Origin of the sequence: Methylobacterium sp. GC_Met_2, from assembly GCF_026540795.1 — a bacterium.
Classification (GTDB): domain Bacteria; phylum Pseudomonadota; class Alphaproteobacteria; order Rhizobiales; family Beijerinckiaceae; genus Methylobacterium.
This window is the reverse complement of sequence record NZ_JALNUM010000053.1, coordinates 1-40,988: the sequence shown is the minus strand read 5'-3', so window position 1 is coordinate 40,988 and position 40,988 is coordinate 1. Positions and strand designations below refer to the sequence as shown.

The following is a 40,988-nucleotide window of genomic DNA, read 5'->3' as shown; positions in this document are numbered from 1 at the left end:
GACCCGGATCGCATTATCCAGGCCGCAAAGCACGGGCACCAAGTGTTAGACTCGCACCACTAGATCGTTGAAGGCAGCAATCTGCCCAGCCGCAAAACCCTGAGCGACATCTCCGAAAATTGTATAATCTGGCCTAGTGAGAAATCCTTCTTTTTCGAGAAACTGTTCGTCGGGTCCACTTGCAAAATGGATAGCCCGCGATGAGGGCCAAACTATTTTATCCCAAAGGAGTGTCGCGCAACGCAGCTCTTGCGGATCGAGTTGGCTCGATTTTGCATGCAGGGAAGTGCCGCTTACCACCACGGGCGGGCTAACAACTAAACCCCGTTTAATCGATCGGATTGTTGCGGGACCGCTAAATATACCATCTCGCGTTACATCACTTTGATTGGCCGACGCCCTCCTGCGTTTCGCTTCACCCACGTCTTATCTCCGACCGATGAACCAACATCCATCTCCAAGGATGATTGGGCCAAGCCGCTTCCACAAGCGTCCAGCCCTGCTTTTGTTAACCTCACATGCGTACCGCGGTGGCTATGTCAGCCAGCGCCGCACCCGCTAACCTCCCGCTTGCCGTCGCCTCGTGGCGCGATCAGATCGAGCGCCTATCCGAGCACGCCTCGCCCTGCCGGTATCTTGCCCCGGCGAAATGGAAGGCGATGCGCGAGAACGTGCTGGCCTTCATCGACCAGCACGGCGCAGAGGCCCACCGGCTCGGCTGGACCGCGTCCGAGCTGTTCGGCGTGCACCCGACGAGCGGCACGCTGCGCGTGGATTCCTGCGGCGCCCTGATGCTCGGCACAGTTGCGGCCCAAGCGGTCCATGCTGATCGCGTGGCGTTCGCCCAGACGTCGGGCTACCGGCCCTTGAAGGATCAGACCCCGGGCTTGCCGGTTTGGGAGTTCGCGGTGCGGGCTCTCTGACGATCCGCCTCATCCTCAGCCGCGTGCTTCCGCTTCGTGGCGATCAACACGTCGAGCCAAGCGATTGCGGACTCGTGCACCTGTATGGTCCGCATGTCGCCGAGCGCCTGACCGATCTGCCAGCGGTGATAGGAGCGCACGTCGGACAGCGCCTGGATGTAGGCCTGCTGCTCCGCGGTCACGATGAGCCGCCAGTGATCGCATCCGTCAGCGCCCGTGCGATCACCTTGGCGGCCTCGACGCCTTCCGCCGGCGATAAGCGGTTCGTCTGGATCCGCCGTTCGCGCTCGGCTGCCACATAGATATAGGCTGCGACACGTTCGCCAGCGTCCATCACCTTCACGGACTCCTCGAGCTGCACGATGCGGAGCGGGAGCGCGAGGCCGAACGGGTTGGGTGCCTCGTTGGGCATCCTACTCCTCCATTAGCCCCCGGCTCATGGCGATCCTCACAAGCTCCGCGTCGCTGAACAGCAGGTCGCCGATACGCCACGGGTTCATCTCCTCCCCGACCGGCTCGACGGCAATGCCGGCGGCCCGTAGCGCTTCGACGGCGTCAAGGACGGGGTCGGTGTCGTCGATCATGGCGACGCGATCAGCATCCAGTTGCGGGCTCGTGCCAGACGATCATCGTCCGGGGCCAACGGCATGTCGTCGATCATGCGATTGACGATCTCACGGGTGGTCGGCTCGTCCAGCCCGAGCCCCTGCGCGAACCCGTATAGCTGTCGCATCAGACGAGCGACGACGATCTCGCGGTTCGGATCGGGATCGCTCATCCCTGGACCGGGAAGCCCATGACGATGGCGGTCTTCACCATCGTGCGGCGCAGGCCGGGTGTGATGGCCTCGTCGGCCAGCAGTGCCTTGGCCTGCGGGTGCATCTCGATCGCCTTGGCGACATCGATGGTGTGGCCAGACTTGAAAGCGAAGGGCGGGGCCAATTTGTCCGCGAGGTAGGCGGCGGTGGCCGCCTCGATCTCTTCGTCCGACACCTCGGACTTGCGGCGCAGGTCGCCGACGTTGGGTATCTCTTTGGCCATGGATTTGGACACAGCCTCCCATAACTTGGACACAGCGCCCTAGTGGCCGCACCGGCCATCGGCCCTAATATGCTGGTAAGTCTGGGTAAATTGGTGAGCGCGTTGGGGTTCGAACCCAAGACCTACAGATTAAAAGTCCGTTGCTCTACCAGCTGAGCTACGCGCTCGCGTCCCGGGAGCGCCTCGAGGCGGGTCGCCGGGGACGGCGCGTCCGCAATAGGTGAGCCGAACCGGGGGGTCAACACGGGGAAAGAGAAGAACGCTCAGGCGCCCCCGCTCCGCGCGCGCTCCACGATCGCGCGGGCCTCGTCGAAGGCGGCATCGGCGTCGAGCTCGGTCGTGTCGAGCCCAACCGCATCGTCGGCGATGCGCAGCGGCGCCGCAGCCCGCGAGGAGTCGCGCGCGTCGCGGGCTTCAATGTCGGCCAGGATGGCCGCGAAGGCTACGGTCTCGCCGCGACCGGCCAGTTCCCTATGGCGGCGGCGCGCCCGCTCCTCCGAGGACGCTGTGATGAACAGCTTCACCCCGGCCTCGGGGCAGACCACCGTCCCGATGTCACGCCCGTCCAGCACCGCGCCCTGCGGATCGGCGGCGAAGCGTCGCTGCCATTGGAGCAGACCGGTCCGAACCTCCGGCACCGCGGAGATCCGCGAGGCCGCCTCACCCATGGCCCGGTCGCGCAGACGCGGATCGTCGAGCTTTTCCGGATCGAGGGCCTCGGCGGCACGGGCCGCGGCCGCGCAGTCGTCGAGTGAGAGGCCGGCATCGAGCAGCGCCAGCGCGACGGCGCGATAGAGCAGACCAGTATCGAGATGCGGCAGGCCGTAATGGTCGGCCAGGCGCTTGGCCAGCGTGCCCTTGCCCGACGCAGCCGGACCGTCGATCGCGATGACGAGCGGCATCGGCATCATGCTCCGATCCGGCCGCCGAGGGCCCGCATGGTCGGCAGGAAGGTCGGGAAGCTCGTGGCGATCATCGCCCCGTCATCCACCGTCACCGGGTCCCGCGTGGCCAGACCCATCACCAGGAACGCCATGGCGATGCGATGATCGAGATAAGTCGCCACCGTGCCGCCCCCACGGGCCGCCGCCCCGTCGCCCTCGACCACCAGATCGTCACCCTCGACCGTGTGGCGGACACCGTTGGTCGCAAGGCCGGCCGCCACGGCGGCGAGGCGATCGGATTCCTTGACCCGCAACTCGTGCAGGCCGTTCATCCGCGTCCGGCCTTCGGCGAAGCTCGCCGCAACCGCCAGCACCGGATACTCGTCGATCATCGCGGGCGCGCGTTCGGCCGGGACGTCCACGCCCTTCAGGCGGCTCGCGCGCACGCGCAGATCCGCCACGGTCTCGCCGCCCTCGTCCCGCTCGGCGATGCGCTCGATCTCGGCGCCCATCTCGAGCAGGGTCGTGATCAGCCCGGTCCGCAGCGGGTTCATCATCACGCCCTCGATCACCACGTCGGATCCCGGCACGATCAGCGCCGCCACCAGCGGGAACGCCGCCGAGGACGGATCAGCCGGCACCACCACGTCGGTCCCACGCAGGGTTGGCTGGCCGGTCAGCGCGATGCTGCGGCCGTGGCCCTCGGGTCCGTGCGACACGACTTCAACCGCGGCGCCGAACAGGCGCAGCATGCGCTCGGTATGGTCGCGGGTCGCTGCCGCCTCGATCACCGTCGTGGTCCCGGGCGCGTTGAGGCCAGCGAGCAGCACCGCCGACTTGATTTGCGCCGAAGCGGCCGGCGTCTCGTAGGTGATCGGGATCGCCTCCTTCGGCCCGCGCAGGGTCAGAGGCACGCGCCCGCCCTCTGCCTCGGTCAGGACCTGCGTGCCCATGCGGGTGAGCGGATCGAGGATGCGGCGCATCGGCCGGGATCGCAGGGAGGCGTCACCGTCGAAGGTCGCCGTGACAGGCTGGCCGCCGACCACGCCCATCATCAGCCGGGAGCCCGTGCCGGCATTGCCGAAATCCAGAACGTCCGCCGGATCGCCGAGGCCTCCTATGCCCACGCCCCGCACCCGCCAGCGCCCGGCGTCGAGGCGCTCGACACTGGCGCCCAGGGCCTTGGCGGCCGCCGCGGTACGCAGCACGTCGTCGCCTTCGAGCAGGCCCTCGACCTGGGTCTCACCCTCGCTGAGAAGGCCGAGGATCATCGCCCGGTGAGAAATCGACTTGTCGCCGGGCGGGCGCAGCCGTCCCCGCAGGGACGTACCGGGTGATGCGGTCAGAGGCTCGGGAGGCGAATCGTGCGACACGGAAGGTCCGTTCGTGCTCGAAGGTGGGCCGGGATCCGGCGCGTCGCGCAGCATCGCCGCGCCGCTGCAATCGGACCGTGAAATCGCGGTGCGGTTAACACGCGCACCAGCGTACGTCATCCACGCGATCTCCAGCATCGGATCCATGCCCTGGATCCTTGCACCGCCCCAGGGGCGCGACGCCCGGGACGCGGTGTGCCGCGTTCGATTGACAGAGGCGGCGCCCGCGACTAACGGGGCCGCTTCCCCGAGACATTAGTAGACGACGAGGTGTCCCCCCGTGGCCCGACCGGAACTTGGCTTAAAGCGCCAGTGCATGAGCTGCGGCGCGAAGTTCTACGACCTCGCCCGTGATCCCGCCACCTGCCCGAAATGCGGCGCGGTTTACCAGGCGGTCGCCACATCGAGCCGTGCTGCGCCTCCGGCGCTGGCGCGGGCCTCGAACACCAATGACGAAGAGGACGAGACGGACGAGAAGGGGCCGGAGTTGGTTTCCCTCGATGAGGTCGAGGCTGCCGAGGACGAGGCGGATCCTACGCCCGACGACGAGACGACCGAGGACGGGGATGCGGCCGAGGACGATACCTTCCTCGAGGAGGAGGATGCCGGCGACGACGACGTTTCCGACCTCATCGACGGCGATATCGAGAACGACGAAGAGAGTTGAGGCGGTCCCCGCCTCCCCCTCGAAAAAACCCCCGACGAAGGCGAAAAAAAGGGGTTGAGTCTGCGGCGCGAGCCGCCTATAGAACCGGCCTCGCCGGACGTTAGCCGGACGGCGAGACCGCCGCGGAACCCAAACCGCGGTGGATGAGAGTGGGGCCTTAGCTCAGCTGGGAGAGCGCTTCCATGGCATGGAAGAGGTCATCGGTTCGATCCCGTTAGGCTCCACCATCCTCCTCTCGCACGTTGTGGCCCGATCGGCTCTTCGTGCCTTGGTCCTCCAAAACATTATTGCTACGACCCCATTCTTCGCGAGGGAAGTCCTTCTACCGGGTTAAATGCCCGAGCGGCAACGCCGTCGTGTATTTCACTTGCCCCAGCGCGAAGCTCGAGCGGATGTTGGCCACCCCTGGAATCCGGGTGAGATGGTCGAGCACGAGCCTCTGGTACTGGCCCAGATCCTCGACCACCACCCGCAGCATGTAGTCGGCCTCGCCGCTCATCAGGTAGCACTCCATCACCTCTGGACGGTTGCGCACCGCCTCGTCGAAGGCTTGAAGTGCCGCCTGCGTCTGCTTTTCCAGCGAGACATGCACGAAGACGTTGACCGCGAGTCCCAGGCTCAGCGGATCGACCACCGCGACACAACCGCGGATCACGCCGCCCTCCTTCAGGTCATTGACACGCCGCCAGCACGGCGAGGTCGAAAGCCCGACCTTCTCGGCGAGGTCTGCGATACTGATCTCGCTGTCCTGCTGCAGGCGTTCGAGGATGCGCAGGGAGGCGGGATCCAGGGCAACAGGGCGATGAGGCATTCGTTCGCTCTCGTGTTCAACGCCGGCATATCATGCCGCTTAAGGGCGAATATGCGAAGCGTTCGGTCTTCTCTGTCGACGAATTGATGCGGTTGAAATGTCCTATCTTGGCGCCTGTTTGGGGCAAATGGACCGGAAACGCGAGGGTGTAGCCTGATCTTCGGCATGTCCAGCCGTCCGAGCGCCAGTATGATCCGGCGTATAGAGGGAGGCCGCGCCGATGAACGCCATACCGCCGAAAGCCACCGTCGCGCGGTCCGCAGAGGTCGATCACGACCCGGCGGAAACGCAGGACTGGCTGGCGGCGCTGGACTCACTGGTTCGCACGGAGGGCGCGGCGAGGGCGCGGTTCATCCTCGACCGGCTGGAGCGCCGCTCGAAGGAGATCGGCATCCTCGATGAGGCTTTGCCCTATTCGCCCTATCGAAACACCATTCCCCTGGAGAAGCAGCCGCGCTACCCGGGCGACCTCGATATTGAGGAGCGGCTGACCTCGATCATGCGCTGGAACGCGCTCGCCATGGTGGTGCGCGCCAACATGGCGTACGGCGAGTTGGGTGGCCACGTGGCGAGCTACGCCTCGGCGGCGGAGCTGTTCGAGGTCGGGTTCAACCACTTCTTCAAGGGCGGCCCGGACGGCGACCTCGTCTACTTCCAGCCGCACTCGGCGCCGGGCGTCTACGCCCGGGCTTTCCTGGAAGGGCGGCTCTCCGAGGAGCAGCTGAAGCATTACCGCCAGGAGATCGCCGGCGACGGCCTCTGCTCCTATCCGCATCCCTGGCTGATGCCGGATTTCTGGCAGGTCCCCACCGGTTCGATGGGCATCGGCCCGATCCACGCGGTCTACCAGGCGCGGTTCATGCGCTATCTCGGCCACCGCGGCCTGGCCGACACCTCCGCCCGGCAGGTCTGGGGCGTGTTCGGCGACGGCGAGATGGACGAGCCGGAATCGATCGGCGGCCTCGCGCTCGCCGCCCGGGAGAAGCTCGACAACCTCACCTTCGTGATCAACTGCAACCTGCAGCGGCTGGACGGGCCGGTGCGCGGCAACGGCCAGATCATCCAAGAACTGGAGAGCCTGTTCCGGGGCGCCGGCTGGAACGTCATCAAAGTGCTGTGGGGCTCGGAATGGGACGGGATCTTCGCCCGTGACACCAACCATGCCCTGCTGCGCCGTTTCGCCGAGACGGTTGACGGCAAGTACCAGACGCTGGGCGCCAAGGACGGTGCCTACAACCTCGCCCACTTCTTCGGCGAGGATCCGGAGGTGCGCGAGCTCGTCGCCCACATGTCGGACGCTGACGTGGACCGGCTAAAGCGCGGCGGCCACGATTTCCGCAAGCTCTACGCCGCCTTCGCGGCCGCCAAGGCTACGAAGGGTCGGCCGACCGTGATCCTGGCCAAGACCAAGAAGGGTTACGGCATGGGCGGCGCCGGCGAATCGCGCATGACCGCCCACCAAGCCAAGAAGCTCGACGTCGACGCGCTGCGCGCCTTCCGCGACCGCTTCGCGCTGCCGCTCTCCGACGCGCAGGTGGAGGGCCTGTCCTTCTACAAGCCAGCCGAGGACGGCGCCGAGATGCGCTACCTACGCGAGCGCCGGGAGATGCTGGGTGGCGTGCTGCCGGCCCGCCGCCGCACCGCCCCGACCGTGACGGTGCCGCCGCTCTCGACCTATGCGGGCTTCGCGCTCGAAGCCGGCGGCAAGGAGATGTCGACCACCACCGCGGTGGTGCGCTTGTTCGGCAACCTCCTGAAGCACAAGGATCTCGGCCCCCGCGTCGTCCCGATCGTCGCCGACGAGGCGCGGACCTTCGGCATGGCCAACCTGTTCCGGCAGGTCGGAATCTACGCTCCTGAGGGCCAGCTTTATGAGCCCGAGGATGCCGGCTCGATGCTCTACTACCGCGAGGCCAAGGACGGGCAGCTGCTGGAGGAAGGCATCACTGAAGCCGGGGCGATCTCGTCCTGGACCGCGGCGGCCACGGCCTACAGCGTCCACGGCCTGTCGATGCTGCCGTTCTACATCTACTACTCGATGTTCGGGTTCCAGCGGGTCGGCGACCTGATCTGGGCGGCAGCCGACCAGCGGGCCCGGGGCTTCCTGATCGGCGCCACGGCGGGCCGGACCACACTCGGCGGCGAGGGCCTGCAGCATCAGGACGGATCGAGCCACATGCAGGCGGCGGCGATTCCGAACTGTCGCGCCTACGATCCGGCCTTTGCCTACGAGATGGCGGTGATCGTCGACCGCGGCGCCCGGGCGATGATGGAAGAGGGCGAGGACGCCTTCTACTACCTCACCGCCATGAACGAGAACTACGCCCAGCCTTCGATGCCGGAGGGCGCGGAGGTCGGCATTCTCAAGGGCATGTACCGTCTATCAGGGCCGGAGGGCGGTGCCGGTACGGTGCGCCTCCTCGGCTCAGGAGCGATCCTGCCGGAGGTGATCGCGGCGGCCGAACTCCTGGCGCAGGATTGGGGCATCACTGCCGAGGTGTTCAGCGCCACCAGCTTCAGCGAGCTGGCGCGCGATGCCCGGGAGGCCGAACGGCAGGCGATGCTCAATCCCGAGGCTGAGGCGCCGGTCAGTCACGTGGCGGCGTTGCTACCGGGATCGGCGCCGATCGTTGCGGCGAGCGACTACGTCCGGGCCTACCCGCAGTTGATCGCCTCCTATGTCGGCGCGCGCTTCGTGGCGCTCGGCACCGACGGGTTCGGCCGCAGCGACACCCGCAGCGCACTCCGCCGCTTCTTCGAGGTCGATCGGCAGCACGTGGCGATCGCCGCCCTGCACTCTTTGGCCGAGGCCAGAGAGGTGCCACGCGCCGCGGTCGCCGAGGCGATCCGCCGATACGGCATCGCCGCGGACGCTCCCGCGCCTTGGACCATCTGAGGCCGGGCCCCCGCCGTGGGGCCTCCATACGTCGCACGATTCCCCCGAACGCCCGTCCTACGGAAATTCACCCGCATGAGCGCCGCGCTGCAGATCGCCCTTCCGGATATCGGCGACTATCGGGACGTGCCGGTCATCGAGCTTCTGGTGAAGCCCGGCGACCGCCTCTCGGTGGACGACCTGATCCTCAGCATCGAATCCGACAAGGCGACCATGGAGGTCCCATCCCCGGTCGCCGGCGTGGTGCGCGAGCTTCTGGTCGCGGTCGGCTCGAAGGTCTCGGAGGGGACGCCGATCCTGATGATGGAGGCTGGTGGGGGGGGCGCTTCGGATCTAGCGCGCGCCCTCCCTACCCCCTTTGCGGGGGAGGGTGGCCCTCGCGTCAGCGAAGGGCGGGAGAGGGGAGCGATGGTTCAGGAAGGAGCTGAAGCCCTCACGACGGCCAAGCCATCGTCTGCGCCGTCGCTCCCCTCTCCCGATCCGCTTCGCGGGCCACCCTCCCCCGCAGAGGGGGGAGGGAAGGACCTGCAACCGGCAGCGCCGCTCCCGGCATCGTCCGGCGACATGCATGCCAGCCCGTCCGTGCGCCAGCTTGCCCGCGAACTCGGCGTGGCCCTGGACAACGTGCCCGCCACCGGCCCCAAGGGACGGATCCTCCGCGAAGATATCCATGCCTTCGTCAAGGCCGCCCTCGCTGCGCCGGCCTGGCAGCCGAGCGCGCCGGTCTCCGGGATCGGCGCCGGACTGCCGCCCTGGCCGGCGGTGGATTTCACCAAGCACGGCCCGGTTCGGCGCGAGCCCCTGTCGCGGATCCAGACACTTTCGGGTGCCAACCTGAGCCGCAACTGGCTGACGATCCCGCATGTCACGAATTTCGACCGGGCCGACGTAACGGAAATCGAGTCGTTCCGCACCGGCCTCAACCGGGAGTCGCGCACGCCGCCCGCAAAGGTCACCATGGTGGCCTTCCTGATCAAGGCCGCAGCCTCCGCGCTCCGGGCCTACCCACGCTTCAACACGTCGCTCGAAGGCGGCGACCTCGTGCTCAAAGGCTATGTCCATGTCGGCTTCGCAGTCGACACACCGAAGGGCCTGATGGTGCCGGTGGTGCGCGACTGCGACCGGAAGGGGATCATCGAGATTGCCACCGAAATGTCTGCGTTGACCGACAAGGCCCGGGCCGGAAAACTTTCGGGCGCGGACATGCAGGGCGGCAGCTTCTCGGTGTCGTCGCTCGGCGGTATCGGCGGCGACGGCTTCACGCCGATCATCAACGCCCCCGAGGTGGCGATCCTCGGCGCGGCGCGCTCGCGCATGGAGGCGGTTTGGGACGGCAAAGCCTTCCAGCCGCGCCTGATCCTGCCGCTGAGTCTGTCCTGGGACCACCGCGTGGTGGACGGCGTGGCCGCCGCCCGCTTCCTCGGACACGTGGCCTCGGTCCTGTCAGACCTGCGGCGCGCCCTCCTGTGACGGTCCTCGCCATGCCTGCGTTCCACGAGATCCGCGTCCCCAATCTGGGGGACTATGCAGACGTGCCTGTCATCGAGATCCCGGTGGCGCCGGGAGAGGCGGTCACCCGCGATCAGACGCTGCTGGTGGTCGAATCCGACAAGGCGACCCTGGACATTCCGTCCCCGGTGGCGGGACGACTGACGGAGATGCTGGTCGGCCTCGGCGATAAGGTCTCGGCCGGGACGCTGGTCGCGCGCATTGCCCTCGCCGACCGGGATGCCGAGGCACCCTCCCCCCTGCCGGCTCCCGCCCAAGACCCGGATGCGCAGTGCGACGTTCTGGTGATCGGCGGCGGACCCGGCGGCTACTCGGCCGCCTTCCGGGCCGCCGATCTCGGGCAACGGGTCATCCTCGTGGAACGCGATGCGACGCTGGGCGGCGTATGCCTGAATGTCGGCTGCATACCGTCCAAGGCCCTGCTGCACGTGGCGTCCGTCACCGAGGAGGCCCAGCGCCTCGCCGCCCATGGCATCAGCTTCGGCGCTCCCGCGATCGATCTGGACAAGCTGCGTAGCTTCAAGGTCGGGACCGTGCGCCGTCTCACCGACGGGCTTACCCAGATGGCGCGCCAGCGCAAGGTCACCGTGATCCGTGGGACCGCGCGCTTGACCGGACCCAAGACGGCCACTGTCGCCACACACGAGGGCGGCGAACGCAGCGTCGCCTTCGCCACCGCCATCGTGGCGGCCGGCTCCTCACCGGTCGCGTTGCCGATGTTGCCGGAGGATCCGCGCATCGTGAACTCCACCGGTGCCCTGGAGCTGCCGTTCGTGCCCCGCCGGCTGCTGGTGATCGGCGGCGGCATCATCGGCCTGGAGATGGCCACCGTCTACAGCGCGCTCGGCGCCCGGGTCGACGTCGTCGAACGGTTGCCAAACCTGCTGGAGGGCGTCGACCGCGACCTCGTGGTAATCTGGACCAAGCGCAACGCGCACCGCTTCGACCGCCTGCTGACTGGAGCCGCGGTGATTTCCGCCACCGCCGGCCCGGAGGGCATCGCCGTCACGCTGGCCGGCGAGGTGCAGGCCACGACCTACGATCTCGTGCTCCAGGCGGCCGGGCGCCGGCCGAACGGTGCGGAGCTCGGCCTGGAGGCTGCCGGCGTCACCGTGGAAAACGGGTTCGTGCCGGTCGACGCGCAGATGCGCACGAACGTGCCTAACATCCTCGCCATCGGCGACCTCGTGGGGCAGCCGATGCTCGCCCACAAGGCCGTTCACCAGGGCCACGTGGCTGCCGAAGTCGCCTCCGGGCACCGGTCCGGGTTCGATGCCGCCGTGATCCCGTCCGTGGCGTATACCGATCCGGAAATCGCCTGGGTCGGCGTCACCGAAACGGCAGCACGGGCGGCTGGCCGGGCCGTGGAGGTGGCGCGCTTTCCGTGGGCCGCCTCGGGTCGGGCCATCGCTTACGGCGCGGATTATGGCCTGACCAAACTGCTGTTCGAGGCGGGAACCAAGCGTGTCGTGGGCGGCGCCGTCGTGGGGCCGAGCGCTGGCGACCTTATCGGCGAGATCGCGCTGGCCATCGAGATGGGGGCGGACGCCGTCGACATTGGCCGGACGATCCATCCGCACCCGACCCTCGGTGAGACGGTCGGTCTCGCCGCGGAGGCCGCCCTCGGCCTCTGCACCGACCTGCCACCGGTGGCGCGACGGTAGCGGTTCCCGCACGGGCACATAAGGACTAGCGATGGCCCTGGGATGGACTCCCGACCGGCAGCGGCGTTAACGGCACGCCGAGAGCGAAGCGTCGATGAGGAATCTGCGTGTGGAGATGCCGTTGCCGGGCGGACGATCCCCGAGGCATCCGATCGTCGTCTTGGTTGCCCTTGTGGCCACGCTGGCGATGACCCTGCCGGGCCGAGCCATCGCTGAGGCCCCGATCGCCATCAACAAGCCAGCCAACGCCGAAGTCCTCGTCGCGGCTTTGCGCGACCGCATCCTCGGCTCCGACAGCGCAACGCTCGCCCTCGAAGGCTGGTGCGCCGAGCATCGGCTCGCTGCCGATCCGCATCTCGTGGCTTTACGCCTTCCGGGTCCGGACAAGCCGCTGACCGCTGCGCAGCGCGCCCGGTTAGCGATCGGCCCGGATGAGCCGGTGCGCTATCGTCGGGTGCGCCTCGTTTGCGGCGAGCACGTGATGTCCGAGGCGGACAATTGGTACGTGCCGGCGCGGCTGACGCCTGAGATGAACGCCGTGCTGGACGGGACCCGCACGCCGTTCGGCCGGGTCGTACGTCCGCTCGCTCCGGTCCGCCGGACCGTCGAGGTTCGCGCCCGCCCGCCGGGCACAGCACCGGAGGATCCGTTGTTCGAAGTCGATGCGGTGCTCTCGACCGGAGCCGGACAGCCCTTCTGCGAAGTCGTAGAGACCTACCTGGGATCTGCCTTACCGACAGCGACGCGGTGAGGCTCGGGTATCCATCGGGGCGCATCAGCCTGCGATGGTTCAGGGCTCTCCGCAACGGCGAACGGATTGCGCGGTAACACTATCTGCGCCGGACCGCCCGCTTTGGCGTGATCCGGACGCGTCTGGAGCGGGCGAGGCTGCGAGCCCGATGATACAAACCTTGAGCAACGATCAAGCAGGCTCCGAGTCGGGCCGAACGAAAACAGCGGGAGGAACGGGCATGCGTTCGAGGCTTGGCCTTGCGGCTTTGGTGACGGCCGCGGTCGGCTTTCTGTCGTGTACGGCACGGGCAGCCGATCCGGCGGGACTGTGGCTGACGGAGACCGGCAGCTCGCGCATCCGCGTCGCGCCCTGCGGCAGCGGCTATTGTGGAACGATCGTCAGCGCCCCCGGCAAGGCGCTGGACGCCAAGAATCCGGATCCGGCGCTGCGGACCCGCAGCGTCGTGGGCGTGCAGATCCTCGACGCCCGCCAGCAGGATGGTTCGGGCTATTCAGGCTCGCTCTACAACCCGAATGACGGCAAGACCTATTCGGGGTCCCTGCGCCTGACTGGCCCGAACACGCTTGAGGTTTCGGGCTGCGTCATGAGCGTTTTCTGCAAGCGCCAGAGCTGGACGCGAGTCAACTGAAGCGCTGTCCGCCCTCTACCGCGTCGCAACAGCGCAGGATCGATTGTGCGCTAACGAAGTTGCCTGGGTCTGACAACGGTAGGATTTCTTATGACCCGGACACTGCTCGTCACCGTGCTGACGCTGGCTGCCATCGCGCCGGCCACCGCCCAAGTCCTGGAGACGCCGAATGGCGCTCGGGTCGGTGTACCGCCTGGCGCTCCTGGTGTGGTCAGCACGCAGTCCGGCACGACCGGCAACGACCCGTCGATCACCTATTCCCCGACAGGCCGCCCGGCCGATACGATTGCGACCGACTCGGCCGCCGCCGGCAACGCGAACCAGCCGTCGCGGGTCGCACCGCAGGGCGGTGCTGGCGGCGGCGGCAAGTAAGCCCTCGCCGAGAGCGCAATACGCTGGATCGTGTAGGCCGCACCGGAAACGGTGCGGCCTTGTTTGTTCAGGCCGCCGCGGTGAGGGCCTGCTCCACAGCGTCGAGGGCGGCTTCCGCGCCGGCCCCGTTGGGGCCGCCAGCCTGCGCCATGTCACGCCGTCCGCCGCCGCCCTTGCCGCCGAGCGCCCCGGCGCCGGCCCGGACCAGCCCAACCGCGTCGTAGCGCTCCGTCAGGTCGTCGGTCACCCCGACCACCAGGCCGGCCTTGCCATCGGGGCCGACACCGACCACCGCTACGATGCCGGACCCCAAACGCTTCTTCTCCTCGTCGACGATCGGCTTGAGGTCGCGCATGTCGAGGCCTTCGACCACCGACCGGCGGAACGCCACGCCACCGACCTCGGTCTGTTGCGCGCCCGACCCCGGGCCGCCCTCGCCGCCCATGGCGAGCTTGCGCCGGGTCTCGGCCAACTCACGCTCCAGGCGCCGCCGCTCGTCCATCAGAGCCGTCAGCCGATCGGGTGCCTCGGAGGCCGGGGCCTTGAGGATGCCCGCGAGCGCTGCCAGCGTGCGGGCCTCCGCGGCGCGATGATGCCGGGCCGCGTCGGCTGTCAGCGCCTCGATCCGGCGCACGCCCGCGCCCACCGCGCTCTCCGCCACAATGGTGATCGCGCCGATATCGCCGGTGCGCCCCGCATGGGTGCCGCCGCAGAGCTCGACGGAGAAGTTCTTCGGCCGCCCCTGCCCGGCTTGCGCATCGACCGGAAGGCCCATCGAGACGACCCGCACCTCATCGCCGTATTTCTCGCCGAACAACGCCCGCGCGCCCGACGCGATGGCGTCGTCCACCGCCATGAGTTTCGTGACCACCGGCGCGTTCTGCAGCAGCACCGCGTTGGCGATATCTTCGACCCGGACGAGTTCGTCGGCCTCGATCGGCTTCGGATGACTGATGTCGAAGCGCAGGCGCTCGTGGCTCACCAGCGAGCCCTTCTGGGCGACATGGTCGCCCAGCACCTGCCGGAGCGCCTCGTGCAGGAGGTGGGTCGCGGAGTGGTTGGCCCGGATCGCCCGGCGGCGGGCGTGATCGACCTTGAGCTCCACCGGCTGGTCGAGGCTCAAGCGCCCCTCCTCCACGGTGACGTGGTGGACGAACAGGTCTCCGAGCATCTTCTGGGTGTCGGTGACCCGCGCCCGCACGCCCTGCGCCAGGATCACGCCCGTATCACCCACCTGACCGCCCGATTCGCCATAGAAGGGCGTCTGGTTGACGAGGACGAGGCCGGTCTGGCCCGCTTCGAGGCCTTGCACCTCACCGCCGTCGCGCAGCAGCGCGGTGACGATGCCTTCGGCGCTCTCGGTCTCGTAGCCCAGGAACTCCGTCGCGCCGAGGCGGTCGCGCAGCCCGAACCAGACAGTCTCGGTCGCCGCCTCGCCCGAACCCTTCCAGGCCTCACGCGCCGCCTGCTTCTGGCGCTGCATTGCCGCCGTGAACGCCTCGGTATCGACGCCGATGCCCCGGGCCTTCAACGCATCCTGGGTCAGGTCGAGGGGGAATCCGTAGGTGTCGTAGAGCGTGAAGGCGGTCTCGCCGGAGAGCTTGTCGCCCTCCTTGAGCTCGCGGCTCTCGGCGTCGAGGATCGACAGGCCCCGCTCGAGGGTCCGGCGGAAACGCGTCTCCTCCAGCTTCAGCGTCTCGGCGATCAGGCTCTCGGCCCGCATCAGCTCCGGGTAGGCTTGGCCCATCTCGCGCACCAGGGTCGGCACAAGCCGGAACATGGTCGGCTCACGGGCGCCCAGGATCTCGGCGTGGCGCATGGCCCGGCGCATGATCCGGCGCAGCACGTAGCCCCGGCCCTCGTTGCCCGGCAGCACCCCGTCGGCAACGAGGAACGAGGCGGCCCGCAGGTGGTCGGCGATCACCCGGTAGGAGGCCATCGTCGCGGGCTCGGGCGCCCGCGAGACCGCGTGAGCCACGGCATCGATCAGCGCCCGGAACAGGTCGGTATCGTAGTTCGAGTGCACGCCCTGGAGGATCGCCGCCATGCGCTCGAGGCCCATGCCGGTGTCGATCGACGGCCGCGGCAGTGGGTTGCGCGAGCCCGGCTCCAGCTGCTCGTACTGCATGAACACGAGGTTCCAGAACTCCAGGAACCGGTCGCCATCCTCGTTCGGAGAGCCGGGCGGCCCGCCCTGCAGTGCCGGGCCCTGATCGATAAAGATCTCCGAGCACGGCCCGCAGGGTCCGGTATCGCCCATCTGCCAGAAATTGTCGGAGGTCCCGATGCGGATGATCTTGTCGTCCGAGAGACCTGCAATCTTCTTCCACAGGCCTGCGGCCTCGTCGTCGTCGGCGTAGACGGTCACGAGGAGCCGGTCGGGCTTCAGCCCGAACTCCTTGGTGATCAGCGTCCAGGCCAGCTCGATCGCGCGGTCCTTGAAGTAGTCGCCGAACGAGAAGTTGCCGAGCATCTCGAAGAACGTATGATGGCGCGCCGTGTAGCCGACATTGTCGAGGTCGTTGTGCTTGCCGCCAGCCCGCACGCATTTCTGTGCCGTCGTGGCCCGGTCGTAGGCGCGCTTCTCCATCCCGGTGAAGACGTTCTTGAACTGCACCATGCCGGCATTGGTGAACATCAGCGTCGGATCGTTCTTCGGCACGAGGCTCGAAGAGGGCACGACCTCGTGCCCCGCCTTGGCGAAGTAGTCGAGGAAGGTCGACCGGATCTCGTTGACGCCGCTCATCAAGGCTGACTCTGGCAGGAACACGGGACCGGGCACCGCTCACCTTCGAGCGGCATCCGCATGGCGCCCTCTTAGAGCCGTTCTGGACCGGGTTGCAATCGGTGCCCGGCCTAAGTGCTTGCCGTCCCGTGCTCCCTGGCGATTCGCCGCTTCCGGTGTCGCATCTTTGGACGAAAATCGCGCCTTTCCCGCAACGACGCTCGGAATTGTGGTCTGAACCCGTGCCTTGAAGGCATCGGCCGCGAAAACACCGCGATTAGCCTCAGGACAGCCACAAGCGCGGCCGTGTTGTCGCCACATCTGTCAAGCGATGATGAACCCGTGGCGCCGTCAACGGCGCGGGGAATCGGATCAACGATGCAGGGCCGCACGGTCGGAACGTCGAAGGCCATCATGGGCAAGTCTGGCGCCGGGCATTTCGGCGCTCGCCGTGCCGACGTGATAACCGCGCAGCCGATGCTCGGCCGCGCCCACGGCAGCGCTCCGGCCCTGGTCCGGTCGCTGATGACCGTAACGCTGATCGCCGGCGGTCTCAGCGCGGCCCTGATTGGCTCGGGTGTCGACCTCGGCAAGGTGGGCCTGTCGCCGGCCGTGTCCGTCGCGGAAGCCGCCACCGAGATCCCAATGCCCCGACCGCGCATCCACACGGTCGCGCTGGAAGACGAGCTGGATCGCACGCCGCTGCGAGCCTCGTCGAGCTTCGCCGCCGTGCATGACCTCGACACCGAGATCGGCTCGAATACGGTCGACCGTGTCTCCTACGACTTCCTGCTGTCCGAAAGCGCGACGGGCGATCCGAACGACATCCTCGAATTCGGCCCGATGAAGATCCGGCGCCACCTCGTGCAGACGATCGTGCGCGCCGCCCAAGCGGTCCAGACCGACCCGGTCCTGCTGATGGCGGTGGCCGACAAGGAATCGAGCTTCGTCACCGCGGTCCAGGCCAAGACCTCCTCGGCGACCGGCCTCTACCAATTTATCGAGCGCACGTGGCTTGGCGTGGTCCGCGACTTCGGCACCAAATACGGGATGGCGAAGGAGGCCGCGCTGATCACGGCCGACAGCAACGACCGGCCCGTCATCACCGATCCGGCCGAGCGGGCCCGGGTGCTCGAACTCCGCCGCGACCCCTACCTCTCGGCGCTAATGGCCGGCGAGATGCTCAAGCGGGACGCCGCCCGAATCGCGCTCCGCATCGGTCGCGAACTGACCCTGGGTGAGGTCTATCTCGCCCACTTCCTCGGTCCGGACGACGCCGAGGAGTTCCTGGCCAACGTGGTCAACAAACCCGCCGCCGCAGCGGCCGCGCTGCTCCCCGGCCCGGCCCGGGCCAACCGCTCGATCTTCTTCGCGGCCGGCCGATTCATCGGCCGGGGCCGGCACCGCAAGCCGATGAGCCTCTCGGTGGCCCAGGTCCACGAGAAGTTCGAGACGATGATGAGCAGCCGCGGGTCGCGCTACCAGAACGTGCGCGCCGTCTCGGGTGTCATGGCGTATGCGGATGCGGAGACCGCTACGCAGTAACGGGTCGGCGAGCCGGCGCCGGATTCCGCATCGGCGCGCAACCACCGGCGGATTGCCGACTTTCCTCCTTGCGCGCCGCGCTTTCGTCCTGCGCGCGTGAAGACTTCGGGGGGAGTCCTTGAGGAAGCACCAAACGAGCGCACCCCTGCCGCTCACCGATACGCTCACACCGGGTATTCCGCTCGATCAGATCGGCAGGACACTCGCCTCGTTCTACGACGACCTCGTGTCTGAGGGCGTGCCCGAGCACCTTGCCGCCCTGGTTCGCCGCGTCCGTCAGACCGAGGCCGAAGAGCCAGCGCGACCCGAGGCTGGCGCCGCCGCGACGGCTGCGGTGCATGCGCGGCTCGCGCTTGTGGTCGAGGACGATCCCCAGATCCGCGCCCTGGCCGAGACGCTGCTCGAGGAGACCGAGCTCGACGTGATCGGCTGCGATAGCGCCGAAGCCGCACTCTTGGTCCTGCAGGCGCGTGGCGGAGACGTTGCCCTGGTCTTCGCCGATATTCGGCTAGCCGGCCAGATGGACGGTTTGCAACTCGCCCGGGCGGTGGCGACCCTCTGGCCCCGGGCGCGGCTGGTGGTGACCTCCGGCCACGATTTGCCCCGTCCCGACCTGCCGCAGGAAGCCGTTTTCATCGCCAAGCCGTGGCGTCCGCTCGACGTGCTGGTCGAGGCGGAGCGCGCGGCTGCCGAGCCTGCACCCCCTGTTATCTGACGCTTCAGCCTGTGGTCGTTCGCCGGCTTCGGTGCAGCTCTCCGTCGAACGAGCCCATCCCGCGAACCTGCGGGGCCCGGGCCTTGCATAACTCGATCGCGCGTTAATGGAGTCTGCAACGGCGCGCGCCGGAAGAGAGCCGTTTTGCCGATCCTATCCGTACAACACCGAACGACTTATCGGTACCGGCGCCCGGTCTCGTTCGGCGAGCACCGGATCATGTTCCGGCCACGTGACAGCTATGACCAGCGGTTGATCGAGGCGACCCTCGATATCGCACCGGAACCGGCCACGCTGCGCTGGCTGTTCGACGTGTTCGGCAACTGCGTGGCGGTGGCGACCTTCGACACACGGGCGGAGACTCTCACGTTCGCCTGCGGCATCACCCTGGAACACACGCCGGAGCACGCGCCAGTTTTCCCGCTGGCCCCGCACGCGACTCATTTTCCGTTCGGATACGGGGCCGAGGACATGCCGGACCTTGCCCGCTCTATCGAAAGGCAATGGCCCGATCCGCGTCACGAGGTCGATGCTTGGGCACGCAGCTTCCTGCCGGCAGACGGGCGCATTCCCACGCAGGAGTTACTGGCAGCCATGACCCGCGGCGTCCGGGCAAACTTCACCTATCTCGCCCGCAGCGAAAAGGGCGTGCAGGACCCGCTCACGACCCTGCGTGGTCGGCGCGGCTCGTGCCGGGACTTCGCCGTGCTGATGATGGAAGCGGTGCGTGCGCTCGGGATGGCAGCTCGGTTCGTGTCCGGATACCTCTACAATCCCCGCAACGACCGGGCGCGCCATGTCGGGGGCGGCTCAACCCATGCGTGGCTGCAGGTCTATCTTCCGGGCGCCGGCTGGGTCGAGTTCGATCCCACGAACGGGATCGTCGGAAACCGCGACCTGATTCGCGTGGCGGTGACCCGCGATCCCGCGCAGGCTGTGCCACTGCACGGCTCTTTCTTCGGTCTGGCCAGCGACGATCTCGGCATGCGCGTCGAGGTCGACGTCGTCGAACTGCCCGGAACGGGAGCAAATCCGGTCTCGACCGCCCCGATACTGCATCAAGGGTCCGCCCCCAGCCCGGCGCGTTGATCCAGGATCCCAAACGAACATGCGTGGCGACCCCGCGCGGAGAGCGATACAGCAAGGTGGCCGCGATGAAGATCAAGACGGGTTTCGATATCGCTTTCACAATGACCCAGCCGACCCCGATGATCCTGATGCTGAGCGTCCACCCGTCGCGGATGCCCGACGTACTGACGCCGCACGTGATCACTTTCGATCCGCCACTTCCGGTGCATGAGTTCCGGGACACCTACGACAATATCTGCCACCGCATCGTCGCGCCGCCCGGCCAGTTGACGGTCTCGGCGGATTTTACAGTCGCCGACAGCGGCGAGCCGGATGTTATCGAGCGCGAGGCGCGGCAGATCCCGGTGCAGGATTTGCCGGACGCCGTACTGATGTTCCTGCTTGGCTCGCGCTATTGCGACACCGACAAGCTGTCCCAGACGGCATGGTCGCTGTTCGGCTCCACGCCTGAGGGTTGGGCCCGCGTCCAGGCGATCGTCGACTACACGCACGAGCGCCTGCGCTTCGACTACCAGCGTGCCGACGCCACCCGTACCGCCCATGACGGCTTCATGCAGCGCGAGGGCGTCTGCCGCGACTTCGCCCATCTGGCCATCGCGCTGTGCCGGTGCATGAACATCCCAGCCCGCTACGCCACCGGCTATCTCGGCGATATCGGCGTGCCCATCGACCCCGCACCGATGGACTTCTCCGCCTGGTTCGAGGCCTATCTCGACGGTCCGGCGGGTCCGCGCTGGTACACGTTCGACGCCCGCCACAATCGCCCCCGCATCGGCCGCATCGTCATGGCCCGCGGCCGCGACGCGACCGACTGCGCGATCTCGACCAACTTCGGCTACGCCCATCTCGCCCGCTTCGACGTGCACACGGATGAGGTCGTCTGAGCGGACTGGCACGGGCGAGCGGGCCTGCGTATTCCGCCGCCCACCGAAATCGTGGCGGTTGTGTGGAACTGTCTGCCTATGCTCACGCTTGTAATGGCAAAGGTTATTGCACAGGTAGGCCACTCATGAAGACCACGGTCACCGCACTCGCCGCGCTGCTGGGCGCGACTGTTCTTGCCGCAACGCCGGCCCTCGCGGCTTCGTCCTACGATCCCTTCGGGACCGAGGATTCAAACTCGTATTATCAGGATCAGGGCCAGTACGGTTACCAGGGGACTTACGCCCCGGGTTACGGCCAGGGCGTGCAGGCCGCGCCGCAGGCGCAGGTCCAGCCGATCCCGCGCGAGGTCGTGGCGTTCGATGCGCCCTACGCCCCCGGCACGATCGTGGTGTCCACCGCCGAGCGCCGCCTCTATTACGTTATGGGCAACGGTCAAGCCCTGCGCTACGGCGTCGGCGTCGGTCGTCCTGGCTTCAGCTGGAGCGGCACCAACACCATCACGGCCAAGCGCGAGTGGCCGTCCTGGACGCCCCCGGCGGCCATGATCGCCCGCCGCCCCGACCTGCCGCGCTACATGGCCGGCGGCATCGAGAACCCGCTTGGCGCCCGCGCTATGTATATCGGCCGCACCGAGTTCCGCATTCACGGCTCGAACGAGCCGGACACCATCGGCCAGGCGGTGTCCTCGGGCTGCATCCGGATGACCAACGACGACGTCACGGACCTGTACGAGCGGGTCAAGGTTGGCGCCAAGGTCATCGTGCTGAACTGAACGGTCCGGCCTGGCTGACGCCGGGACCACCCTGAACGATTTGGCCGCGTCGCTGAGCCGGGTGACGCGGCCAAACTTTTTCTACGGCACGACCCGGCCCACGGCCGTCTGCGCCGGGCTGAATGACGCGATCGGAAGATCGCAGAAGCACCGCACGCCCAGGGGCCGCGGACCGGGAAGCGGGCAAGAGAACGGCTTCGGCCCGGTGATGCCCTGTTGGATGGCATCGCAGTTGAAGCCCACAGGGGCCCGTTCCCGTCGGCGCGGCACCGGGCGGTACTCACCCCCGTAGCCGGACGGCGGCTCGCCGTAGGCCGGCTCTTCGACATATTGCGCGCGGGCCGCATTCCCAGGCAGCGCGGCGGCAAAGGCCAGCGCGGCGATTGTCAGACGGAAAGAATCACGCAGGCGCGTGCGACCGGAAACAACGGGGCGCATCCTTGAATCCTTCGCTCGATGCGGACCGACCTGTCCGCCGGGCGGATCTCGACGGCAATACCGGCGAAAACGAGACGGCCCGCCACCGGAAACTGGCAGCGGGCCGCAACATCATTGCACCGGGGCGATGTTAGTGATTGGCGCGCTCGGCGGCGTCCTGCACGTTCTGAGCTGTCTGCTTGGCAGCGTCCTGACCCTGCTCCATCGCCTTGCGGGTCTCGTCAGCACCCTGCTGCATCGCCGACTTGGCGCGCTCGGCACCCTGCTGCATCGCGCTCTGCGCCAAGCCGCTGAACTCCTTGGCCTGGGCCTGGATGGCGGCGAACTGGCTGCGCACGAACTCGGCCTGATGCTGCATCGCCTCCTGCATGTCGCGGGAGCGGACGAGCTTCTGAGCGAGATCAAAAGCCGCGTTGACGTTCTGCTCGGCATATTCGAAGCCGCGGGTGGAAACGTCACGGGCGTTGGTGCGCGCAACTTCCGCGGAGCCCTGCACTGTATCGGCCGTGCGACGGGCTGCACCGATGAAGCTGTCGAAGGCCTTGCGGGCCTGCTCGACGCTCTTCTCGGCCATGTCGCGCATCTCGGCGGGAACTTCGTAATTCGGGGGATTGGCCATAGGTCGTCTCCTCTTGTGTCAGCCTGTGGATGGCTTGTTGTGCGCTGCACAATAACCGATTCGCTGCCATATGCCAGCCACGCCATCGGCGTTAAGGTTGACATAACGTAAACGTATGACGGTCGTTGCGAAGATTAAGCGCCGCGGCGACACAGCGTTTACAAAAGTGCGTCGGTCGTCGTCGTTTCTCACCGGGAGGAGCGTCGGATCGCGTAGGGGTTCGAGGTCGCGGGCTTTGGAGACGACACTGACACCGGCCAATCCGGAGCGTGGGCTCGGTCTCGCCACGGCTTTCGCGGCCTGGCGGCGACTGCCGAGTTTGTCGGCGGCCCTGGCCATGCCGGACCCGATCCATCTCGTCGTCGATGCGGCCGACGGGCGGATGCTTCACGCCTCCCCGGCCGCGCACGCCCTGTCCGCCGCGCTTTCCGGCCCCGGTCGCGCGGACTTATTCCGGCAGATCCTGTCGACGGCTCCGAACGACGATGCCCCCCGGCTCGCACGGCTACGCCTCGATCCCCGCCGCATCGCGCCCCCGGTGCTCTGTTGGCTGTCCCGTGGGCACCGCGACGATGGCACGGACGCGATCCTGGTGATCCCCACGGCTCCCCTCGCACCGCGGACGCACCAGCGCCAACACAAGAGCGCGCCGGCACCGAAGCCGGCCCCGGTCGTCGTCCGCGATGATCGATTTCTGTGGCGGCTCGACGCTTCGGGTGCGGTGATCCAATTCGCGGGCCCGGATCTTCTGGCCGGACTCATCGGGCAACGGTGGCAGGATCTCGCGGCGGCTGGACGCATGTCGGGCGCCGACGGGGTTTTGGCGGCTCTGCGTGAGCGGCGGACCTTCCGAGGGGAGCCAGCGGTGCTGGATGCCGGAGCCGGTCCGTGCCGGGTCGAACTCTCGGGTGCACCGCTCGGCCGTGGTGAAGCCAGCGGTTCGGGCTTTGCCGGCTTTGGGCTGCTCCGGTCCGGACCCACGGCACCGCCGGTCGACCTACCGGAAGCGTCGCCGATCGACCTGCCGGAAGCGTCGCCGGTCGCGGACGCGCCGCTCCCACCGACCGCAACCCCGTCCGCTCCACCCGAGCCCGCAGCGGTGACGCGCGAACCCGAACCGCCGCCCGTTGGCGAGCCGGAACCCGTGGCGACCGCGCTTTCGACCGACGAGCATGCCGCGTTCCGTGAGATCGCCCGGGCCCTCGGAGCGCGTTACGCCGGCGATGAGGCGACGTCGGACGAAGCCCCGCCGAGGCCGGACGGCGGCGCCATCATGCCATTTCCCGGTCCGCAAGCGCCCCCCCCGGAATCGCGGGACGGCGCAGGCCGCGCCGCCGCGTTCCCCGAGCTTCTGGCCGGGCTTCCGGTTCCTGTGATGGTGCATCGCGACGGTGTGATCCTGGCGGCGAATCGCAAGCTTCTGGAGTTGACCGGCGACGCTGACGGCGCGGCCCTGTCGGCGCGCGGGCTTGGCGCAGTGCTTCCCGGCGCACCACACAGGGCGGACGCGGATCCGGCGGCGCGACGGACCACCGTCACAGGCGCCGACGGGCACGTCCGGCCGGTCGAGATGTTGAGCGGCGCCTGCACCTGGGCGGGGGCGACTGCCGCATGCCTGATCCTGCGTCCGGTCGACGAGTCCGATGCCGCCACGGCCCTGGCCGCCGAGCGCCTCGACCGCACCGCTCAAGCCGAGCGGGCGACCGCCGCTGAGTCCGCGCTGGACGCGCTCGATACCGGCGTGGTGACCCTCGATCAGGCAGGGCGAATCATGTCGGTGAACCGCGCCGCCGCCCGCCTGTTCGATTGCGCGCCACGGGAGATCGTGGGTGGCAGCTTCGTCGCTCAGTTCGATCGGGACTGCGTGCTGACCGTCGCCGATGTCCTGCGTGGCGTTGTCCGGGGCCCCCGCCTTGTGACCCTCGCGGGCACACCCGTGAGCCTCGACGTCAAGGCTGCCGAGGGAAACAGCCACCGGTTCGCCATCGTCGAGCGGGCGAACCGTCTCCGCGCCCAGACGCCGACGGGCGCCTCGGATCGGGACCCCTCGAACGGCACCGGACCCGCGCTGATGCGCGCGGATCGCGCGTTCCGCGAACCGCTGACCGGTATGATCGCGCTCGCCGACGCGATGTTGAAGGAGCCCTTCGGCGCCTTGGGCGACGCGCGCTACCGGGCTTGCCTCGCCGAGATCAAGGCATCCGGCGACGCGATGCTCGAACGCGTCGGCAAGCTGCTCGACCTCGCGGCCGTGGAGGCCGGAGCCCTGCACCTCGAGCCGCGCACCCTCGATCTCAACGATGTCGTGGCGGGGTGCGTGGCGCAGCTCCAGGCCGAGGCGGCCCGCGGCCGCATCGTCGTACGTACGAGCTTTTCGTTGGATCTGGCGGAGCTGGAGGCCGATGAGCCGTCCGTGAGTCGCGCCGCTGCCCTTGTCATCGAGAATGCGATCCGGCGGTCGGCAGTCGGCGGCCAGATCATCGTGTCGACCGGTGCGGCCGAGCGGGCGGGCGTCGCGCTCCGGGTTCGCGATACGGGGGCGGTCGCGCGGTCCGCTGCCGACCGGGGCCGGGATGTCGAGGAGGGTCTGGCCCTGCCCCGCGCCCTGGTGGAAGCGAATGGCGGCCGCCTGCAGCTGTCGACGCCGGCGGAGGACGGCACGCTGGTGGAAATCATCATGCCGGCGCGTCGGGCGGCGGCGGGCTGAGAGCGCGTCCCAGACGCGACCGCGCGAGGCCTCGCGGCCTTGGCGTGGGCCGATCCGCGATTTCGAACCACTTCGCGCGCGCGGCCTGACAGCCCGACGGCGGCCTTCCACGCACCACGTTACATTGCGCCCAACTTATTTAGTGGATTCGAGGCTTTGCCGCGTGGATCGACGATGATATCGCCAGCGTAGAGTATACGGTACGTTACTTTGGAAGTCCTGGCTGCGCGGCATAGACCGCGATACGATCGGGCGCCAAGCAGGGATGGAAAGCCATGGACGGCAAGGTCATCGAGGTACAGGCAGCGTGGCGAGAGGGTGCTCACGTCGACGATGCAAAGTATCAAGACATGTACAAGGCGTCGATTTCCGATCCGGACGCCTTCTGGGCGGAGCACGGCAAGCGCATCGACTGGATGACGCCGTTCTCGAAGGTCAAGAACACCAGTTTCGAGCCGGGCAAGGTCTCGATCAAGTGGTTCGAGGATGGCACCACCAATGTCGCCTACAATTGCATCGACCGTCACCTCGAGTCCCGCGGCGACCAGACGGCGATCATCTGGGAGGGCGACAACCCGGACGAGTCCAAGCATATCACCTACCGCGAACTACACGCGCAGGTCTGCCGGATGGCCAACGTGCTGCGCAACCGCGGCGTCGGCAAGGGTGATCGCGTCACGCTCTACATGCCGATGATCCCGGAAGCCGCCTACGCGATGCTTGCCTGCGCACGGCTCGGCGCGATCCATGCCATCGTGTTCGGCGGCTTCTCGCCGGACTCGCTGGCCTCGCGCATTCAGGGCTGCGCCTCGAAGGTTGTGATCACCGCCGACGAGGGTCTGCGCGGCGGCCGCAAGGTGCCGCTGAAGGCCAATGTCGATGAGGCGATCAAGCGCATCGGCACCGATCTGGTCGACCACGTCATCGTCGTGCGCCGCACCGGCAGCCCCATCGCCATGGAGGCCGGCCGCGATGTCTATTACGACGAGGCGGCCGAGCAGGTGACCGACGCATGCCCCGCCGAACCGGTCGAGGCCGAGCATCCGCTATTCATACTCTACACCTCGGGCTCGACCGGCCAGCCGAAGGGTGTGGTTCACACGACAGGCGGCTATCTCGTCTACGCGTCGATGACGCACGAATACGTCTTCGATTACCGCCAGGGCGACGTGTACTGGTGCACGGCCGATGTCGGCTGGGTCACCGGCCACAGCTACATCGTATACGGCCCGCTCGCGAACGGCGCGACGACGCTGATGTTCGAGGGCATCCCGACCTACCCGTCGAATTCCCGCTTCTGGGAAGTGATCGACAAGCACAAGGTCAACATCTTCTATACCGCACCGACCGCGATCCGCTCGCTGATGGGCGGCGGCGAAGGTCCGGTGAAGAAGACCTCGCGGGCCTCGCTGCGGGTGCTGGGCTCGGTCGGCGAGCCGATCAACCCGGAAGCGTGGGAGTGGTACTACAACGTGGTCGGCGACAAGCGCTGCTCGATCGTCGACACGTGGTGGCAGACCGAGACCGGCGGCATCCTGATCACCCCGCTCCCCGGCGCCACGGCCCTCAAGCCCGGCTCGGCGACGCGGCCGTTCTTCGGCGTGAAGCCCGAAATGGTCGATGCCGAGGGCAAGGTCCTGGACGGCCCCTGCGAGGGCAATCTCTGCATCGCGGATTCCTGGCCGGGCCAGATGCGCACCGTCTACGGCGACCACGAGCGGTTCGAGCAGACCTACTTCTCGACCTATACCGGCAAGTACTTCACCGGCGACGGCGCGCGGCGTGATACCGACGGCTATTACTGGATCACCGGCCGGGTCGATGACGTCATCAACGTCTCGGGTCACCGGATGGGCACGGCCGAAGTCGAATCGTCTTTGGTTGCCCATCCGAAAGTCGCCGAGGCGGCGGTCGTCGGCTACCCGCACAACGTCAAGGGCCAGGGCATCTACGCCTACGTGACCCTCAACGACGGCGAGGAGGGTGACGATACGTTGCGCAAGGAACTCGTGACCTGGGTCCGCAAGGATATCGGGCCGATCGCCTCGCCGGATCTCATCCAGTTCGCGCCGGGCCTGCCGAAGACCCGCTCGGGCAAGATCATGCGCCGGATCCTGCGCAAGATCGCCGAGGACGATTTCGGCTCGCTGGGCGACACCTCGACGCTCGCCGAGCCGGCCGTCGTCGAAGACCTGATCGAGAATCGGCAGAACCGCCCCTGATCGGGTCAGCCCTTCGCTGAGCACACGATGAGGCGGATGCCGGTCCGGCGCCCGCCCCCAACAAGAACCACGAAGCAACGCGATGAACCCGAGGGCCGGAGAGCCTTCGCGGGAGGAAACAGTATGACCAGCGGAACGACACTCGGCGCTCGGGGACGCGCAGCGCCCCCGGGATCCGGCACCCTTGCGGCCGATACCGATCCGCAGGTCGCGCGGATCGCCCGCACCCCGGAATTCCAGCAGCTCGTCCAGGAGCGCACCCGGTTCGGCTGGATTCTGACCATCCTGATGCTGGTGGTGTATTTCGGCTTCATCGGCCTGATCGCCTTCGACAAGGCGCTGCTCGCCGTGAAGGTCGGCGGCACGGCCTCGCTCGGCCTGTTCATGGGCGTGTTCGTGATCCTGTTCGCCTTCGCGCTCACCGGCGTGTACGTGGCCCGGGCCAACACCCGGTTCGACGCGCTGAGCGACGCCCTCAAGCGGAGCGTTGGCCGATGAACCGCATCCTCCTCGGCCTGACGCTCGCCACCATCGCGGCGACCGCAGCCTACGCCGCCGGCCCCGATCTCGGCGCCGTGCAGCAATCGGCCACGAACTGGCCGGCCATCGGCATGTTCCTGTTCTTCGTACTGCTGACGCTCGGCATCACCTACAAGGCCGCCAAAGGCACCAAGTCGGCCGCCGATTTCTACGCGGCGGGCGGCGGCATCTCGGCCGGCACGAACGCGCTCGCGATCGCGGGCGACTACATGTCGGCGGCCTCGTTCCTCGGCATCTCGGGCCTGGTCTACACCTCGGGCTTCGACGGGCTGATCTACTCGACGGGCTTCCTGGTCGGCTGGCCGATCGTGCTGTTCCTGATCGCGGAGCGCCTGCGCAACCTCGGCAAGTTCACCTTCGCCGATGTGGCGAGCTTCCGGCTCGACCAGACCTCGATCCGCATCATCTCGGCGGTGGGCACCCTCGTGGTGGTGGCCTTTTACCTGATCGCCCAGATGGTCGGCGCGGGCAAGCTGATCCAGCTCCTGTTCGGCCTGCCCTACCTCTACGCGGTGATCATCGTCGGCGTGCTGATGATCGTCTACGTCGCGTTCGGCGGCATGAAGGCGACCACCTGGGTGCAGGTGATCAAGGCCTGCCTGCTGCTCGGCGGCGCGACCTTCATGGCCGGCGCGGTGCTGTACCGGTACGGCTTCAACCCGGAGACGCTGTTCGCCGCCTCCGTGCAGGTCCATCCGAAGGGCGACGCCATCATGGCGCCGGGCGGTCTGGTGTCGAACCCGATCGAGGCGATCTCGCTCGGCGTCGGCCTGATGTTCGGCACCGCCGGCCTGCCGCATATCCTGATGCGGTTCTTCACGGTCTCGGACGCGCAGGCCGCCCGCAAGTCGGTGTTCTACGCCACCGGCCTGATCGGCTACTTCTACATCCTGACCTTCATCATCGGCTTCGGCGGCATCGCCCTGCTGATGTCGGATCCGAGCTACTACAAGCTCGGCGCGGCCGGCACCTTCGACAAGCTGAAGGACATGATCGGCGGGACCAACATGGTCGCCGTCAACCTCGCCAACGCGATCGGCGGCCCGTACTTCCTGGGCTTCATCTCGGCGGTGGCCTTCGCGACGATCCTCGCGGTCGTCGCCGGCCTGACGCTGGCCGGCGCCTCGGCGATCAGCCACGATCTCTACGCCCAGGTGATCGCCCGCGGGCGCACCACCGACAAGCGCGAGGTCAACCTGTCGAAGATCTCGGCGGTGGTGATCGGCATCGTGGCGATCTTCCTCGGCTACGTGTTCGAGAACCAGAACGTCGCCTTCATGGTCGGGCTCGCCTTCGCGGTGGCGGCGAGCTGCAACTTCCCGGTGCTGTCCATGTCGATCCTGTGGCGGGGCACGACCACCTGGGGCGCGCTGACTGGCGGCCTGGTCGGGCTGCTCGCGGCCGTGATCATGGTGGTGCTGTCGAAGGCCGTGTGGGTGACGACGCTGGGCAACCCGGCGCCGATCTTCCCCTACGACAACCCGGCTTTGTTCTCGATGCCGTTGGCCTTCGCGACGATCTGGGTCGTGTCCCTCATGGACAGGTCCCGCCGGGCCCAGCGCGAGCGGGCAGCGTTCGAGGCGCAGTACGTGCGCTCCGAGACGGGCATCGGGGCATCCGGCGCGCACGCACACTGACTCGACGCCGCCAGAGACGAGTATCGGAGGGCGCGGCCATGGCCGCGCCCTTCCCCGTTTCTGAAGCCGCAGCGCGGCGATCGGCAGGGGCGTGTTGATGGCGGCGATCACGATCGCTTTACCAATTGACCGCAGCCCCACTTCCTATAACGCATAGGTGATCTGCAGCCCGCGCAAGGCGAGGCCGCGCAGCGCATCCCGTGCCCCCGGTGAAACGCCGGCGGGCCGATGGTGGTGGAAAGGTTAGGCCATGGCTGTAGCAACCGCGGTCCCGCGGGCTGGTGAGGTGGCACGACCGATGAGTTCGGCCGAGAAGCGCGTGATCTTCGCGTCCTCGCTCGGCACCGTGTTCGAGTGGTACGATTTCTACCTGTACGGCTCGCTCGCCGCGATCATCGGCGCCCAGTTCTTCTCGGCCTATCCGCCGGCGACCCGGGACATCTTCGCCCTGCTGGCCTTCGCGGCGGGATTCATCGTCCGGCCGTTCGGCGCGCTGGTATTCGGCCGCATCGGCGACCTCGTCGGGCGCAAATACACCTTCCTGATCACGATCCTGATCATGGGCCTGTCGACCTTCATCGTCGGCGTGCTGCCCAACGCGGCCACGATCGGCATCGCGGCGCCGATCATCCTGATCGCGCTTCGGCTCGCGCAGGGACTGGCGCTCGGCGGCGAGTATGGCGGCGCGGCGACCTACGTGGCCGAGCATGCGCCGAACGGCCGGCGCGGCTTCTACACGAGCTGGATCCAGACCACCGCGACGCTCGGCCTGTTCCTGTCGCTTCTGGTGATCCTGGCGACCCGCAGCTTCACGGGCGAGGCCGCCTTCGCCGAGTGGGGCTGGCGCATCCCGTTCCTGGTCTCGGTGCTGCTGCTCGGCATCTCCGTGTGGATCCGGCTCCAGCTCTCGGAATCCCCGGCCTTCAAGAAGATGAAGGACGAGGGCAAGACCTCGAAGGCGCCGCTGACGGAGGCCTTCGGCCAGTGGCGGAACGCGAAGTTCGCCGTCATCGCCCTGTTCGGGCTCGTCGCCGGCCAGGGCGTGGTCTGGTACACGGGCCAGTTCTACGCCCTGTTCTTCCTGCAATCGATCCTCAAGGTCGATGGCTATACGGCGAACCTCCTGATCGCGTGGTCGCTGCTGCTCGGCACCGGCTTCTTCGTGGTGTTCGGCTGGTTGTCCGACAAGATCGGCCGCAAGGTCATCATCCTGGCGGGCTGTGCCATCGCGGCGGCGAGCTTCTTTCCGGTCTTCAAGGGCATCACCTCCGCGGCCAATCCGAAGCTCGAAGCCGCCATCGAATCGGTGAAGGTCACGGTGACGTCCGATCCGGCCGCCTGTGGGACGTTGTTCAATCCGGTCGGAACCCGGGTGTTCAGCGCGCCCTGCGACCTCGCCCGCGACTTCCTGTCGAAATCCTCGGTGCGCTACACGACCGCCGCCGGTGCGGCCGGCCAACCCGCCACGATCCGGGTCAACGACACCGAGATCCCCTACCCGCAGGGCGGCAACGTCGAGGCCAACAAGGCCACGATTGCCGCGCTCCAGGCGGCCGGCTACCCGAAGGCCGGCGACCCGGAGATCGTGAAGATGGCGAACCCGTTCGACATCTTCCGGCCGCAGGTCGCGCAGGTGATCGGCCTGCTGTTCATCCTCGTGCTGTTCGTCACGATGGTCTACGGCCCGATCGCCGCCATGCTGGTGGAGCTGTTCCCGACCCGGATCCGCTACACCTCGATGTCGCTGCCCTACCATATCGGCAACGGCTGGTTCGGGGGCCTGCTGCCGGCCACCGCCTTCGCCATGGTGGCCCAGACCGGCGATATCTACTTCGGCCTCTGGTACCCGATCGTCATTGCCGTCGCGACGGTGATCATCGGGGTCCTGTTCGTACCGGAGACCAAGGATCGCGACATCTTCGCGGACGACTGATTACCCGTATCGGGCCTCGCCCGGACACCACCTTCGCCAGCGACGCCCGGGCCGCACACGCCGCCCGGGCGCTTCTGTTTCGAATCGGTGCCCGGCCAAATCGGATCATCGCTCCTTATGTCGAGCGGCCTCGCGAAAACCGCCGGGCCTGCGTGGCGCGCCTCGAAGACCGACTAATTTACCGGCATCGATTGAATTGATCCAATTTTCGAACTTCAATATGCTCTAGATAAAACATACATCCCGGCAAAATGCTTAGCTCCGGCCGTGAATTTGGCAGAATCATTTAAAAATCTTGCGTATGGACCAGAGCACCTCTCACGGTATTGCGTCCCGTTGACTACGTCTCGGAATTTTAATCTACAATTTCGGGGAACCATGTATGGTCTCCGACCGTAATGGCACGCCCGATCGAAACGTCTTCAGAGTTCAGATGGTGAACCTTGCCTCGACACCGCTCCGCCGCAAACCCGGCAGCAAACCTCCTATTCTACTGGTCCTTTTGTGGCCCTCTGCAACAATCGCCCTATGGTTGCTGATCAACATCTATGCGGGGCATCCGGTCTGGTGGTGGTGACCGGCGGATACGCGGTCAGCTGTCGTGCTGGTAGCCGTTCATGAACGCGCCAAGCAGGTAGCCGGATTGAGGCGCGCCGAGGTAACCGAGTGTGATCAGCGTATGGAGCACATCAAGACCGTAGGTCGTGATGAAGATGGCCGATGCCGTGATCATGATGACGGTCGACGTCATGGCGAGGACGACCACCGTATAGGTTCGGCCGACCAGCCAACCCACTCCGAACAACATCACAGCAACCAGCATCGCGCCACCCAGACCGGATCCGTTCGAGGAGATGCTGCGCGCAATCCTCCTGCATCAGTTCGATCGATGATGACCTGCTGAAGTTCCGACATCAACCCCGTGGTTGATCCAACGACTTATCTGCATTCAACCGTACGACGATGTCCGATTGTACTCGGAAACCTTTATTAGGTAAGCGAATTTTTCAAATTTTATACTTCTGGCAACAAACCAATGCTCGAAACCAGATGACATGCGATCGTCGCGCGGCCGCACGACAATCGATTCGGGCCAACCAATCTCGCGCCATCGTTAATGCGGCGGTGCAGCCTGTCAGTGCCGGAAGTGGCGGTGCCCGGTGAACACCATGGCGAGGCCGGCCGCATCGGCCGCGGCGATCACGTCCGAATCGCGCATGGAGCCGCCGGGCTGGATCACCGCCGTAGCCCCGGCCTCTGCCGCAGCCATCAGTCCATCCGCGAACGGGAAGAACGCGTCCGACGCCACCACGGAGCCCACGGCGAGGCTCTCGGACAGGCCGAGGCGCTTGGCGCCCTCCGCGGCCTTCCAGGCGGCGATCCGCGAGGAATCGACCCGCGACATCTGCCCGGCTCCGATCCCGACCGTCGCACCGCCCTTCACGTACACGATGGCGTTGGACTTCACGTGCTTGGCGACCCGGTAGGCGAAGCGGAGATCGGCGCGTTCCGCCTCGCTCGGCGCGCGCCTGGTGACGACCTGGAGCGGCATGTCGTCGACCACGGCCGCGTCACGGCCCTGGACCAGCAGCCCGCCGGCCAACGACCGCACGACCTCGCCGGAAGCCCTCGGGTCGGGCAAGCCGCCGGCCAGGAGGAGCCGGAGGTTCTTCTTGCCGGCCACGATCGCGGCGGCCTCGGGCGTCGCGTCCGGCGCGATGATCACCTCGGTGAAGATCTCCACGATCTTCGCCGCCGCCTCCGCGTCGAGCGTCCGGTTGAGGGCCACGATGCCGCCGAAGGCCGAGGTCGGATCACAGCTCAGGGCGCGCTCGTAGGCCTCGAGCAGGCTCGCCCCCTCGGCGACGCCGCAAGGGTTGGCGTGCTTGATGATCGCCACTGCGGCGGCGCGGGCGGGATCGAACTCCGCGACGCACTCGTAGGCGGCGTCCGTGTCGTTGAAATTGTTGTAGGACAGCTCCTTGCCCTGGATCTGGCGCGCGGTCGCGACGCCCGAGCGGGGCTTGCCCGGGGCCCGATAGAAGGCCGCAATCTGGTGCGGGTTCTCGCCGTAGCGCAGGCTCTGCCCGAGGCTGCCCCCGAAGGCGCGGAACGGCGCTGCCGCATCGGCACCGAAGCGGCCGGCCATCCAGTTGGCAATGGACGCGTCGTAGGCCGCCGTGCGGGCGAAGGCCTTCTGCGCCAGCCGCCGGCGCAGCGCCGCGTCCAGCGCGCCGTCATGGGCCTCCAACGCGGCGAGTACGGCCGCGTAGTCGGCCACGTCGGTGACGACCGCCACGTCGGCGTGGTTCTTGGCCGCCGCGCGGATCATCGCGGGGCCGCCGACATCGATGTTCTCGATGCAGTCGGCATCCGGCTTGTCGGCCGCGATCGTCGCCTCGAACGGATAGAGATTCACGACGAGCAGGTCGATCGCCCCGATCCCGTGGGCGGCCAGCGCCGCCTGATGCTCCGGATTGTCGCGAATCGCCAGCAGACCACCATGCACCGCCGGATGCAGGGTCTTGACCCGCCCATCCATCATCTCGGGGAAGCCGGTCAGGTCGGCGACCTCGGTCACCGCGAGGCCGGCCTCCTGCAACGCCCGATGGGTGCCCCCGGTCGAGACCAGGGCGATGCCGCGCGCCTGGAGCGCCCGGGCAAAGTCGACGAGTCCGGTCTTGTCGGAGACCGAGAGGAGCGCGCGGGAGACCCGCACCTGATCGTGCGCCATGGTTTCGTGCCGAAAGCGTGAGACTTTTTCGGGCGGTAGCACGGAAACGGCGATCCGGGCCAGCCGCTCGCGCCGAACCGGCGTCCACTGCGGCGGAGCGCGCGCTCGTCAGGCCGGCGAGACGCCCCGCAGCGGCGCCGAGGCGAGGCGCGTGAAACTCCAGCGCACCTCGACATCCTCCGACACGGTCAGGTGGAGCGCGATCTGGTCGGTCCGGCGCGGGCCGGTCAGGCCGGAGAAGTACACGCTCTCCTCCAGGGCGATCTCGGCATTGTCCGCACGGAACTGCCAGATCTCGCCGAGCGCCGAGGTGAGTTCGAGCCCCTCCGGCACCCCGCGCACGGCGATGCCGGGATGCAGGTGGAAGCGGATCGCCACATCCTGGGCGCGGCGGCGCGCGCGGCTCCCGGCCTTGCCCTGGCGCAGGAAGGCGTCCCGACCCTCGACGCGCGCCGCGGTGGCGACAAGCTCCCAGCGCCGTTCGTGGATGATCCCGAAATCCGGGGCGAAGCCGTCGTGCCGGGCCGCCAGCACGACGCGATCGGCATCCTCGGCCCGCTCGGCCGCGACGGCGGTCGGACCGCTCAGGACCACGGCCCCGCGCCTCCGGATCAGCCAATCGGCAACTTGGCGCTCGCCCCACCAGCCGCTGCGCGTCAGGAACCGGCACGAGGAGGCCTGGGCCACGGAGGCCGTGGAATGTGCGGGCGTCGACCGGGCAAGGAGGCGCAGATCCGGCCCGCTCGCCGGCAGGCCGCAATTGACCACGATCCGCTGCGGCCCGCTCGACATCTCGAAGGCGAGGCAGCCCGCCCCGGCATTGACCGAGTACGGCAGCGGCGGGCTCGCGCCGACATCGGCGACGATCACGATTCGGGCGCCCTCCAGCCGCTCGTAGCCGGAATTCGGGGCATGCATCAGCGGCTGGGCGAGGGCGCCGTCGTAGATCAGCAGGGTGGCGAGGTGGTCCGCGTCGGTGGCACCCATGCCGTTGAAATGGCTGAGCGAAGCGTCCGGGTGGCGCAGGAGCCGCAGGAGCGGCAGCATCCGGTCGATCGCGCCCAGGAGCGCCACCGGCGGCTCGACGCTCCGGCTGAGATAGCTCTGGCGCAGCGGCAACAGGTCAAGGAGCAGCTCCATGGCGAAGCGCGGATCGCGCGAGCGATGGCCGCCGTCGGTGAGGATCTGGCGGTCGAGCTCCCGCGAGAGGACCCGGGTCGCCCGCCGGAGGATCGGCTGGATGCCGTCGCAGCATAGGCCCGCGTAGCAGAGCGCGACGGCGGCGTTCAGGCGCCATTGCGGCGGCACGCCCCGCCGCAGATCGCGCTCCAGCTGCTGCGCGTTGCGGGCGATCGCCTTGAGGAAGCTCTGGTAGAACGCGTGGTCTGCGCCCTCCAGCACGAGGGGCGACTGGCACAGGAACGAGATCAGCCGCCGCGCCGCCACCGGGGTCTGGCGGGCGAGTGCCGGATCGCCCCGCCCGGCGATGAAGTCGGCCACGAAGGCGCGGGCATTCGCCCGGGCCAGCGCCGTGTCGGCAGCGCGCAGGTGGCGCAGCCAGCCGAAGCCGTAGAGCTCGTCGGCCCATTCCGGCGAAGGCGGCGCGTAGTCGAACGGCGAGCCGCCGCTCGCCGCGAGCGACCGCCCGGCGAAGACGAACAGCCCCGCGTAGATGTCGTCCGCGAAGGTCGCGTCGGAGGTGCGCAGATCCTGGGGGGCGATCACGAGCCCGGTCACCCGCATCCGGGCGAGGATGTCGGGGGATGCCGTCAGGCTGGCGGCGGCCGCACGGATCGCGCGCGCGGCCTCGCGCGCGACGAGCCGATAGAAGCGCCAGCGGTCAGGCCCCCAAGCCACGCGATCTCCGAGCTGCGCGATCCGACAAGGCCCCACGGCCCTGAGCCCTCGCGGACGAGGATCGGCTGGCACCCGTTACGTAAGGCTAGAGGGGGCCTCTTAACCGCCGGTTTACGCTATGTCATGCCCGTCGCCCCGCGGGCGAGATCTCAGCCCGGCCCCAGCGCCGCCGCGAAGGCGCGCAGGTTCGCGCGCATCATGTCCAGGTAGGTCGCTGCCGGGCCATCGGGTCCAGAGAGCGCATCGGAATAGACCTGGCCGCCGATCCGGGCGCCGCTCTCCCGGGCGATCTGTTCCATCTGGCGGGGATCGCTGATGTTCTCTAGGAACACGGCGGGGATTCGATCCTGGCGGATCTGCCGGATGATCGCCGCCACGTCGCGCGGGCTGGCCTCACTGTCGGTCGAGACGCCCTGGGGCGCCACGAACCGCAGACCGTAAGCCGCCGCGAAGTACCCGAAGGCGTCGTGAGTCGTGATGATCCGGCGCCGCTCCGGCGGGATGCCGTCGATCGTGGCGCGCACGGCCCGCTCCAGGGTGTCGAGCTTGGCGATGTAGGCCGCGGCCGCGTCCCGGTAGGCGTCGGCATGGGCCGGATCGACCTTGGCGAGGCCGTCCCGGATGTTGGCGACGTAGATCCGCACGTTCGCGATGCTCTGCCACGCATGCGGATCGACCGCATGGTCGCCGTGATCGTGCCCGCCCGCTCCATGGGCATGCTCGTCCTGGGCGGAGATCGGCTTCACCCCCGCGGAGGCGACCACCACCGGCGCGCGGGTGCCGGAGGCCCGGATCAACCGGTCGAACCAGCCCTCCAAGCCGAGGCCGTTGACGAACACGATGTCGGCCTCGGCGAGCTTGCGCGCATCGGCCGGAGTCGGGCTGAAGCCGTGGGCATCGGAGTTGGGCCCGACCAGCGTCGCGACGACCACACGCGTGCCGCCGACGGCCCGGACCAGATCGCCCAGGATCGAGAAGCTCGCCACCGCCCGGACCGGGCTCGTCTCCGCCCGGGCTGGCAACGCCAGGCCGAGGGCCAGGATCGCAAAGCCGGTCCATGCGCGGATCGCAATCCGCATCGTTTCCGCCATCCCGCACACGGTCACAGCTCCCACTCACGTCCGCGCAGGCCAGTAGTGTAACAATGTTACATACACAAGCGGGATACACGTCCTGCGTTCGATAGGCATCATCGGGCACCCTGGTGGCGGACCCGCCGGTGCCCCGAGCGTGAGACGGAGGTTTCCATTTTCCGACGTTTGAGAGCCACACTCCTCGTCACCGGTGCCCTCGGCCTTGGGCTGGCTGGCGCGGCAGTGGCTCGCGATCATGGGCCCGACGGGTTCCGCGGGCATGGCCGGTGGAGCGCGCTGAGTCCCGAGGACCGGGCGGCGTTCACGGATGCCCGGATCGCCGCGCTCCATGCCGGCCTGAAGCTCAACGCCGATCAGGAGAAGCTGTGGCCACCGGTGGAATCCGCGATCCGTGATATGGCCAAGCTGCGCCAGCAGCGCCGCGAGGCGATGCGCGACCGGCCGAAATTTGCCGACGATGCCCCCGCAGCCTTGCGGGCCATGGCGGACACCGCGACGGCCCGTGGCGAAGCCCTGCGCAAGCTCGCCGACGCTTCGCAGCCGCTCTACGCCAGCCTGGACCAGGACCAGAAGCGGCGCGCGATGATCCTCGCCCGGCCGATGGGCGGCCATGGGATGCGGGGCGGCCGGCATCACGGCCCCGACGACGAACACGGGCCGCGCGGCGGCGACCGCTGAGCCATAAACCTTGATCCGCGGCGGCGGCGGCGGCAAACCCGCCTCTGCCGCACCTCCTGCCGGAGGGCGGCGCTGATCCGACCCGGTAGGTTTCATGGCGCGCCTTCCCGGCGACACGGCACCCCTCCTCGCCCGACTCTGGCGCACGTGGCTGTACCCGCACCGGGCCACCCTCGCGGTGGTGCTCGTACTGATCGCGCTGGTCGGCGCGTCGACCGGACTCTACCCGGCGCTGATCAAGGCGGCCTTCGACGCTTTCGACCGCAAGGATTCCGTGGCGGTCGCCTACGGACCGCTGGTTGTGATCGTTGTCACGGCCACGCGCGGTTTTGCGCTCTACGGACAGACGGTGCTGACCAACCGGGTCGTCACCCGGGTCGAGGCCGACATGCAGGCGGCTTTGTATGGGCACCTGATCGAGTCCGATCTCGCCCAGCTCGGCCGCGAGAGCCCGGCGGCGCTGACCCAGCGCTTCACCACCGATTTCGCCTTCATCAAGGAGGCGCTGACCCGCATTTCGACGGTGCTGCTGCGCGACATCGCCATGCTGATCGGCCTCGTGGCGGCGTTGCTCTGGATGGATCCGGTGCTGACGCTCGTAGCCGGCCTCACGGTGCCGTTCGTGGCTGGACCGATCGGGCGGATCGGCAGGAAGCTCCGGCGGGTCTCGACCTCGACGCAGGAGCAGATGGGCGCCACCGCCAGCCTGATCTCCGAGAGCCTGCAGGGCGCCCGCGTCGCCAAGACCTACGCGATGGAGCCCTACCTGAAGGGCCGCGCCGCCGAGGCCCTCGACGAGGTGCGCCGCCTCAAGATGAAGGCCGCCAACGCCCGCGGGCGGCTCGATCCGCTGCTCGAGATCGGCGGCGGCATCGCGGTGGCGGGCGTGCTGGTGCTGGTGGGGCAGCGCGTGCTCGCGGGGGAGAAGACGGTCGGCGACTTCACCGGCTACGTGGCGGCCCTGCTGCTCGCGGCGCAGCCCGCCCGGGCGCTGGGAAACCTCAACGCCATCCTGCAGGAGGCGGCCGCCGCGCTGCGGCGCTACTTCGATGTGATGGATGAGGCGCCCACGATCCGCGAGGCGCCCGAGGCCCGGCCACTGATCGTTACGGCCGGTGCGATCCGCTTCGAAGGCGTCCATTTCCGATATCGCCCGGATGCGCCGGCGCTGGAGGGAATCGACCTTGCGGTGCCTGCGGGCTCGGTCACGGCCCTGGTCGGGCGCTCCGGCTCCGGAAAGTCCTCGCTGCTCAATCTCGTCCCGCGTCTCTACGACGTTACCGCCGGACGGGTGACCGTCGACGGACAGGACGTCCGCGCCGTGACGCTGGCTTCGCTGCGCGCGGCGGTGGCGGTGGTCTCGCAGGAGGTCGTGCTGTTCGATGACACGATTGCCGCCAACATCGGCTTCGGCCGGCCCGGTGCCTCCCGGGGCGAGATCGAGGCGGCGGCGCGCGCCGCCGCGGCCCACGGCTTCGTCACCGCCCTGCCGGAGGGCTACGCGTTCCGCGTCGGGCCGGGCGGCGGCCGGCTCTCGGGCGGCGAACGGCAGCGGGTGGCCCTGGCGCGCGCCTTCCTGAAGGACGCGCCGATCCTGCTCCTCGACGAGGCGACCTCGGCCCTCGATTCCGAATCGGAGCGCCTGGTCCAGGAGGCTTTGACCCGGTTGATGCACGGCCGCACCACCCTGGTGATCGCCCATCGCCTCTCGACCGTGCGCGAGGCCGATCAGATCGTCGTGATGGAAGCCGGCCGCGTTATCGAGGCCGGGCGGCACGACACGCTCCTCGCGTCTGGCGGCGCCTACGCACGCCTGCACCGGCTGCAACTCTCCGAGCCCGCGGCAGCGGAGTGATCCGCATGAACGGCGACACCGTCATGCGCCGGCTCCGTAGATTCGCGCGCGAGAGCACGCCATAAGAGCCTCAGCCGATGAGGACCCCACCGTGAGCGACCTGACGTTCGAGATCCAGAGCCACCCCGCCCGCCGGACCGCCGAGGAGCGGGCCGCGCTGATGGCGAATCCCGGCTTCGGCAAGGTGTTCACCGACCACATGGTGGTGGCGCGCTATTCGGCCGGTCGCGGCTGGCACGACGCAACGATCAAGGCCCGTGAGCCGATCCCGCTCGATCCGGCCGCCGCCGTGCTGCACTACGCCCAGGAGATCTTCGAGGGGCTGAAGGCCTATCGGACCGCCGATGGCGGCGCCGCCCTGTTCCGGCCGGACGCCAATGCGCGCCGCTTCCGCCACTCGGCCGAGCGCCTGGCGATTCCGCCCTTTCCGGAAGATACCTTCGTCGAGGCGATGCACAAGCTCGTCGAGATCGATCGCGCCTGGATCCCCGACACGGCGGATGGCAGCCTCTATCTCCGCCCCTTCATGATCGCCACCGAGGCGTTCCTGGGGGTCAAGCCGGCCTCCGAGTACCTGTTCATCACCATCGCGTCGGCGGTGGGCTCGTACTTCAAGGACCCGAACAGCACCGTCACGGTCTGGGTGTCGGAGCACTATACGCGCGCCGCCCCCGGCGGCACCGGCGCGGCCAAGTGCGGCGGCAATTACGCGGCGAGCCTCGCGGCGCAGTCGGAGGCCACCGCGCAGGGCTGCGAGCAGGTGGTGTTCCTCGACGCGGTGGAGCGCCGCTACATCGAGGAACTGGGCGGCATGAACGTGTTCTTCGTGTTCGGCGACGGGACGCTCGTCACGCCCCCACTCTCGGACAGCATCCTGCACGGCATCACGCGCGATTCGGTGCTCGCCCTCGCGCAGGAGGCCGGCCTAACCGTGAAGGAGGAGCCCTACGCGATCGACGCGTGGCGCGCCGACGTCCGGGAGGGTCGCCTGACCGAGGCCTTCGCCTGCGGCACCGCCGCGGTGATCACGCCGATCGGCACCGTGAAGGGCCGCGAGGAGAGCTTCACCATCGGGAACGGCAAGGCCGGGCCGGTGGCCCAGCGGCTGCGGAACCTGCTCGTCGATATCCAGCGGGGCAACACGAATGATGCCCATGGCTGGTTCCAGAAGGTTTTTTGAGACTTCTCAGCCGCTTGCATTGGCAGAGCGTGGATCGAGCTTGCCCAGCCTGCTCACCGGACCTGCCACGCGCCCTCCCTCGCCCCACTGCGGGGGAGGGAGGCCCCCGAAGGGGGTCGGGCCGGGACGACGTCCCGCGAGAGGGGAGCGACGGTGCAGAACCCGGCTCCGCCCTTCAGGCTGGCCGCGCCCTGTCCTGAACCCGGGTTCCCCTCTTGCGGGACTTCGTCCCGGCCCGACC

General features: G+C 68.1%; 36 protein-coding genes and 2 tRNA genes. 22 read left to right on the top strand and 16 right to left on the bottom strand.

Annotated elements, in window-relative coordinates; genetic code table 11:
- Nucleotides 1–536 precede the first annotated feature (536 nt).
- The gene (locus OXS49_RS18290) at nucleotides 537–923 is read left to right on the top strand and encodes a hypothetical protein (RefSeq protein ID WP_267426000.1); all 387 of its coding nucleotides are present in this window, start codon (nucleotides 537–539) and stop codon (nucleotides 921–923) included.
- On the opposite strand, the gene OXS49_RS18285 is transcribed toward OXS49_RS18290, so the two are convergent.
- The 8 genes from OXS49_RS18285 to aroA all read right to left on the bottom strand — a co-directional run bounded on the left by OXS49_RS18285 (nucleotide 875) and on the right by aroA (nucleotide 4,221).
- Nucleotides 875–1,105 (bottom strand): hypothetical protein, encoded by a 231-nt coding sequence (locus tag OXS49_RS18285; RefSeq protein WP_267425999.1) that lies wholly within the window; start codon nucleotides 1,103–1,105, stop codon nucleotides 875–877. The two genes, OXS49_RS18290 and OXS49_RS18285, sit on opposite strands and share 49 nt — an antisense overlap.
- On the bottom strand, nucleotides 1,102–1,335 hold the full coding sequence (locus OXS49_RS18280; protein WP_267425998.1) for a hypothetical protein: 234 nt from the start codon (nucleotides 1,333–1,335) through the stop codon (nucleotides 1,102–1,104). Before OXS49_RS18280 ends, OXS49_RS18285 begins: the two co-directional genes overlap by 4 nt.
- Nucleotide 1,336: 1 nt before the next feature.
- A complete protein-coding gene (locus tag OXS49_RS18275; protein ID WP_267425996.1) occupies nucleotides 1,337–1,507 on the bottom strand; it encodes a hypothetical protein in 171 nt (56 codons plus the stop codon).
- Complete coding sequence (locus tag OXS49_RS18270; RefSeq protein WP_267425995.1) at nucleotides 1,504–1,701, bottom strand: hypothetical protein; 198 nt, start codon at nucleotides 1,699–1,701, stop codon at nucleotides 1,504–1,506. The genes OXS49_RS18275 and OXS49_RS18270 overlap by 4 nt, the downstream gene beginning before the upstream one ends.
- Entirely contained in the window at nucleotides 1,698–1,964 is a 267-nt protein-coding gene (locus OXS49_RS18265) for a hypothetical protein (protein ID WP_267425994.1), read from the bottom strand. Before OXS49_RS18265 ends, OXS49_RS18270 begins: the two co-directional genes overlap by 4 nt.
- A 91-nt stretch (nucleotides 1,965–2,055) precedes the next feature.
- A tRNA-Lys gene (locus OXS49_RS18260) sits at nucleotides 2,056–2,131 on the bottom strand.
- Between the two features lie 96 nt (nucleotides 2,132–2,227).
- Nucleotides 2,228–2,866, bottom strand: coding sequence for a (d)CMP kinase (gene cmk / locus OXS49_RS18255; RefSeq protein WP_267426002.1), 639 nt, complete (start codon nucleotides 2,864–2,866; stop codon nucleotides 2,228–2,230).
- 5 nt (nucleotides 2,867–2,871) lie between these two features.
- Nucleotides 2,872–4,221 (bottom strand): 3-phosphoshikimate 1-carboxyvinyltransferase, encoded by a 1,350-nt coding sequence (gene aroA / locus OXS49_RS18250; RefSeq protein ID WP_267425993.1) that lies wholly within the window; start codon nucleotides 4,219–4,221, stop codon nucleotides 2,872–2,874.
- Nucleotides 4,222–4,501: 280 nt separating this feature from the next.
- On the opposite strand from aroA, the gene OXS49_RS18245 reads away from it, so the two are divergent.
- Together OXS49_RS18245 and OXS49_RS18240 are read left to right on the top strand one after the other, a co-directional pair.
- Complete coding sequence (locus tag OXS49_RS18245; protein WP_244008087.1) at nucleotides 4,502–4,888, top strand: TIGR02300 family protein; 387 nt, start codon at nucleotides 4,502–4,504, stop codon at nucleotides 4,886–4,888.
- Nucleotides 4,889–5,039: 151 nt separating this feature from the next.
- Nucleotides 5,040–5,115: transfer RNA gene (locus tag OXS49_RS18240), tRNA-Ala, on the top strand.
- A 95-nt stretch (nucleotides 5,116–5,210) separates the two neighbouring features.
- On the opposite strand, the gene OXS49_RS18235 is transcribed toward OXS49_RS18240, so the two are convergent.
- On the bottom strand, nucleotides 5,211–5,699 hold the full coding sequence (locus OXS49_RS18235; protein ID WP_244008089.1) for an Lrp/AsnC family transcriptional regulator: 489 nt from the start codon (nucleotides 5,697–5,699) through the stop codon (nucleotides 5,211–5,213).
- 220 nt (nucleotides 5,700–5,919) lie between these two features.
- On the opposite strand from OXS49_RS18235, the gene mdeB reads away from it, so the two are divergent.
- The 6 genes from mdeB to OXS49_RS18205 all read left to right on the top strand — a co-directional run bounded on the left by mdeB (nucleotide 5,920) and on the right by OXS49_RS18205 (nucleotide 13,522).
- Nucleotides 5,920–8,595, top strand: coding sequence for an alpha-ketoglutarate dehydrogenase (mdeB, locus tag OXS49_RS18230; RefSeq protein ID WP_267425992.1), 2,676 nt, complete (start codon nucleotides 5,920–5,922; stop codon nucleotides 8,593–8,595).
- A 75-nt stretch (nucleotides 8,596–8,670) separates the two neighbouring features.
- Complete coding sequence (locus tag OXS49_RS18225) at nucleotides 8,671–10,065, top strand: 2-oxo acid dehydrogenase subunit E2 (RefSeq protein ID WP_267425991.1); 1,395 nt, start codon at nucleotides 8,671–8,673, stop codon at nucleotides 10,063–10,065.
- Between the two features lie 11 nt (nucleotides 10,066–10,076).
- Nucleotides 10,077–11,768: a dihydrolipoyl dehydrogenase gene (gene lpdA, locus OXS49_RS18220; protein ID WP_267425990.1), complete on the top strand. Its 1,692-nt coding sequence runs from the start codon at nucleotides 10,077–10,079 to the stop codon at nucleotides 11,766–11,768.
- 160 nt (nucleotides 11,769–11,928) lie between these two features.
- Nucleotides 11,929–12,519, top strand: a complete 591-nt coding sequence (locus tag OXS49_RS18215) for a hypothetical protein (RefSeq protein ID WP_267425989.1) — start codon at nucleotides 11,929–11,931, stop codon at nucleotides 12,517–12,519.
- Between the two features lie 220 nt (nucleotides 12,520–12,739).
- Nucleotides 12,740–13,150, top strand: a complete 411-nt coding sequence (locus OXS49_RS18210; RefSeq protein ID WP_267425988.1) for a DUF2147 domain-containing protein — start codon at nucleotides 12,740–12,742, stop codon at nucleotides 13,148–13,150.
- 90 nt (nucleotides 13,151–13,240) lie between these two features.
- Nucleotides 13,241–13,522 carry a hypothetical protein gene (locus OXS49_RS18205; protein WP_244008101.1) on the top strand — a complete coding sequence of 94 codons (282 nt, stop codon included), beginning with the start codon at nucleotides 13,241–13,243 and terminating at the stop codon, nucleotides 13,520–13,522.
- A gap of 67 nt (nucleotides 13,523–13,589) precedes the next feature.
- On the opposite strand, the gene alaS is transcribed toward OXS49_RS18205, so the two are convergent.
- On the bottom strand, nucleotides 13,590–16,268 hold the full coding sequence (gene alaS / locus OXS49_RS18200; RefSeq protein ID WP_267425987.1) for an alanine--tRNA ligase: 2,679 nt from the start codon (nucleotides 16,266–16,268) through the stop codon (nucleotides 13,590–13,592).
- 357 nt (nucleotides 16,269–16,625) lie between these two features.
- On the opposite strand from alaS, the gene OXS49_RS18195 reads away from it, so the two are divergent.
- The 5 genes from OXS49_RS18195 to OXS49_RS18175 all read left to right on the top strand — a co-directional run bounded on the left by OXS49_RS18195 (nucleotide 16,626) and on the right by OXS49_RS18175 (nucleotide 21,253).
- Entirely contained in the window at nucleotides 16,626–17,792 is a 1,167-nt protein-coding gene (locus OXS49_RS18195; RefSeq protein WP_244008103.1) for a transglycosylase SLT domain-containing protein, read from the top strand.
- A 118-nt stretch (nucleotides 17,793–17,910) separates the two neighbouring features.
- Nucleotides 17,911–18,507: a response regulator gene (locus OXS49_RS18190; protein WP_244008104.1), complete on the top strand. Its 597-nt coding sequence runs from the start codon at nucleotides 17,911–17,913 to the stop codon at nucleotides 18,505–18,507.
- 144 nt (nucleotides 18,508–18,651) lie between these two features.
- Nucleotides 18,652–19,596, top strand: a complete 945-nt coding sequence (locus OXS49_RS18185; protein WP_267425983.1) for a transglutaminase family protein — start codon at nucleotides 18,652–18,654, stop codon at nucleotides 19,594–19,596.
- Nucleotides 19,597–19,661: 65 nt separating this feature from the next.
- Nucleotides 19,662–20,480: a transglutaminase family protein gene (locus OXS49_RS18180; protein WP_244008108.1), complete on the top strand. Its 819-nt coding sequence runs from the start codon at nucleotides 19,662–19,664 to the stop codon at nucleotides 20,478–20,480.
- 125 nt (nucleotides 20,481–20,605) lie between these two features.
- Nucleotides 20,606–21,253 carry a L,D-transpeptidase gene (locus tag OXS49_RS18175; protein WP_244008110.1) on the top strand — a complete coding sequence of 216 codons (648 nt, stop codon included), beginning with the start codon at nucleotides 20,606–20,608 and terminating at the stop codon, nucleotides 21,251–21,253.
- A gap of 81 nt (nucleotides 21,254–21,334) precedes the next feature.
- Here OXS49_RS18175 and OXS49_RS18170 read toward each other — a convergent pair whose 3' ends face one another.
- Nucleotides 21,335–21,691 (bottom strand): hypothetical protein, encoded by a 357-nt coding sequence (locus OXS49_RS18170; RefSeq protein ID WP_267425981.1) that lies wholly within the window; start codon nucleotides 21,689–21,691, stop codon nucleotides 21,335–21,337.
- Between the two features lie 130 nt (nucleotides 21,692–21,821).
- Nucleotides 21,822–22,310: a phasin gene (locus tag OXS49_RS18165; RefSeq protein ID WP_244008113.1), complete on the bottom strand. Its 489-nt coding sequence runs from the start codon at nucleotides 22,308–22,310 to the stop codon at nucleotides 21,822–21,824.
- A gap of 235 nt (nucleotides 22,311–22,545) precedes the next feature.
- On the opposite strand from OXS49_RS18165, the gene OXS49_RS18160 reads away from it, so the two are divergent.
- The 5 genes from OXS49_RS18160 to OXS49_RS18140 all read left to right on the top strand — a co-directional run bounded on the left by OXS49_RS18160 (nucleotide 22,546) and on the right by OXS49_RS18140 (nucleotide 31,349).
- Nucleotides 22,546–25,017 (top strand): PAS domain-containing protein, encoded by a 2,472-nt coding sequence (locus OXS49_RS18160; RefSeq protein WP_267425979.1) that lies wholly within the window; start codon nucleotides 22,546–22,548, stop codon nucleotides 25,015–25,017.
- A gap of 275 nt (nucleotides 25,018–25,292) precedes the next feature.
- Nucleotides 25,293–27,239: an acetate--CoA ligase gene (acs, locus tag OXS49_RS18155; RefSeq protein ID WP_244008117.1), complete on the top strand. Its 1,947-nt coding sequence runs from the start codon at nucleotides 25,293–25,295 to the stop codon at nucleotides 27,237–27,239.
- A gap of 123 nt (nucleotides 27,240–27,362) precedes the next feature.
- Nucleotides 27,363–27,737, top strand: a complete 375-nt coding sequence (locus tag OXS49_RS18150; RefSeq protein WP_267425978.1) for a DUF485 domain-containing protein — start codon at nucleotides 27,363–27,365, stop codon at nucleotides 27,735–27,737.
- On the top strand, nucleotides 27,734–29,416 hold the full coding sequence (locus OXS49_RS18145) for a cation acetate symporter (protein ID WP_267425977.1): 1,683 nt from the start codon (nucleotides 27,734–27,736) through the stop codon (nucleotides 29,414–29,416). The genes OXS49_RS18150 and OXS49_RS18145 overlap by 4 nt, the downstream gene beginning before the upstream one ends.
- 298 nt (nucleotides 29,417–29,714) lie before the next feature.
- Complete coding sequence (locus OXS49_RS18140; protein ID WP_267426001.1) at nucleotides 29,715–31,349, top strand: MFS transporter; 1,635 nt, start codon at nucleotides 29,715–29,717, stop codon at nucleotides 31,347–31,349.
- Nucleotides 31,350–31,941: 592 nt separating this feature from the next.
- Here the strand turns inward: OXS49_RS18140 and OXS49_RS18135 are convergent.
- From OXS49_RS18135 to OXS49_RS18120, 4 genes are all read right to left on the bottom strand, one after another.
- Nucleotides 31,942–32,172, bottom strand: a complete 231-nt coding sequence (locus OXS49_RS18135) for a hypothetical protein (protein WP_267425976.1) — start codon at nucleotides 32,170–32,172, stop codon at nucleotides 31,942–31,944.
- 312 nt (nucleotides 32,173–32,484) lie between these two features.
- Nucleotides 32,485–34,083: a bifunctional phosphoribosylaminoimidazolecarboxamide formyltransferase/IMP cyclohydrolase gene (purH, locus tag OXS49_RS18130; RefSeq protein WP_267425974.1), complete on the bottom strand. Its 1,599-nt coding sequence runs from the start codon at nucleotides 34,081–34,083 to the stop codon at nucleotides 32,485–32,487.
- A 108-nt stretch (nucleotides 34,084–34,191) separates the two neighbouring features.
- Nucleotides 34,192–35,940 (bottom strand): heparinase II/III family protein, encoded by a 1,749-nt coding sequence (locus OXS49_RS18125; RefSeq protein ID WP_267425973.1) that lies wholly within the window; start codon nucleotides 35,938–35,940, stop codon nucleotides 34,192–34,194.
- 149 nt (nucleotides 35,941–36,089) lie between these two features.
- Entirely contained in the window at nucleotides 36,090–37,019 is a 930-nt protein-coding gene (locus OXS49_RS18120; protein WP_267425972.1) for a metal ABC transporter substrate-binding protein, read from the bottom strand.
- 168 nt (nucleotides 37,020–37,187) lie between these two features.
- Between OXS49_RS18120 and OXS49_RS18115 the strand changes: the two genes are divergently transcribed.
- The 3 genes from OXS49_RS18115 (at nucleotide 37,188) to OXS49_RS18105 (ending at nucleotide 40,747) form a co-directional block, all read left to right on the top strand.
- Nucleotides 37,188–37,712, top strand: a complete 525-nt coding sequence (locus OXS49_RS18115; RefSeq protein WP_244008131.1) for a Spy/CpxP family protein refolding chaperone — start codon at nucleotides 37,188–37,190, stop codon at nucleotides 37,710–37,712.
- Between the two features lie 94 nt (nucleotides 37,713–37,806).
- Entirely contained in the window at nucleotides 37,807–39,567 is a 1,761-nt protein-coding gene (locus tag OXS49_RS18110; RefSeq protein ID WP_267425971.1) for an ABC transporter ATP-binding protein, read from the top strand.
- A gap of 91 nt (nucleotides 39,568–39,658) precedes the next feature.
- Nucleotides 39,659–40,747 carry a branched-chain amino acid aminotransferase gene (locus OXS49_RS18105; protein ID WP_244008136.1) on the top strand — a complete coding sequence of 363 codons (1,089 nt, stop codon included), beginning with the start codon at nucleotides 39,659–39,661 and terminating at the stop codon, nucleotides 40,745–40,747.
- Nucleotides 40,748–40,988 lie beyond the last annotated feature (241 nt).

Excerpts from the sequence above, each read along its gene's own strand:
- OXS49_RS18290 (WP_267426000.1), top strand. The coding sequence starts at position 537 with ATGTCAGCCAGCGCCGCACCCGCTAACCTCCCGCTTGCCGTCGCCTCG.
- OXS49_RS18280 (WP_267425998.1), bottom strand. The coding sequence starts at position 1,335 with ATGCCCAACGAGGCACCCAACCCGTTCGGCCTCGCGCTCCCGCTCCGC.
- OXS49_RS18275 (WP_267425996.1), bottom strand. The coding sequence starts at position 1,507 with ATGATCGACGACACCGACCCCGTCCTTGACGCCGTCGAAGCGCTACGG.
- OXS49_RS18270 (WP_267425995.1), bottom strand. The coding sequence starts at position 1,701 with ATGAGCGATCCCGATCCGAACCGCGAGATCGTCGTCGCTCGTCTGATG.
- OXS49_RS18265 (WP_267425994.1), bottom strand. The coding sequence starts at position 1,964 with ATGGCCAAAGAGATACCCAACGTCGGCGACCTGCGCCGCAAGTCCGAG.
- cmk (WP_267426002.1), bottom strand. The coding sequence starts at position 2,866 with ATGCCGCTCGTCATCGCGATCGACGGTCCGGCTGCGTCGGGCAAGGGC.
- OXS49_RS18235 (WP_244008089.1), bottom strand. The coding sequence starts at position 5,699 with ATGCCTCATCGCCCTGTTGCCCTGGATCCCGCCTCCCTGCGCATCCTC.
- mdeB (WP_267425992.1), top strand. The coding sequence starts at position 5,920 with ATGAACGCCATACCGCCGAAAGCCACCGTCGCGCGGTCCGCAGAGGTC.
- OXS49_RS18225 (WP_267425991.1), top strand. The coding sequence starts at position 8,671 with ATGAGCGCCGCGCTGCAGATCGCCCTTCCGGATATCGGCGACTATCGG.
- lpdA (WP_267425990.1), top strand. The coding sequence starts at position 10,077 with ATGCCTGCGTTCCACGAGATCCGCGTCCCCAATCTGGGGGACTATGCA.
- OXS49_RS18210 (WP_267425988.1), top strand. The coding sequence starts at position 12,740 with ATGCGTTCGAGGCTTGGCCTTGCGGCTTTGGTGACGGCCGCGGTCGGC.
- OXS49_RS18205 (WP_244008101.1), top strand. The coding sequence starts at position 13,241 with ATGACCCGGACACTGCTCGTCACCGTGCTGACGCTGGCTGCCATCGCG.
- alaS (WP_267425987.1), bottom strand. The coding sequence starts at position 16,268 with ATGAGCGGCGTCAACGAGATCCGGTCGACCTTCCTCGACTACTTCGCC.
- OXS49_RS18195 (WP_244008103.1), top strand. The coding sequence starts at position 16,626 with ATGCAGGGCCGCACGGTCGGAACGTCGAAGGCCATCATGGGCAAGTCT.
- OXS49_RS18180 (WP_244008108.1), top strand. The coding sequence starts at position 19,662 with ATGAAGATCAAGACGGGTTTCGATATCGCTTTCACAATGACCCAGCCG.
- OXS49_RS18175 (WP_244008110.1), top strand. The coding sequence starts at position 20,606 with ATGAAGACCACGGTCACCGCACTCGCCGCGCTGCTGGGCGCGACTGTT.
- OXS49_RS18170 (WP_267425981.1), bottom strand. The coding sequence starts at position 21,691 with ATGCGCCCCGTTGTTTCCGGTCGCACGCGCCTGCGTGATTCTTTCCGT.
- OXS49_RS18165 (WP_244008113.1), bottom strand. The coding sequence starts at position 22,310 with ATGGCCAATCCCCCGAATTACGAAGTTCCCGCCGAGATGCGCGACATG.
- acs (WP_244008117.1), top strand. The coding sequence starts at position 25,293 with ATGGACGGCAAGGTCATCGAGGTACAGGCAGCGTGGCGAGAGGGTGCT.
- OXS49_RS18150 (WP_267425978.1), top strand. The coding sequence starts at position 27,363 with ATGACCAGCGGAACGACACTCGGCGCTCGGGGACGCGCAGCGCCCCCG.
- OXS49_RS18145 (WP_267425977.1), top strand. The coding sequence starts at position 27,734 with ATGAACCGCATCCTCCTCGGCCTGACGCTCGCCACCATCGCGGCGACC.
- OXS49_RS18140 (WP_267426001.1), top strand. The coding sequence starts at position 29,715 with ATGAGTTCGGCCGAGAAGCGCGTGATCTTCGCGTCCTCGCTCGGCACC.
- OXS49_RS18135 (WP_267425976.1), bottom strand. The coding sequence starts at position 32,172 with ATGCTGGTTGCTGTGATGTTGTTCGGAGTGGGTTGGCTGGTCGGCCGA.
- purH (WP_267425974.1), bottom strand. The coding sequence starts at position 34,083 with ATGGCGCACGATCAGGTGCGGGTCTCCCGCGCGCTCCTCTCGGTCTCC.
- OXS49_RS18120 (WP_267425972.1), bottom strand. The coding sequence starts at position 37,019 with ATGCGGATTGCGATCCGCGCATGGACCGGCTTTGCGATCCTGGCCCTC.
- OXS49_RS18110 (WP_267425971.1), top strand. The coding sequence starts at position 37,807 with ATGGCGCGCCTTCCCGGCGACACGGCACCCCTCCTCGCCCGACTCTGG.